This window comes from Streptomyces wuyuanensis (genome assembly GCF_900103455.1).
Classification (GTDB): domain Bacteria; phylum Actinomycetota; class Actinomycetes; order Streptomycetales; family Streptomycetaceae; genus Streptomyces; species Streptomyces wuyuanensis.
This window is the reverse complement of sequence record NZ_FNHI01000032.1, coordinates 1,355-57,735: the sequence shown is the minus strand read 5'-3', so window position 1 is coordinate 57,735 and position 56,381 is coordinate 1,355. Positions and strand designations below refer to the sequence as shown.

General features: G+C 72.9%; 53 protein-coding genes (1 of these 53 cut by a window edge). 17 read left to right on the top strand and 36 right to left on the bottom strand.

The window, feature by feature from the left end; all coding sequences use genetic code 11:
- Nucleotides 1-34, top strand: the final stretch of a protein-coding gene (locus tag BLT82_RS33965; protein WP_093661962.1) for a cell division protein SepF. The gene continues 401 nt to the left of window position 1, outside the view; 34 of the gene's 435 nt are visible here — the last part of the coding sequence; its start codon lies beyond the left edge, outside the window; its stop codon occupies nt 32-34.
- A 39-nt stretch (nt 35-73) separates the two neighbouring features.
- Here the strand turns inward: BLT82_RS33965 and BLT82_RS33960 are convergent, their stop codons facing one another.
- Together BLT82_RS33960 and BLT82_RS33955 are read right to left on the bottom strand one after the other, a co-directional pair.
- Entirely contained in the window at nt 74-1,264 is a 1,191-nt protein-coding gene (locus BLT82_RS33960) for an acyl-CoA dehydrogenase family protein (RefSeq protein ID WP_093661960.1), read from the bottom strand.
- Between the two features lie 100 nt (nt 1,265-1,364).
- Nucleotides 1,365-3,089 carry an MFS transporter gene (locus BLT82_RS33955; RefSeq protein WP_093661958.1) on the bottom strand — a complete coding sequence of 575 codons (1,725 nt, stop codon included), beginning with the start codon at nt 3,087-3,089 and terminating at the stop codon, nt 1,365-1,367.
- A 425-nt stretch (nt 3,090-3,514) separates the two neighbouring features.
- On the opposite strand from BLT82_RS33955, the gene BLT82_RS33950 reads away from it, so the two are divergent.
- Complete coding sequence (locus tag BLT82_RS33950) at nt 3,515-4,588, top strand: phosphatase PAP2 family protein (RefSeq protein ID WP_093661956.1); 1,074 nt, start codon at nt 3,515-3,517, stop codon at nt 4,586-4,588.
- A 177-nt stretch (nt 4,589-4,765) separates the two neighbouring features.
- Here BLT82_RS33950 and BLT82_RS33945 read toward each other — a convergent pair whose 3' ends face one another.
- A complete protein-coding gene (locus BLT82_RS33945) occupies nt 4,766-4,981 on the bottom strand; it encodes an I78 family peptidase inhibitor (RefSeq protein WP_093661954.1) in 216 nt (71 codons plus the stop codon).
- 478 nt (nt 4,982-5,459) lie between these two features.
- On the opposite strand from BLT82_RS33945, the gene ctaD reads away from it, so the two are divergent.
- Entirely contained in the window at nt 5,460-7,184 is a 1,725-nt protein-coding gene (ctaD, locus tag BLT82_RS33940) for an aa3-type cytochrome oxidase subunit I (protein ID WP_093661952.1), read from the top strand.
- Here the strand turns inward: ctaD and BLT82_RS33935 are convergent.
- The 3 genes from BLT82_RS33935 to BLT82_RS33925 all read right to left on the bottom strand — a co-directional run bounded on the left by BLT82_RS33935 (nt 7,135) and on the right by BLT82_RS33925 (nt 10,232).
- Nucleotides 7,135-8,100, bottom strand: coding sequence for a helix-turn-helix transcriptional regulator (locus tag BLT82_RS33935; RefSeq protein WP_093661950.1), 966 nt, complete (start codon nt 8,098-8,100; stop codon nt 7,135-7,137). The two genes, ctaD and BLT82_RS33935, sit on opposite strands and share 50 nt — an antisense overlap.
- 72 nt (nt 8,101-8,172) lie before the next feature.
- Entirely contained in the window at nt 8,173-8,952 is a 780-nt protein-coding gene (locus tag BLT82_RS33930; protein WP_093661948.1) for a hypothetical protein, read from the bottom strand.
- Nucleotides 8,949-10,232 (bottom strand): glycosyltransferase family 4 protein, encoded by a 1,284-nt coding sequence (locus BLT82_RS33925; RefSeq protein WP_093661946.1) that lies wholly within the window; start codon nt 10,230-10,232, stop codon nt 8,949-8,951. The genes BLT82_RS33930 and BLT82_RS33925 overlap by 4 nt, the downstream gene beginning before the upstream one ends.
- Nucleotides 10,233-10,579: 347 nt before the next feature.
- Between BLT82_RS33925 and BLT82_RS33920 the strand changes: the two genes are divergently transcribed.
- The gene (locus BLT82_RS33920) at nt 10,580-11,401 is read left to right on the top strand and encodes a hypothetical protein (RefSeq protein WP_093661944.1); all 822 of its coding nucleotides are present in this window, start codon (nt 10,580-10,582) and stop codon (nt 11,399-11,401) included.
- Between the two features lie 116 nt (nt 11,402-11,517).
- Entirely contained in the window at nt 11,518-11,811 is a 294-nt protein-coding gene (locus tag BLT82_RS33915) for a hypothetical protein (RefSeq protein ID WP_093661942.1), read from the top strand.
- Between the two features lie 164 nt (nt 11,812-11,975).
- Here the strand turns inward: BLT82_RS33915 and der are convergent, their stop codons facing one another.
- The 6 genes from der to BLT82_RS33885 form a co-directional block, all read right to left on the bottom strand.
- Entirely contained in the window at nt 11,976-13,424 is a 1,449-nt protein-coding gene (gene der, locus BLT82_RS33910) for a ribosome biogenesis GTPase Der (protein ID WP_093661940.1), read from the bottom strand.
- 73 nt (nt 13,425-13,497) lie between these two features.
- Nucleotides 13,498-14,082: a lysophospholipid acyltransferase family protein gene (locus BLT82_RS33905; RefSeq protein ID WP_244529871.1), complete on the bottom strand. Its 585-nt coding sequence runs from the start codon at nt 14,080-14,082 to the stop codon at nt 13,498-13,500.
- 53 nt (nt 14,083-14,135) lie between these two features.
- Nucleotides 14,136-14,816, bottom strand: coding sequence for a (d)CMP kinase (gene cmk, locus BLT82_RS33900; protein WP_093661936.1), 681 nt, complete (start codon nt 14,814-14,816; stop codon nt 14,136-14,138).
- A 143-nt stretch (nt 14,817-14,959) separates the two neighbouring features.
- Nucleotides 14,960-16,045 (bottom strand): prephenate dehydrogenase, encoded by a 1,086-nt coding sequence (locus tag BLT82_RS33895; protein ID WP_093661934.1) that lies wholly within the window; start codon nt 16,043-16,045, stop codon nt 14,960-14,962.
- Nucleotides 16,042-16,404, bottom strand: coding sequence for a chorismate mutase (aroH, locus tag BLT82_RS33890; RefSeq protein ID WP_093661932.1), 363 nt, complete (start codon nt 16,402-16,404; stop codon nt 16,042-16,044). The genes BLT82_RS33895 and aroH overlap by 4 nt, the downstream gene beginning before the upstream one ends.
- Before the next feature lie 327 nt (nt 16,405-16,731).
- Complete coding sequence (locus BLT82_RS33885; RefSeq protein WP_093661930.1) at nt 16,732-17,172, bottom strand: YidB family protein; 441 nt, start codon at nt 17,170-17,172, stop codon at nt 16,732-16,734.
- A gap of 163 nt (nt 17,173-17,335) precedes the next feature.
- Between BLT82_RS33885 and BLT82_RS33880 the strand changes: the two genes are divergently transcribed.
- The 6 genes from BLT82_RS33880 to BLT82_RS33855 all read left to right on the top strand — a co-directional run bounded on the left by BLT82_RS33880 (nt 17,336) and on the right by BLT82_RS33855 (nt 20,831).
- The gene (locus BLT82_RS33880) at nt 17,336-18,013 is read left to right on the top strand and encodes a hypothetical protein (protein ID WP_093661928.1); all 678 of its coding nucleotides are present in this window, start codon (nt 17,336-17,338) and stop codon (nt 18,011-18,013) included.
- A 19-nt stretch (nt 18,014-18,032) separates the two neighbouring features.
- The gene (locus tag BLT82_RS33875) at nt 18,033-18,629 is read left to right on the top strand and encodes a DUF6529 family protein (RefSeq protein WP_093661926.1); all 597 of its coding nucleotides are present in this window, start codon (nt 18,033-18,035) and stop codon (nt 18,627-18,629) included.
- Nucleotides 18,626-19,147, top strand: a complete 522-nt coding sequence (locus BLT82_RS33870) for a Rieske (2Fe-2S) protein (RefSeq protein WP_093661924.1) — start codon at nt 18,626-18,628, stop codon at nt 19,145-19,147. Before BLT82_RS33875 ends, BLT82_RS33870 begins: the two co-directional genes overlap by 4 nt.
- A 101-nt stretch (nt 19,148-19,248) precedes the next feature.
- Nucleotides 19,249-19,551 (top strand): ArsR/SmtB family transcription factor, encoded by a 303-nt coding sequence (locus BLT82_RS33865; RefSeq protein WP_093661922.1) that lies wholly within the window; start codon nt 19,249-19,251, stop codon nt 19,549-19,551.
- A complete protein-coding gene (locus BLT82_RS33860; RefSeq protein WP_093661920.1) occupies nt 19,548-19,940 on the top strand; it encodes a VOC family protein in 393 nt (130 codons plus the stop codon). Before BLT82_RS33865 ends, BLT82_RS33860 begins: the two co-directional genes overlap by 4 nt.
- 141 nt (nt 19,941-20,081) lie before the next feature.
- A complete protein-coding gene (locus BLT82_RS33855) occupies nt 20,082-20,831 on the top strand; it encodes a nucleotidyltransferase domain-containing protein (RefSeq protein ID WP_093661918.1) in 750 nt (249 codons plus the stop codon).
- Here BLT82_RS33855 and BLT82_RS33850 read toward each other — a convergent pair.
- From BLT82_RS33850 to pnuC, 5 genes are read right to left on the bottom strand one after another with little or no spacing between them, the layout of a single operon-like run.
- The gene (locus BLT82_RS33850) at nt 20,751-21,512 is read right to left on the bottom strand and encodes a nucleotidyltransferase domain-containing protein (protein ID WP_093661916.1); all 762 of its coding nucleotides are present in this window, start codon (nt 21,510-21,512) and stop codon (nt 20,751-20,753) included. The genes BLT82_RS33855 and BLT82_RS33850 overlap by 81 nt on opposite strands.
- A 3-nt stretch (nt 21,513-21,515) precedes the next feature.
- Nucleotides 21,516-22,556, bottom strand: coding sequence for an ADP-ribosylglycohydrolase family protein (locus BLT82_RS33845; protein WP_093661914.1), 1,041 nt, complete (start codon nt 22,554-22,556; stop codon nt 21,516-21,518).
- Nucleotides 22,553-23,281: an NUDIX hydrolase gene (locus BLT82_RS33840; RefSeq protein WP_093661912.1), complete on the bottom strand. Its 729-nt coding sequence runs from the start codon at nt 23,279-23,281 to the stop codon at nt 22,553-22,555. The genes BLT82_RS33845 and BLT82_RS33840 overlap by 4 nt, the downstream gene beginning before the upstream one ends.
- Nucleotides 23,278-24,384 carry an AAA family ATPase gene (locus tag BLT82_RS33835; protein WP_093661910.1) on the bottom strand — a complete coding sequence of 369 codons (1,107 nt, stop codon included), beginning with the start codon at nt 24,382-24,384 and terminating at the stop codon, nt 23,278-23,280. The genes BLT82_RS33840 and BLT82_RS33835 overlap by 4 nt, the downstream gene beginning before the upstream one ends.
- Nucleotides 24,381-25,067: a nicotinamide riboside transporter PnuC gene (gene pnuC / locus BLT82_RS33830; protein WP_093661908.1), complete on the bottom strand. Its 687-nt coding sequence runs from the start codon at nt 25,065-25,067 to the stop codon at nt 24,381-24,383. Before pnuC ends, BLT82_RS33835 begins: the two co-directional genes overlap by 4 nt.
- A 142-nt stretch (nt 25,068-25,209) precedes the next feature.
- On the opposite strand from pnuC, the gene BLT82_RS33825 reads away from it, so the two are divergent.
- Nucleotides 25,210-26,220, top strand: a complete 1,011-nt coding sequence (locus BLT82_RS33825; protein ID WP_093661906.1) for a 1-aminocyclopropane-1-carboxylate deaminase/D-cysteine desulfhydrase — start codon at nt 25,210-25,212, stop codon at nt 26,218-26,220.
- A gap of 170 nt (nt 26,221-26,390) precedes the next feature.
- Here the strand turns inward: BLT82_RS33825 and BLT82_RS33820 are convergent, their stop codons facing one another.
- From BLT82_RS33820 to BLT82_RS33780, 9 genes are all read right to left on the bottom strand, one after another.
- Nucleotides 26,391-27,470: a pseudouridine synthase gene (locus BLT82_RS33820; RefSeq protein ID WP_093661904.1), complete on the bottom strand. Its 1,080-nt coding sequence runs from the start codon at nt 27,468-27,470 to the stop codon at nt 26,391-26,393.
- Nucleotides 27,470-28,042 (bottom strand): SMC-Scp complex subunit ScpB, encoded by a 573-nt coding sequence (gene scpB / locus BLT82_RS33815; protein WP_093662000.1) that lies wholly within the window; start codon nt 28,040-28,042, stop codon nt 27,470-27,472. Before scpB ends, BLT82_RS33820 begins: the two co-directional genes overlap by 1 nt.
- A 152-nt stretch (nt 28,043-28,194) precedes the next feature.
- Nucleotides 28,195-29,772 carry a segregation/condensation protein A gene (locus BLT82_RS38365; protein ID WP_244529861.1) on the bottom strand — a complete coding sequence of 526 codons (1,578 nt, stop codon included), beginning with the start codon at nt 29,770-29,772 and terminating at the stop codon, nt 28,195-28,197.
- 272 nt (nt 29,773-30,044) lie between these two features.
- Nucleotides 30,045-30,620, bottom strand: coding sequence for a hypothetical protein (locus tag BLT82_RS33805; protein WP_093661902.1), 576 nt, complete (start codon nt 30,618-30,620; stop codon nt 30,045-30,047).
- Nucleotides 30,617-31,762 carry a ParA family protein gene (locus BLT82_RS33800; protein WP_404205731.1) on the bottom strand — a complete coding sequence of 382 codons (1,146 nt, stop codon included), beginning with the start codon at nt 31,760-31,762 and terminating at the stop codon, nt 30,617-30,619. Before BLT82_RS33800 ends, BLT82_RS33805 begins: the two co-directional genes overlap by 4 nt.
- 408 nt (nt 31,763-32,170) lie before the next feature.
- Nucleotides 32,171-33,286, bottom strand: coding sequence for an alanine dehydrogenase (ald, locus tag BLT82_RS33795; protein WP_093661998.1), 1,116 nt, complete (start codon nt 33,284-33,286; stop codon nt 32,171-32,173).
- 161 nt (nt 33,287-33,447) lie between these two features.
- The gene (locus tag BLT82_RS33790; protein ID WP_093661898.1) at nt 33,448-35,547 is read right to left on the bottom strand and encodes a tetratricopeptide repeat protein; all 2,100 of its coding nucleotides are present in this window, start codon (nt 35,545-35,547) and stop codon (nt 33,448-33,450) included.
- 268 nt (nt 35,548-35,815) lie between these two features.
- Nucleotides 35,816-36,442, bottom strand: a complete 627-nt coding sequence (locus tag BLT82_RS33785) for an NUDIX domain-containing protein (protein ID WP_093661896.1) — start codon at nt 36,440-36,442, stop codon at nt 35,816-35,818.
- A gap of 78 nt (nt 36,443-36,520) precedes the next feature.
- Complete coding sequence (locus BLT82_RS33780; RefSeq protein WP_093661894.1) at nt 36,521-38,206, bottom strand: CTP synthase; 1,686 nt, start codon at nt 38,204-38,206, stop codon at nt 36,521-36,523.
- A gap of 482 nt (nt 38,207-38,688) precedes the next feature.
- Between BLT82_RS33780 and BLT82_RS33775 the strand changes: the two genes are divergently transcribed.
- The 3 genes from BLT82_RS33775 to BLT82_RS33765 all read left to right on the top strand — a co-directional run bounded on the left by BLT82_RS33775 (nt 38,689) and on the right by BLT82_RS33765 (nt 43,639).
- Nucleotides 38,689-40,491 carry a glycoside hydrolase family 15 protein gene (locus BLT82_RS33775; protein ID WP_093661892.1) on the top strand — a complete coding sequence of 601 codons (1,803 nt, stop codon included), beginning with the start codon at nt 38,689-38,691 and terminating at the stop codon, nt 40,489-40,491.
- An 87-nt stretch (nt 40,492-40,578) separates the two neighbouring features.
- A complete protein-coding gene (locus tag BLT82_RS33770; RefSeq protein WP_093661890.1) occupies nt 40,579-41,961 on the top strand; it encodes an FAD-binding oxidoreductase in 1,383 nt (460 codons plus the stop codon).
- Nucleotides 41,962-42,001: 40 nt separating this feature from the next.
- Nucleotides 42,002-43,639 (top strand): PucR family transcriptional regulator, encoded by a 1,638-nt coding sequence (locus BLT82_RS33765; RefSeq protein WP_093661888.1) that lies wholly within the window; start codon nt 42,002-42,004, stop codon nt 43,637-43,639.
- A 34-nt stretch (nt 43,640-43,673) separates the two neighbouring features.
- Here BLT82_RS33765 and BLT82_RS33760 read toward each other — a convergent pair whose 3' ends face one another.
- The 5 genes from BLT82_RS33760 to BLT82_RS33740 form a co-directional block, all read right to left on the bottom strand.
- Nucleotides 43,674-44,768, bottom strand: coding sequence for a glycosyltransferase family 4 protein (locus tag BLT82_RS33760; protein ID WP_093661886.1), 1,095 nt, complete (start codon nt 44,766-44,768; stop codon nt 43,674-43,676).
- Nucleotides 44,769-45,115: 347 nt separating this feature from the next.
- On the bottom strand, nt 45,116-46,834 hold the full coding sequence (gene recN / locus BLT82_RS33755) for a DNA repair protein RecN (RefSeq protein WP_093661884.1): 1,719 nt from the start codon (nt 46,832-46,834) through the stop codon (nt 45,116-45,118).
- Between the two features lie 176 nt (nt 46,835-47,010).
- Nucleotides 47,011-47,928, bottom strand: coding sequence for an NAD kinase (locus tag BLT82_RS33750; RefSeq protein ID WP_093661882.1), 918 nt, complete (start codon nt 47,926-47,928; stop codon nt 47,011-47,013).
- Nucleotides 47,929-47,948: 20 nt separating this feature from the next.
- A complete protein-coding gene (locus BLT82_RS33745) occupies nt 47,949-48,764 on the bottom strand; it encodes a TlyA family RNA methyltransferase (protein ID WP_093661880.1) in 816 nt (271 codons plus the stop codon).
- Nucleotides 48,765-48,771: 7 nt separating this feature from the next.
- Entirely contained in the window at nt 48,772-49,182 is a 411-nt protein-coding gene (locus tag BLT82_RS33740; RefSeq protein ID WP_093661878.1) for a hypothetical protein, read from the bottom strand.
- A gap of 42 nt (nt 49,183-49,224) precedes the next feature.
- Here BLT82_RS33740 and BLT82_RS33735 point away from each other — a divergent pair, with 42 nt between their 5' ends.
- Entirely contained in the window at nt 49,225-49,572 is a 348-nt protein-coding gene (locus tag BLT82_RS33735; RefSeq protein ID WP_093661876.1) for an SCP2 sterol-binding domain-containing protein, read from the top strand.
- Between the two features lie 33 nt (nt 49,573-49,605).
- Here BLT82_RS33735 and BLT82_RS33730 read toward each other — a convergent pair whose 3' ends face one another.
- The 4 genes from BLT82_RS33730 to BLT82_RS33715 all read right to left on the bottom strand — a co-directional run bounded on the left by BLT82_RS33730 (nt 49,606) and on the right by BLT82_RS33715 (nt 53,725).
- Nucleotides 49,606-50,445: an ABC transporter ATP-binding protein gene (locus tag BLT82_RS33730; protein ID WP_093661874.1), complete on the bottom strand. Its 840-nt coding sequence runs from the start codon at nt 50,443-50,445 to the stop codon at nt 49,606-49,608.
- 65 nt (nt 50,446-50,510) lie between these two features.
- Nucleotides 50,511-51,548, bottom strand: coding sequence for a FecCD family ABC transporter permease (locus BLT82_RS33725; protein ID WP_093661872.1), 1,038 nt, complete (start codon nt 51,546-51,548; stop codon nt 50,511-50,513).
- Nucleotides 51,545-52,606 carry a FecCD family ABC transporter permease gene (locus BLT82_RS33720; RefSeq protein ID WP_404205726.1) on the bottom strand — a complete coding sequence of 354 codons (1,062 nt, stop codon included), beginning with the start codon at nt 52,604-52,606 and terminating at the stop codon, nt 51,545-51,547. The genes BLT82_RS33725 and BLT82_RS33720 overlap by 4 nt, the downstream gene beginning before the upstream one ends.
- Before the next feature lie 84 nt (nt 52,607-52,690).
- Entirely contained in the window at nt 52,691-53,725 is a 1,035-nt protein-coding gene (locus tag BLT82_RS33715; protein WP_093661868.1) for an HAD-IIA family hydrolase, read from the bottom strand.
- A gap of 124 nt (nt 53,726-53,849) precedes the next feature.
- On the opposite strand from BLT82_RS33715, the gene BLT82_RS33710 reads away from it, so the two are divergent.
- Complete coding sequence (locus BLT82_RS33710; protein ID WP_208868117.1) at nt 53,850-55,130, top strand: DUF1015 domain-containing protein; 1,281 nt, start codon at nt 53,850-53,852, stop codon at nt 55,128-55,130.
- A gap of 102 nt (nt 55,131-55,232) precedes the next feature.
- Here BLT82_RS33710 and BLT82_RS33705 read toward each other — a convergent pair whose 3' ends face one another.
- Nucleotides 55,233-56,150, bottom strand: coding sequence for a tetratricopeptide repeat protein (locus BLT82_RS33705; protein ID WP_280142515.1), 918 nt, complete (start codon nt 56,148-56,150; stop codon nt 55,233-55,235).
- Nucleotides 56,151-56,381 lie beyond the last annotated feature (231 nt).

The window sequence follows — 56,381 nt, the reverse complement described above, 5'->3', positions numbered from 1 at the left end:
CCGCCCCGGCGACGGCTTCTTCAACCAGAGCTGAGCAGGGCGCTCGCCGGCCGGCCGGAACGGGACGGTCGGCCTACCGGAACGCGTCGAGGCCGGTGAGCGCCTTGCCCAGCACGAGTTGGTGCATCTCGACGGTGCCCTCGTAGGTGAGCACCGACTCGAGATTGGTGGCGTGCCGCATCACGGGGTACTCGAGCGAGATCCCGTTGGCGCCGAGGATCGTGCGCGCCGTGCGGCAGATCTCGATCGCCTCACGCACGTTGTTCAGCTTTCCGAAACTGACCTGCTCCGGGCGGAGCGTCCCGGCGTCCATCCGCCGCCCGAGGTGATGGGCGAGCAGGATTCCCTTGTGCAGTTCGAGCGCCATGTCGGCGAGCTTGGCCTGGGTGAGCTGGAAGCCGCCGATGGGCTTTCCGAACTGCTCCCGTGTCCTGGCGTAGTCGAGCGCCGCCTCGAAGCTGGAGCGTGCCGCGCCCATCGCGCCCCAGACGATGCCGTACCGGGCGTGCGAAAGGCAGCTGAGCGGGCCCTTCAGTCCCGTCACGCCCGGGAGGACGGCGTCCTGCGGCAGCCGTACCTCGTCCATGACGAGCTCGCTGGTGACGGACGCCCGCAGCGACCACTTGTGCCGGATCTCGGGGGCCGAGAAGCCGGGTGCGTCGGTGGGGACGGCGAAGCCGCGGATTCCGTCGTCGGTCTGGGCCCAGACCACGGCGACGCCTGCGACGGAGCCGTTGGTGATCCACATCTTGCGGCCGTTGAGCACCCAGTCTGAGCCGTCGCGCTTGGCATAGGTGCGCATTCCGGCCGGGTCGGAGCCGTGGTCGGGCTCGGTGAGCCCGAAGCAGCCGATGGTCTCGCCGGCCGCCATGCCCGGCAGCCACCGCTGCTTCTGCTCCTCGGAGCCGAACTTCCAGATCGCGTACATGGCGAGTGAGCCCTGGACGGACACGAGCGAGCGGATCCCGGAGTCGGCGGCCTCCAGTTCCAGGCAGGCGAGTCCGTACTGCACGGCGGTGGCGCCGGCGCAGCCGTATCCGGTCAGCGACATGCCGAGGGCGCCGATCGAGCCGAGCTCCCGGGCCAGTTCGCGGACCGCGGGGAGTTCACCGCTCTCGTACCACTCGGCGATGTGCGGCAGCACGCGGTCGGCGGCCCAGGAGCGGACGGTGTCGCGGACCGCGAGGTCCTCCGGCTCGAGCAGGTCGTCGATGCCGAGGGGGTCGGCGGGGTCGAAGGGCGGCAGCTTCGAGGATGCGGACATGAGGGTGCCTCCGGCGGCTCGCACGGCGCTGTCCAGGTCCCGGCGGCTGCCGACCTGGAAACTAGCAGTGGTAGTTAATGCTCGGCGCTGACGTTACGGCTCAGTGTGCCGTGCGTCCAGTGCGTGCCGGACCGGCCGCCTCCGGCGCGCGGCGCGCCGGGACCCCCGACTCGGGCCGGACGTGGTCCCGGAGCGCGGCACCCGGCAGCGCGGGCTCGGGCACGGGCTGTTCGGTGCGGGCGTTCGGCGACTGCTCCTCGGCCGGGACTCCGGTGAGGTCGTCGGGCTCGGCGCACTCCATGGCCTTGGGCAGCCGGAGCGCGGCCAGCGCGCCGAGCAGCAGCAGCCCCGCGCTGACGAAGAGCGTCACGTGCAGTCCGTGGACGAACGCGTGGCGGGCCGCGGTCCGCAGCGAGTCCCCGACGGGGCCGCCGAGCTGGAGGGCCACCTGGTACGCCTCGCCGAGCGAGTGCGCGGCGGCGCTGCGCGCCGCGGGCGGGACGCTCGCGGCGTCGTCGAGCCCGGGGGCGTAGGCGGCGTTCATGACGCTGCCGAGCATCGCGATGCCCATGCCGGCGCCCAGCTGGTAGGAGGTCTCGCCTATGGCGGCGGCCCCGCCCGCCTGCTCGGGCGGGGCTTCGCTGAGCATCGACTCGTACGCGCCGAAGAGCGTGGTCTGCAGCCCGAAGCCGAGGAGGACGAATCCGGTGGTGAGCAGCAGCGGCCGGTCGTGCTGTCCCATCAGGGTCAGCAGCACCACGGCGGCGGCCGTGAGCACGAAGCCCCAGGCGACCATCCGGCGGGGGCCGAGGCGGCGGAGGGTGATGGAGCCGGTGGCGCCGGCCGCCATGGCGGCGAAGGTGAGCGGCAGCAGCCGCAGGCCGGTCTCCAGCGGGCTCAGCCCGAGCACGAGCTGGAGGTACTGGACGGCGATCAGCTCCAGGCCGACCAGCGCCAGCATGGCGAGCACGATGCAGCCGACCGAGGTGGAGAAGGTCGCCCTGGCGAACATCCGCATGTCGATGAGCGGATGCCTGCGGCGCTTCTGGCGGCGGACGAACAGGGCGAGGAGCACGGCCCCGGCGAGCAGCGGGCCGGCGCTGCGGACGTCCAGCAGGGCGTCGCCCGCGCCGAGGCGCTTGACCCCGAGGACGATGCCGAGGACTCCGGCGGCGGCCATGAGCGCCCCGAGGACGTCCCACGGTCCCTGGCCGTCGCCCCGGGACTCGGGGAGCAGCCAGCGGCCGATCGGCAGGATCAGCAGCATCAGCGGGATGTTGATCAGGAAGACCGAGCCCCACCAGAAGTGCTGGACGAGGAAGCCGCCCAGGACCGGACCGGTGGCGGCGCCGACCGCGGCGACCGCGGTCCAGATGCCGATGGCGGTGGCGCGCTCGCGCCGGTCCGGGAAGACGGCCCGGAGTATGGAGAGCGTGGCCGGCATGATCATCGCGCCGCCGACGCCGAGCAGGGCCCGGGCACCGATGAGCACCTCGGGTGTGGTGGCCAGCGCGGCGAGGGCAGAGGCGACGCCGAAGAGCGCGTAGCCGAGCAGCAGGACGCGGCGGCGCCCGACGCGGTCGCCGAGCGTGCCGAACAGGATCAGCAGCGAGGCGCACACCAGGGGGTAGGCGTCGACGATCCACAGGAGCTCGACCCCGGAGGGCCGGAGGTCCTCGGTGACGGCGGGCACGGCGACGTGGAGCACGGTGGCGTCGAGCGCGACCAGGAGCAGGCTCACGCAGAGGACGAGCAGGACGACCCAGCGGTTGGCACCGCCGCCGGCGGCACGCGGGCGTGCTCCGGCCGTGGTCCTCCCGAACATGTACGTACCTCCAGCTGATCTCTCTCGCGTCGGTGGGCCCGGCCGGGAGCTTGGCCCGGTGGGCGGCCCGGCATCGACGGGCGAGTGATCAGTCAGAGTACGCGAGTCCCGGACGGCGGCGCGTGGCGCACCTCTCACCTCGACGGCCGCACTGGTGTGGCGTACGCCACTCCGGCGCTCCCGGGGGCGGCGCCCCGTGCGGTCCGAACGGCTACCGAATTCGGCGCGGCAATCCCGTGATGTGTTACCGCAGCCTGCAAACACACTTACGGAGAACCGGTGCGTCCAATTGGGACCGCGGGCGCCCGGGATTTAGTCCGCGGCGCCCTTTCAAAGCGCCGCTGAGACATAGTCCACATCACATCGTCATCACGAAGAGCCTGGATCGGCCTGGGCGGACACTCACTCGCTGTAACGTCGATTGGGTGCGTACCGACATCTTTGCCCGTCTGGACCGGGAGCCGGAGCCGCCGAAGATAGAGATCCCGCGGATGAGCCGCACCCGTCTCGCCCTCTTCGGCGGGACTTCGGCGTTCTATCTCGCGATCGTCGTCGCCGTGCTCATCTCGTCCTGGCTGGTGATCGTCGACTGGAAGGTCATGCTCTTCCGGCCGTATCAGCAGTGGCCCGAACTACACGCGTTCCTGGACTACTTCGTGGTGCTCGGCCAGCGCGGACCGACGGCCGTGATGGTCGCCGCCTGGCTCGGCTGGCGTTCGTGGCGGCAGCACACGCTGCGTCCGCTGCTGGTGCTGGGCGCCTCGCTGCTGCTGCTGAACGCGACGGTGGGAGCGGTCAAGCTGGGCCTGGGCCGGCTGGGCCCGCACTACGCGACGCAGATCGGCTCCGCCGAGCTCTTCGCCGGCGGCGATATATTTCCTTCGGGCCACACCGCCAATGCCGTCGTGACCTGGGGAATCCTCGCCTATCTGGCCACCACTCCGCTGGCCAGGCGGTATCTGTCGGCGCTCTCGGCCGTCGTCGCCCTGGGCGTCGGGCTGACGACCGTCTACCTCGGTACGCACTGGCTGAGCGACGTGCTGCTGGGCTGGGCCGCCGGACTGCTGATCCTGCTCGCCCTGCCGTGGTGCGAGCCGCTCATCGGCCGCGTCGAGGACGCGATCCTCTCGCTGCGCGACCAGCTGCGCGCCCGCCGTCTGCCGGTGCCGTCGCTGCCCGTCGCCTCCGGCGGCCCGTGGCCGGCCATATACCCGCAGCGGCTGCCGGCCGAGGGCGGCGGGGAGCCGGTGCGCCACCCGGTGGGCGCGACGAGCTCCGCCCGCACGACGGCGACGAGGAGCACCTTCGGCAGCGCCGCGGCGCCGGCCGGGCAGAAGCAGGCCGGTGCGTCGAGCGCGCAGGGCGTGACCGCGACCGCCCGGCACGGGCAGGGCCGCACGCACGCGGTGGGGCGGTCGCCACACGCGCCGCACGCCTCCTGGACCCCGGCCACGGCCGGGAACCGCCGTCCGCCCCGCTCCCGCCCGGTGGGCGGCTGACGGACGCCGTCCGAGACGTCAATGGAGAAGGCCCCGACCTCGGTCGGGGCCTTCTCCATGACGTCTCCACGCCGCACGGCCCGCGTCCGCCGCTCGCCGCGTCTCCGCCGAGCGGTCCGGCCCTTCCGGCAGGCCGCCGGCTTCCGGTCCGTGCGGCCGGCCGCGGGGTTCGTGCGGTCAGCCCTTCCAGCAGCGCCGGACCGTGCCGTCGTCGACCTCGAAGTTCAGCCGGCCCTCCAGGTACTCCATGGTGATCACGGAGCCGGGCGGAAGGGATCTGACGGTGGTCCAGCCACGGCCGCGTGCGCGGCGCTCGGCCTCGCCGGCGTCGAGGCCGACGTAGGACTCGGGGGGGTCGGCCTGCGGTCCGGAGGGGGTCGGTGTCGGTGCCATGGGAATCACCGTAGGCGGCAGCGGACGGTGACGGAAGGCCTGTCGGCCACCGGCGGAAAACGTACGGGAAGAGCGGCGACGCACTCATCCCCCGCCCCACGTACCCCACCGGTCACGCTTCTGTCACAGGTTCACGACACGCGTTTGGCGAGCTGTCGATCATCAGTACGGGCAATCCGAGTTGTTCGCACTGGAATTCCCCCGGAATTCCCGGACCGTCGCCGCACCACCCCGTCCGGGGCCGTGAATTGCTTCCGCCGCGCACTTTTCCCGGCGGTCCGGACAGCGTGAATTCATCGCGTCTTATACACGTCCTACTTCCGGACGAACCGGTGATGCTCGCGGACGAATCAGGGACGGCTCCGGACGAATCGGCGACGGCTCCGGACGAACCGGCCGCTCACCCGTACGCGTATCGTGCCGCGCCCCGTTCCGTGTCCCACCGGCTCGTGCGGACCCCCGTGGCTAGCATCGGCCCATGGGCACGGACACCGCCGAGGCCGCCGCCTCACCGGCGCCGGTGCGTCGGCGGGGCCGGGTGGTCGTGGACTGGCTGACGACCACCGACCACAAGAAGATCGGCCACCTCTATCTGGTCACCTCGTTCGTCTTCTTCCTGATCGCCGGGCTGATGGCGATGCTGATGCGGGCGGAGCTGGCCCGCCCCGGGCTCCAGCTGATGACCAACCAGTCGTTCAACCAGGCGTTCACGCTGCACGGCACGATCATGCTGCTGCTCTTCGCGACGCCGACCTTCGCGGGCTTCGCCAACGAGATCGTGCCGCTGCAGATCGGCGCGCCGGACGTGGCCTTCCCGCGGCTGAACATGTTCTCGTACTGGCTGTTCCTCTTCGGCGGGCTGATGGTGCTGGGCTCACTGCTGGTGCCGACCGGTCCCGCCGCCTTCGGCTGGACCGCGTACGCGCCGCTCAACAGCCTGGAGCGCTCCCCCGGCGCCGGCATCGACCTGTGGGTCATGGGGCTGGCCCTGTCCGGTTTCGGCACGATCCTGACGTCGGTGAACTTCCTGGCGACGATCATCGGGATGCGGGCACCGGGGATGACGATGTTCCGGATGCCGATCTTCACCTGGAACATCCTGTTCACCACGATCCTGGTGCTGCTGGCCTTCCCCGTGCTGGCGGCGGCGCTGCTGGTCCTGGAATCCGACCGGCGGTTCGGCTCGGTGGTGTTCGAGGCGGGGAACGGCGGGGCGCTGCTGTGGCAGCACCTCTTCTGGTTCTTCGGCCATCCCGAGGTCTACATCATCGCGCTGCCGTTCTTCGGCATCGTCACGGAGATCATCCCCGTGTTCTCCCGGAAGCCGATCTTCGGCTATCTGACCCTCGTCGGAGCCACGATGGCCATCACCGGGCTCTCGGTGGTGGTGTGGGCCCACCACATGTTCGCCACGGGCGCGGTGCTGCTGCCCTTCTTCTCACTGCTGTCGTTCCTGATCGCCGTGCCCACGGGGGTGAAGTTCTTCAACTGGAGCGGCACGATGCTCAAGGGCTCGCTGTCGTTCGAGACCCCGATGCTGTGGGCGGTGGGCTTCCTGGTCTCGTTCCTCTTCGGCGGGCTGACCGGCGTCATCATCGCCTCGCCGCCGATGGACTTCCACGTGACCGACTCGTACTTCATCGTGGCCCACTTCCACTACACGGTCTTCGGCACGGTCGTCTTCGCGATGTTCGCCGGCTTCTACTTCTGGTGGCCGAAGTTCACGGGCAGGCTCCTCGACGAACGCCTCGGGAAGGTCCACTTCTGGACCCTGTTCCTCGGCTTCCAGACCACCTTCCTGGTGCAGCACTGGCTGGGCGCGGAGGGCATGCCCCGGCGGTACTCGGACTACCTGGCCGCCGACGGCTTCACCGCGCTGAACACCGTCTCCACGATCGGCGCGTTCCTCCTCGGCGCGTCCACGCTGCCGTTCCTCTACAACGTGTGGAAGACCCAGAAATACGCGGAGAAGGTCACGGTGGACGACCCGTGGGGGTTCGGCCGGTCGCTCGAGTGGGCGACGTCCTGTCCTCCGCCCCGGCACAACTTCACCACCATCCCCCGGGTGCGCTCCGAGTCGCCCGCTTTCGATCTGCACCACCCGGAGTTCGCGCCGCTGCGTCCGGCCGTGCCCGACTCCCCGCACGACGAGGTCAGCCGGAGCCGTCCAGAGCCCGGCTCAGACGGTCGCGGACCGTCCTGATGTGCTCGGTCAGCTCCACGGGCTCGATCACCTCGAAGTCGAAGCCCAGCAGCACCACGTGAACGACCATCACGTCCAGGCTGCCGGCGCCGGTGCGCAGCAGACAGCTGCCCGGCCCCTCGGCCTCCAGCACCCCTGCGGACGGTGACACGACCGCGGCCGCGCGCTCTGCGGGTACCCGCAGCCTGATCACCGCCGTCTCGGCGTACGTCGCCGTGGACACGCCCCGGGACACATGGGCGGCGAGGTCCTCGGCGGGCGGGGTGCGCGGCGGGACGCGCGGGCCGTGCGGCGGTTTCGGGGTGACCCGGTCGACGCGGAAGGTACGCCAGTCGTCACGGTCCAGGTCCCAGGCGACGAGGTACCAGCGCCGCTCGGTGCACACCAGCCGGTGCGGATCGACCGTGCGGCGGCTGACCGTGCCGTTGTGGTCGCGGTACTCGAAGCGCAGCCGCTCGCTGTCGCGGCAGGCGTTCGCCAGCTCGGTGAGCACGGAGGGGTCCGCCTGGTCCTGCGGCGCGCGCAGCATCGGCACCGTGTAGGCGTTGAGCGCGCCGATCCGGCGGCGCAGCCGGTGGGGCAGCACCTGCTCGAGCTTCGCCAGAGCGCGTACGGACGCCTCCCCGATGCCCTCGATGCCGTTCCCGGCGGCGGTGCGCAGCCCGACCGCGACGGCGACGGCCTCCTCGTCGTCGAGCAGCAGGGGCGGCAGTTCGGCGCCGGCGCCGAGCTGGTAGCCGCCGCCGGTGCCCGGGCTGGCGTTGACGGGGTACCCGAGCTCGCGCAGCCGGTCGACGTCCCGGCGCACGGTGCGCGCGGTGACGCCAAGGCGGTCGGCGAGCTCCGACCCGGACCAGTCACGGTGGGCCTGCAACAGCGAGAGCAGACGCAGAAGTCGAGCCGAGGTCTCCAGCATGCGGGCGAGTCTGCCGGAGATCGCGGACAGGTGCTGTCCTGATGAGGAATGCCGCGGGTGGCGCCGTCCCGGTCAACCCGGCGGCGACAGACGCACGCAGAGGTCGTTGTCAGCGGTGTAGCAGGGCGCCGCCCGGTAGCCCTCCCCCTCGTGGGCCGGGTACACGAAGACGTTCCGCCGGTCCCAGACGTCATCGAGGATACGGGAGATGCGCACCGGCTCCGCGTCCGCCGAGGGCCGCAGCCACAGCGTCCACAGCCGCTCCCCGTCCGCGGCGGGCCCGGCGAGCGTCGCGTACTCCAGCGTGACGGCGAAGCGTCCGCCCGCGCAGTCGGCGGTCGGCGGCACCCGGTGCACGGTCTCGCCCAGCCGGGCCTCCGCCACGGCCCCCGCGCCGAGCACGGCCCCGTACAGCACGCCCTCGACCGTGCAAGCCCCCTGGGACACCGCGATGTCCCCTGCCTCGGCGTGCGGTTCGCGCACCCAGCAGCGCACCGCGAGCCGCCCGTCGGCGGTCGGGTACGGGACCCGGACCGCGATCCGGACCGCCTCCGGGACCCGGCCGACCAGGGCCCGCAGATCGCGGATCCCGGGCTCGACGGCGGCGCCGTCGTCCGTGTACGCGTCCCAGTGGCCCTCGGCGAGTTCGACGGTGCTGGGCAGGACCGCCCGCGAGTGGTTCCCGCCGGCCGGGGTCAGCGGGAGCCGGACGGTGTCCCCCGCCCCGCCGCGCCGGCGGAGGACGAGCAGGGCGCCCGGGGCCCCGGTGCCCGCGATGTCGAAGGTGACTCCCCCGGCCGCGTCGGCGATGCAGTCGGCACGCGGCACCCTCTCCCCGGTGGGCACGGTCATGCCGCCTTCCCCTTGCGGACGGCGTCGGCCGCCCGGTACCGCAGTGCGTACGCCGCGTCCAGCACGGCGCCGCGCGAGCGGTGCACGACGTCCCGGAGCGCGGAGCGGGAGCGGACGCGAACGCCGCCGGCGACCAGCTCCGCGAACAGGGCCTCGTGGCGCTCGGCGATCCGTGCCGGGTCGAACCGCTCGGACGCCTTCAGCGCCGCCGCGCCGGCCCTGCGCCGGAACTCGTCGTCGTTGATCAGGGCGAGCAGGGCGTCGGCGATCGCGTCCTCGTCGCCGACGGGCACCAGCAGACCGTCGACGCCGTCCTCGATGATCTCGCGCGGCCCGTGCGGGCAGTCGGTGGAGACGACGGGCAGTCCACAGCGCATCGCCTCGACGATCGTCATGCCGAACGACTCCCTGTTCGAGGTGACGGCGGCGATGGAGCCCTTGACCCACTCCGGCTCCAGCGGATGGACCGGTCCCATGAGGAAGACGTGGTTGTGCAGTTCGCGCCGGGCGATCAGGTCCAGCAGCGCGGCTCGTTCGTTGCCGGTCGCGTCGCCGCCCCCGTAGATCCGCAGCCGCCAGTCGGGGCGAGCGGCGACGACCTTCGAGAAGGCCTTGACGAGCAGGTCGTAGCGCTTGACCTTGAGCAGCCGGCCGGCCGCGACGACCCAGGTGCCGTCCCCGTCGGCGGGGGCCACGGCCGGCGCGGGCACGCTGTTGGGCACGGCCTCGATCCGTACGTCCGGCAGCCTGAGGCGTGTCCGGTAGGCCAGGGCGTCGGCCTCCGTGACGGTGGTGACCGCGTCGAGCAGGGTGTACCGGTGGGCGATCTCACGGCGCAGGCGGTAGCCGTGGCTGTCCAGGGTCAGGTGCTCCTGGCCGACGCGGACCGGGCCGCGGGGGGCCTGACGGGCGATGTGGACGTTGAGCCCGGGACGGGTGCCGACGACGACATCGGCTTCCAGGGACCTCAGATACGCCGCGATGCGCGCGTCCGTGAGGCGGCTGTACTGCTTCCAGCGCCCGTCGCCGCGCGGGAACACCCGGGCGGGCCGGGTGTAGTCGGGGTCGGTGCCGTCGTAGGTGGAACTGCCCTGCCGGAGGTCGAGGAGGTGACGCATGGTCACGCCCGGGGGCGCGCCCAGGGTCGGCTCCTCGCGGTGCCGGAAGACCGACACGATCTCCACGTCGTGCCGCTCGGCCAGGGTGCCGGCGAGGGTGAACGTCGTGCGGATCGTCCCGCCGATCCCGTAGGCGTTGTGGAGCAGGAACGAGATGTGCATGCGGTGCCGCTCCCCCTGGCGTCTGGTGGTGGTCGGGACGGGCTTCGCCGGGCCTCGGGATCCGGAGGGTCGGCCCGGGGACGGGTCCGGTCCTCCGTCCTGTCCTACTGTGGGCGATTCGACCGCTTCCGTCCCGTCGGCATGCCGTCGCCGGGCGTATCGGTGCCGGCGGACCGGCGTGTCGCCGCATGACCGGCCCTTGTTCGCGATTTGTCGATGTATCGCTGTGACGATCTGTCGCCCGGGCGTGCCCGTCGCGTGACTCTTGCCCTGAGTCTCCCGTTGTGCTCTTTACGAGCCGGGAACCGCCCGGCGCACCATCACGCACCGAGTCCGAGGAGCAACCCGTGCCGCGCATGCTCGACGTCAGCGAGGACGTACGCGCCGAGATCGGCGACGAAGAAGCCGACCGGCTGCTCGCCGGCGAGAACGCCCCCGGCAACTACGACTGCACCTCCTGCCGCACTCCGGGCGACTCCGAGCAGGAGCGGACCAGCACCGTCCTGTTCGTCGGCGAGGAGACCGCCGTCCTGGCCTTCGCCCATGCCAGCTGCATCCCCTCCCAGGTCGTCCAGGTCGCCGAGGAGCAGCTCAAGGGCGCCGTCCGCTCCATCACCGGCGAGGCAGCGGCCCCGGCCGCCCACTACCAGCAGGCCGCCCACCCGGGCCACGGGATGCCCGCGGCGCCGCAGGAGCAGGCGGTGCTCGGCGTGACCAGCGGCCTGGTCCTGATCGGCGACGAGCTGCACCCCGCGCTCGTCGTGGAGCCGACCGCGCCGATCGCCCGCCCCGGCAGCTTCGGCGAGGGCGGCGACGACTTCCTGCCGCTGCTGATCGAGCAGGGTTTCCTGCCGGTCTCCACCGTCGACCAGCTGCCCCCCGCGCTGCACGGCTGGTCGGTGCTGCTCGCCATGGGGCAACTGCACGCCGTGCTCCAGCCGGGCACCGGCGGGAGCGGCCAGGTCGCCTGGTGGCAGGCCCACCAGCCGCTGCAGGTCACCGACGGCTGGCGCACCGCCGCCAACAAGTCGCACAAGGTCCTCGTCTTCGCCGCCCCGGTCGGCTCGATCGGCCAGCAGCCGCGCGAGGACCTGCTCCGGGACGCACTCGACAAGGCTGCCGCGAACGGGCGGCTGGTCGCTGCGGCGATGCCGCTCGCGGGCACCTGAGGGCCGCGGGCCCCGTGCCGGAAGCGGACCCGGGCGTGCGCCCCCCGTACCCCCGCCGAACTGCGATTTCCGGGACGGGCCCGCATCCGACGGGCATCGGGGTCGTTGGCTCCTATGTGCACACAGACGACCCCGCCCGCCGACCGTACGAGAGCCGAAACGCTTCGGCCACCCCGATCTACGACGCGCTCTACTCCGAGTACCGAAGGGCCTTCCGGGCACTGCCCGGTGACCGCACGGGCGAGGAGGACCTCGCCTTCAAGGGATTCGGAACCGGCCTGCACGGCAGCGGCGCCGGTCTCGGCGCCGTCGCCGGCGGTCGGCTGAGCCCCTGGCCGGCCGGGATCCGGCAGCACGCCGGAGGGCTTCACGCCCGCGCACTGCCGCCCGCGCCCCGCAGGGGGCTGTGAGGGGCGACCGCACATGCACGACGGCCGGGACGCATGGCGTCCCGGCCGTCGTGCATGTGCGCGGAGTGCGCGCCGCTGCCGTGCGGGCGGCGGCGGAGGCGGGTCGCTGCGGTCACGGCGCCGTCCCCGTACGCCGCGCCGTGTCAAAGGCGCAGCGCCCGCCGCTACTTCTTCTTGGACCGCTTCTCGCGCACCCGTACGGAGATGTGGATCGGGGTGCCCTCGAAGCCGAACTCCTCGCGGAGCCTGCGCTCCACGAAGCGGCGGTAGCCGTGCTCCAGGAAGCCGGAGGCGAAGAGCACGAAGCGCGGCGGCTTCGTGCCGGCCTGCGTGCCGAAGAGGATGCGGGGCTGCTTGCCGCCCCGGATGGGGTGGGGATGGGCGGAGACGAGCTCGCCGAGGAAGGCGTTGAGCCGGCCCGTCGGCACCCGGGTCTCCCAGCCCTCCAGGGCGGTCTCGATCGCCGGGACCAGCTTCTCCATGTGCCGGCCGGTCGCGGCCGAGACGTTCACCCGCGGCGCCCAGGAGACCTGCTGCATCTCCGTCTCGATCTCGCGCTCCAGGTAGTAGCGGCGCTCCTCGTCGAGGGTGTCCCACTTGTTGTACGCGATGACGAGCGCACGGCCCGCCTCGACGGCCATGGTGATGATCCGCTGGTCCTGGACCGAGATGGACTCGCTGGTGTCGATCAGTACGACGGCGACCTCGGCCTTCTCGACGGCGGCCGCGGTGCGCAGCGAGGCGTAGTAGTCCGCGCCCTCCTGGAGGTGGACCTTCTTGCGGATGCCCGCGGTGTCCACGAACTTCCAGGTCGTGCCGCCGAGTTCGATGAGTTCGTCGACGGGGTCGCGGGTGGTGCCGGCCATCTCGTTGACGACGACCCGCTCCTCGCCCGCCACCTTGTTCAGCAGGGACGACTTGCCGACGTTCGGACGGCCGATGAGAGCGATGCGGCGCGGTCCGCCGACGGCGGTGCCGAAGGTCTGGGCGGGGGCGTCGGGAAGTGCCTTGAGGACCTCGTCGAGCAGGTCGCCGGTGCCACGGCCGTGCAGCGCGGACACCGGGAACGGCTCGCCGAGGCCCAGGGACCAGAGCATGGCGGCGTCGGCCTCGGCGGACGGGCCGTCGACCTTGTTGGCGGCGAGGACGACGGGCTTCCCGGCGCGGCGCAGCAGCTTCACGACGGCCTCGTCGGTGTCGGTGGCGCCCACCGTGGCGTCCACGACGAAGACGACCGCGTCGGCGGCCTCGATGGCGAACTCGGCCTGGGCGGCGACGGAGGCGTCGATGCCGAGGACGTCCTGCTCCCAGCCGCCGGTGTCGACGACCTTGAAGCGACGGCCGGCCCACTCGGCTTCGTAGGTGACCCGGTCACGGGTGACACCGGGCTTGTCCTCGACGACGGCCTCGCGGCGCCCGATGAAGCGGTTCACCAGGGTCGACTTGCCGACGTTCGGGCGGCCGACGACGGCGAGCACCGGCAGCGGGCCGTGGCCGGCCTCCTCGATGGCGCCTTCGACGTCCTCGAGGTCGAAGCCCTCCTCCGCGGCGAGCTCCATGAACTCCGCGTACTCGGTGTCGCCGAGTGCCCCGTGGTCGTGCTGGTCGTTCATGAAGTCCGTTCCTCGTTCATTCGTGGTCGGTGGACCCGGCCCGTGCGGCCGTGGCCCACTACTGAAGTCTCGCTCAGCGCCCGCTGAGGCGCTTGGCGTTTTCCAGGTGGGCGGTGAGCCGTTCCTGGATGCGTACGGTCGCCTCGTCGAGCGCCGTGCGGGTGCGCCGCCCGCTCCCGTCACCGGGTTCGAAGGGCTCGCCGAAGACGATGTCGAAGCGGCTGCGCAGCGGGGGCAGCGCCGGTATCAGCCGGCCTCCGCGCTCGCTGCCCAGCACGGCGACCGGGACGATCGGGGCCCCGGAGCGCACGGCGAAGTACGCGAGCCCGGCGCGGATGGAGCTGAAGTCGCCGCCGCCGCGGGTGCCCTCGGGGAAGATCCCGAGGACGCCGCCGTTCTCCAGCACGCCGAGGGCGTTGGTCACGGCGGCCCGGTCCGCGGTCGAACGGTCCACCTTCAGCTGCCCGATCCCGGTCAGGAACGGGTTGAGCGGGCCGATGAACGCCTCCTTCTTGATGAGGAAGTGCACCGGCCTGGGTGCCGTGCCCATGAGCATCGGACCGTCGATGTTGTGCGCGTGGTTGACGGCGAGGATGACGGGGCCCGTGGCCGGCACCTGCCAGGCGCCGAGCACCCGCGGCCGCCACAGCGTGTTCATGAGGCCGATGCCGATCCCCCGGCCGACGGCGGCGCCCCTCGCGGACGGTACGGTCACTTCGAGGCCCGCTTCTCCTCAACGAGAGCGACGACACACTCGATGACCTGCTTGAGCGTGAGATCGGTGGTGTCGACCTCGACGGCGTCGTCCGCCTTGGCCAGCGGGGAGGTCTTCCGACCGGAGTCGGCGGCGTCCCGCTTGATCAGCGCCTCGCGGGTGGCGGCGAGGTCGGTCGCCTCCTTGCCCTTCAGCTCGCCGCTGCGGCGGGCCGCACGGGCTTCCGGGGAGGCGGTGAGGAAGATCTTCACATCGGCGGCGGGGAGCACGGTGGTGCCGATGTCCCGGCCCTCGACGACGATGCCCTTCTCGGCGGCCGAGGCGATGGTCCGCTGCAGCTCGGTGATCCGGGCGCGCACTTCCGGGACCGCGCTGACGGCGCTCACCCTGGAGGTCACCTCCCTGGTGCGGATGGGGCCGGAGGCGTCCACGCCGTCGACGCTGATCGTCGGGGCGAGCGGATCCGTGCCGGACTCGATCACCGGCTTGTCGCAGACGGTGGCGATGGCCGACGGGTCGTCCACGTCGATGCCGTTGGTCAGCATCCACCAGGTGATCGCCCGGTACTGGGCACCGGTGTCCAGGTAGCTGAGACCCAGCTCTGCGGCGACCGCCTTGGAGGTGCTCGACTTGCCCGTGCCGGAGGGGCCGTCGATGGCGACGATCACGGATTCCACGGTGTCGGAGACCTTCCTGAAGCTGGTGTGCGGGCAGGCCGGAGTGCCAAGGTGCCCTGCACAAGGTTACCGAGTGCGGAAGGGACCCCATGCACCGCTTCCCGGACCGGCGGGCAGGGCCCGGGAAGCAGCCGTCCCACGGGTCACTGGCGCAGCGCCCAGCCCCGCTCGCGCAGCGCCGCCGCCAGCACGGGGGCGGCCGAGGGATCCACCATGAGCTGGACCAGACCCGCCTGCTGGCCGGTCGCGTGTTCGATGCGGACGTCCTCGATGTTGACGCCCGCGCTGCCCGCGTCGGCGAAGATGCGGGCGAGCTCGCCCGGCCGGTCGCTGATGAGGACCGCGACGGTCTCGTAGACCGCCGGCGCGGCGCCGTGCTTGCCCGGGACGCGTTCGCGACCCGCGTTGCCGCGGCGCAGGACGTCCTCGACCCCGCTCGCGCCGTCGCGCCGCTTGTCCTCGTCGGAGGACTGCAGGGCGCGCAGGGCGCGGACCGTCTCGTCCAGGTCCGCCGCGACACCCGCGAGTACGTCGGCGACCGGGCCCGGGTTGGCGGACAGGATGTCGATCCACATCGTGGGGTCGGAGGCCGCGATCCGGGTCACGTCGCGGATGCCCTGCCCGCACAGCCGCACGGCCGTCTCGTCCGCGTCCGCCAGCCGGGCCGCGACCATGGACGAGATCAGCTGGGGGGTGTGCGAGACCAGCGCGACCGCGCGGTCGTGGGCGTCGGCATCCATCACGACGGGGACCGCGCGGCAGAGCGCGACCAGCTCCAGCGCCAGGTTCAGCACCTCGGTGTCGGTCTCCCGGGTCGGCGTGAGGACCCAGGGCCGCCCCTCGAAGAGATCGGCGGTGGCCGCCAGCGGGCCGGACCGCTCCTTGCCGGACATCGGGTGCGTACCGATGTACGTCGACATGTCGACGCCCAGCGCCTCCAGCTCGCGGCGCGGACCGCCCTTGACGCTGGCGACGTCGAGATAGCCGCGCGCGACCCCGGCGCGCATCGCCTCGGCCAGCGTCGCGGGCACATGGGCGGGCGGCACTGCGACGACGGCGAGGTCGACGGGGGCCTCGGGGATCTCGTCGGTGCCCGCGCCGAGCGCGGCCGCCGTCCTCGCCCGGGCGGGGTCGTGGTCCGTGAGGTGGACGGTGACCCCGCGCCCGGCGAGCGCCAGGGCCGCCGAGGTGCCGATCAGGCCGGTTCCGATGACGAGGGCGGTTCTCACTGGGCGATGTCCTTGCGCAGGGCGGCCGCGGCACCGAGGTAGACGTGCGCGACCTCGGACTTGGGCAGATCCGACTCGATGTGGGCGAGTACGCGCACGACGCGGGGCATCGCTCCGGCGATGTCGAGCTCCTGGGCGCAGATGAGCGGTACGTCGACGATGCCGAGGCCGCGCGCGGCGGCGGCCGGGAAGTCGCTGTGCAGATCCGGTGTGGCCGTGAACCAGATGCTGATCAGGTCGTCCGCCGTGAGCCCATTGCGCTCCAGGATGGCGGTGAGCAGTTCACCGACCTGCTCGTCCATGTGCCCGGCCTCGTCCCGTTCCAGCTGGACGGCTCCCCGGACGGCTCGTACCGCCACCTCGCGCTCCTCCTCGGCATCGACTCCGCGGTCCGAGCCCGCGGATGCTCCGATCAGCCTAAGGGCTGTCCCGCAATCCCCAGCGGGCGCGCGGCGACAGCCACGGCACCTCGCTGCGTTGTCGGATCGCCCGAATACGCCCGTATGAAGGCGGCCCTCCGCCTTGCGGTGCACCGCATCCGACGCCGCGCGCTGATCCACCGGTGATGACGGGACGGCCCTTGGTGCCGCGTCCGGGACGGTCGGCCGCCCGGACGCGGGGCCGCGGCGACCGGCCCGAGAGACGCGGGGCGCGGTCGTCGCGGCCCGTCCGGTGACTCCGCGGGGTCAGATCCGCTGCTGCCGGATGATCTCCTCCAGCGAGGAGCCCTGCGGCAGCTGCCCTGACGGGGTCAGCTTGTCGACGGCCTGGGGCAGGGACTGCGCGATCCGGTCGGCCGCCTCCTGGGGTGTCACTCCGGTGTCGCGGGCCACCTTGTCGAGAGTCTCGTTCGGCAGGGCTTCAGCGATCTGACCGCCGCTGACCTGCTGGTTCTGTCCCGTACCGATCCAGGACTGCGCCTGGTCCGCGAGACCGGACCTGGCGAGCACGTCGAGCAGCCCGCCGAGCGGACTGCCGTCGGCCCCGCCGCCCGCTCCGGCCGCTCCGGCCTTGCCGCCGCCGGCGAGGGCACCGATGAGCGCGCCCAGGATGTTCCCTCCGGAGGACCCGCCCTGCCCGCCGCCGAGGAGGCTGCCCAGAAGGCCGCCGAGATCGTTACCCGCCATGATCCTGCCCTTTCGCGGGGAAATGGTGGACAACGGTCAATGTCACCCACCGCGGGGCCTGCCGCCACTCGGGCTATCACCGAGCGTGGCTCCGCTGGACACGGGCTGTGACCTCGGCTTGCATGGACAACCCATTGCCCGGTCGTCCCCGCGGGAGGCGCCGATGAAGCGTGCAGGGCCGCTGATCACGCTGTTCGCCGGACTGCTGCTCGGTCTGTTCATGCTGTCGCTCAACGCCACGACCGGCGAACCCGCACCCACCTCGCTCGACCGGTCGGCGGTGAGCCCGCCCGCGTCCCCGACGCCCCCGGCGAGTCCTCCGGCGAGTCCGGCGCAGCCGAGGGTGCCCGCGGTCCGGTCGCCGTCCCCGGCGCCGCCGCGGGACGCCAAGTACGCGGGGCGCACCCAGGACGACCGCGCCTCCGTCGCCATCACGCTGCGCAAGGGCAAGGCGGTCGCCTACTACTGCGACGGCCGCACCCAGGAGGCGTGGCTGCGCGGCGACGTGGCCGCGGACGGCAGCATGCGGCTGAAGAGCAAGTCCGGGGCGACGCTGGACGGCAGGGTCGAGGCGGACAAGGTCGACGGGACGGTCACGGTCCAGAACGCCGGCCACCCGTTCACCGCCGCCCGCGCGGCCAAGCCCGCCGGCGTCTACCGCGCCACCACGGAGGTGCGCGGCACCAAGGTCGACGGCGGCTGGATCGTGCTGCAGAACGGCCGCCAGGTCGGCATCGTCAACCGCGACGGCGAGCCCGCCGCCGCTCCCCCGATCGACCCCCGGACGGGCGCCGTCACGATCGACGGCGAGCAGGTCACCGCCCGCCCCGTCGCCCCCTGAGCGTCCCCGAGGTGCAGCCATGAGCGTGGATCCGAACGCACGGCCCCAGGACCGCCCGTCCGGCGGGCCGAACGGCCAGAGCCCGGGCGGCGCGGCGCGCTGTGCCGTGCCCGTGCTGGTCGGGGCCGCGGTGGCGGTGGTCCTCGGGGTGTACGGGAGGTTCCACGATCCGGCGGGGACCGCGTTCAACCTCGCGGGCTTCAGCAGCACGGGCGCGGTGAAGTCGTGGCTGGCGACGGCCGCGTTCGCGTTCGGGCTGGTGCAGCTCCTGTCGGCGACGGCGATGTACGGCAGGCTGCCGGGCGTACGGCCGGCGGCCTGGACGCCGGTACTGCACCGCTGGTCGGGCCGGGTGGCCTTCCTCCTCGCGGTGCCGGTGGCGGTCCACTGTCTGTACGCGCTGGGCTACCAGACGCAGAGCGCCCGAGCGGCCTGGCACTCGTTGCTCGGGTGCTTCTTCTTCGGCGCGTTCAGCGCGAAGATGCTGCTGTTGCGCATCGAGCGGCTGCCCGGGTGGCTGCTGCCCGCCGTCGGAGGACTGGTCTTCGCCGCGCTGACGGTCCTGTGGCTCACCTCGGCGCTGTGGTTCTTCCGCACCTTCGGAGTGACGACATGACGGACGGCGGAGCGGACGGACACGGCAGCGGGCCGGCCTGCGGCGAGCCCGGCCGCACCTGCGCAAAGGGCGTGGCACGGCGGACGGCGGTACGGGCCGGGGCCGCGGGCGTGCTGGCGGTGACCGCGGCGGCGGGCTGCAGCCGGTACGGCGAGAAGGGCGGCGGCGAGACGTCCCCGCCCCCCGCACAGGAGCGGACGGGCGGCGCGACGCCGCCCCCGGCGGACGGGGGCGCACGGCTCGGCACCACGTCCGATGTGCCGGAGGGCGGCGGGAAGGTCTTCAAGGCCGAGAAGGTCGTGGTGACCCAGCCCGCGGCGGGGGAATTCAAGGCGTTCTCGGCGATCTGCACCCACGAGGGCTGCCTGGTCGACAAGGTCGAGAACGGCACCATCGACTGCCCATGCCACGGCAGCAGGTTCGGTGCCGGGAACGGCGCGGTGGTGAAGGGCCCGGCGACGCGGCCGCTGGGGGAGAAGCGGATCACCGTGTCCGGGGGCGAGATCCGGCTCGTCTGAGGACCGTCCCGACTCCCGTGGATTCCGGTCGCACCGGCGGACTCCGGGGAACGTCGCACCCCGACTTGATAGGCAAGTGAGTACTTGCCTATCCTGCGGTCGTGGCCGACGACCTCTTCAAAGCCCTGGCCGACTCCACCCGCCGCACCATCCTCGACGAGCTCGCGGAGAGGTCCGGCCAGACGCTGTTCGAGATCTGTGCGCGACTGAGCATGCGGCACGGGCTCGGCATCTCGCGCCAGGCGGTCTCCCAGCACCTCGCCGTCCTGGAGGCCGCCGGGCTCGTCGAGACCAGGCGGGAGGGCCGCTACAAGTTCCACGACCTGAACACCGCCCCGCTGCGGCGGATCGCCGAGCGATGGCTCGTGCCCGACACACCGGACCCTGAGGACAGCACCCCATGAAGATCCATCTGACCAGCGTCTTCGTCGACGACCAGGCCAAGGCACTGCGCTTCTACACCGAGATCCTCGGCTTCGTGAAGAAGCACGACGTCCCGGTGGGCGAGCAGGACCGGTGGCTGACCGTCGTCTCTCCCGAGGAGCCCGGCGGCACCGAACTCCTCCTGGAGCCCGCCCGCCACCCGGCCGCCAGGACCTACCGCGACGCGCTCGTCGAGGACGGCATCCCGCTCGCCCAGTTCGCCGTCGACGACGTCGACGCGGAGTACGAGCGGCTGAGCGCCCTGGGCGTCCGCTTCACCCAGAGGCCGGTGGAGATGGGGCCCGTCACCACCGCGGTCCTCGACGACACCTGCGGCAACCTCATCCAGCTCGCGTCGCAGCCGCGGTAGGCGGACGGCCGCGCACGGAGCGCCCCGGGCGGGTCCGCTCCCCGCCGCCGTCGGCCGTGCCGGAGCGGACCGTCCACCCACCGCCGATAGACCGTCCGCCGGCACCCCGGCCCCTGGTCGGCGGTCGCGTAGCCTTCGCCCATGACTCCCGAGGACCTCGTGCGCGACCACACGATCTACTCCTGTGTGATGGGCTCACGGGCCTTCGGCCTGGCCACGGACGGCAGCGACACCGACCTGCGCGGTGTCTTCCTCGCGCCCACCGCCCTGTACTGGCGGTTCGACAAGCCCCCGACCCATGTGGAGGGTCCCGCGCAGGAGCAGTTCTCGTGGGAGCTGGAGCGCTTCTGCGAGCTGGCGCTGCGGGCCAACCCGAACATCCTGGAGTGCCTGCACTCCCCGCTCGTCGAGCGCGTCGACGACACCGGACGCGAACTGCTCGCGCTGCGCGAGGCGTTCCTCTCCCGCCAGGTCCACGGGACGTTCGTCCGCTACGCCTCCGGGCAGCGGCGCAAACTGGACGCCGACGTACGGCAGTACGGCGTTCCGCGCTGGAAGCACGCGATGCATCTGCTGCGGCTGCTGGCGAGCTGCCGTGATCTGCTCCGTACGGGCCGGCTGGTGACCGACGTCGGCGACGACCGCGAGCGGCTGCTCGCGGTGAAGCGGGGCGAGGTGCCCTGGTCCGAGGTCGAGTCCTGGATGGCCCGGCTGGCCGGGGAGGCCGACGCGGCGGCGGCCGTGAGCCCGCTCCCGGCCGAACCGGACCGGGCACGGGTCGAGGACTTCCTGGTCCGGGTACGGCGGGCGTCAGCGCTGGCGGAGGTCCAGCCGGGTCCGTACGGCGAAGTCGTGCAGGTCGTCGCGGGCGGTGGCCTCGTCGGGCAGTGACGAGCGCGCCCGGGCCTCGTCCAGGACGGAGTGCAGTTCCTCCACCTCCGCGTGCACGGCCTCGGTGTCCACGGGCGCCCCCCCGTGCTCGGCCTCGGTCTTCGCCGCGATCAGCTCGGGCAGCCTGGCCGGCGCCGCCATCTCGCCCAGCAGCGTGGGCAGATGGGCGACGACCTCGCCGGAGCGCATCAGATGGATGCCCGTGAGCAGCGCCCGGTAGGTGTAGAGCAGCGGCTTCAGCTCACCGGTCTTCTCGAACAGCCGCCACTGGGTGCCCGCGAACCCCCGGTAGTGGTGGGCGTGGTGCGCGGTCAGCACCCCGGGGGCGAGCGCGACGAGCTCCTCGTGGGCCGGCGAGGTGTGGGCCACCAGCGGTGACAGCAACTGCTCCAGCACATAGCCGTTGCGGCGCAGCATCAGCCGGACGAACTTCCGGAGGTCGTGCGTGACGAGGTCCATCTCCACCCCGTCCCTGACCCACATCAGGGACCGGGTCTCGTCCGGTTCGTGCAGTCCGACCAGGTCCTCCACCGGCAGCAGATGGACTCCGCGCAGATCCACGTCCGAGTCGCGGGACGGAAAGCCGTAGAAGTGCGCGCCGGAGACCGTCGCGAAGAGCAGCGGATGGGGCTGCTCCGCTACCACGGGGGCGAGTTCGGCGGGTTGAAGGGCCAGTGTCATGGCTCAAGCGTCCCAGAGGGCACCCAGCGTCAGCAGCTCGCTGCGGTACTCGATGCGCTCCTCCCACTCCTTGGGCCACGCCCGGGCACCGAGGTGGGCCCCGGCGAACGCGCCCGTGAGGCAGGCGATCGAGTCGGAGTCCCCCCGGGTGCAGGCCGCCCGGCGCAGCGCGGTCAGCGGCTGTTCGGGGAAGAGCAGGAAGCAGTGCAGCGCGGTCGCGAGGGCCTCCTCGGCGATCCAGCCGTCACCGGTGGCACGGCACGGATCGGTCTCCGGGTCGGCGTCGCGCAGGGCGTTGGCCAGGCGCTCCAGCACCGTGAGGCACTCGTCCCAGCCGCGTTCGACGAAGGCCTCGGGCGTGGCGTCGTGGGCGTACGTCCAGAGGTCGCCGAGCCAGTCGTGGTGGTATCGGGAGCGGTTCTCGTACGCGTACGACCGCAGCCGGCCCACGAGACCGAGCGGTTCGGTGCCGCGCGCCAGCAGGTACACCGCTCGCGCCGTGAGGTCGGAGGCGGCCAGCGCGGTCGGGTGGCCATGGGTGAGCGCGGCCTGGAGCTGGGCGGCTCCGGCGCGCTGCCCGTCGCTGAGGCCGGGCACGAGCCCGAGGGGCGCGACGCGCATGTTGGCCCCGCAGCCCTTGGAGGCGATCTGGCTGGCCTCCTGCCAGGGCATGTCGCTGTCGAGCTTGTGGCAGGCGACCAGGCAGGTGCGGCCGGGTGCGCGGTTGTTGTCGGGCGAGTGGTACCAGTCCACGAACTCCTCGCGCACCGGCCGGGTCAGCCGCAGCGGGGCGAGCAGCCCCCGGTCCGTGGCCGTGCGGATGCCGCGGGCGAGGGCCAGCGTCATCTGGGTGTCGTCGGTGACGATCGCGGGCCTCGGCAGGTCCATCTCGCGCCAGGGCCCGAACGTGGCGAGGATCGAGGGCACGTCCTTGAACTCGGTGGGGAAGCCGAGCGCGTCGCCGAGCGCGAGCCCGACGAGGGTGCCGGTGGCGGCCTGCTTGGTGGCGGTCCTCGTCGCCGCCAGGTCCGTCGTGTCGGTCATGTCGAATGCCGTCCTTCCGGTCGCAGTAGCGGAGGGTGCAGGGCGTTCGCCGGCCCCGCCCGGTAGAGCGCGGCCGGCTTCCCCCGGCCGCCGGTCAGGCGCGCGCCTCCTTCGACGGCTTCCACGAAGCCGGGCGTGGTGAGGACCTTGCGCCGGAAGTTGGGGCGGTCGAGCTCGACGCCCCAGACGGTCTCGTACACCTGCCGCAGCTCGCCGAGGGTGAACTCGGCGGGGCAGAAGGCGGTGGCGAGGCCGGTGTACTCGAGCTTGGCGCCGACGCGTTCGTGAGCGTCGGCGAGGATGCGCTCGTGGTCGAAGGCGAGGCGGCCCTGGCTGCCGTGGGGCACCCAGCGGGCGTGGGCGGCGTCGCCCCCGCCGCGCGGTTCGGGCAGATCCGGCACGAGGGCGGTGTACGCGACGGACACGACGCGCATCCTCGGATCACGGTCGGGGTCGCTGTAGGTGCGCAACTGCTCCAGGTGGAGGCCGGCGACGGTGCCCGCCGACAGTCCGGTCTCCTCGGCGAGTTCGCGGCGTGCGGCCTGCCCGGCGGACTCCCTCGGGAGGATGAAGCCGCCGGGCAGCGCCCAGGCGCCCTTGTACGGCTCGGCACCGCGCTCGATCAGCAGGACGTGCAGTTCGCCGTCGCGGACCGTGAAGACCGCGAGGTCCACGGTGACGGCGAAGGGCGGGAAGGCCCTCGGGTCGTATCCCTCGACGGTCATCGGAACTCCGGCACGGGGGCGTCCCCGCCGCGGGTGGGCAGGGGGTCGGCGAAGTGCCAGCCGTCGGCGAGCAGTTCGTCGACGGCGGCGACGGCCGTGGCGAGCCGTTGCTCGTGCGGGCCGGTGACCGTGATGAACCGCCTTCCGGTACGGGTGAGTTCCTCGGCGAACCGGGCGGTCATCCACGGCCGCAGATGTTCGCCGTCGCGCAGGCCGTCGTCCTCGAAGGGCACTCCCTCGTGGTCGGTGAGCAGCCAGAGGTCCCCCCGGCCGGCGGCGGCGATCCGGGCGACCTCCTCGTGCTGCCCGCCCAGGTAGCGTTCGTGCCAGACGGTGGTGGCGAAGGCGTCCGTGTCGCAGATCAGGACCGGGGAGCCGATCCGGGCGGCGGCGTTCTCGAGTTCGGTCTGGCGCCGGGCGATCAGCGGGAAGTCGTCGCCGTCGAAGCGCACGTCCGACCATTCGGCACCGGGCCGTTCGGCGCGCAGCGCGGCGAGCTTCCGCCCGCTGAACTCCCTGCCGTACTCGGGTACGGCGGCCGTGCGCGACCACACCCCGCCGCGTGCCCGGTAGTGCGCGGCGAGCGCGTCGGCGAGGGTGGTGGTGCCGGTGGACTCCGCGCCGAGGACGACCACGCGCCGGGTGAGGGCGGCCCGTACGGGCGGCTCCAGGAAGTCCCAGCAGCCGACGGGGTCGTGGCGCACGGCCGTGCCGGAGACCGGGAAGACCGTGCGGCCCGGGTCGACGCAGATCGAGTCGGCGCGGAACCTGCGGGCCAGTTCGTCCCCGTACGCCTCGGAGGTGAAGACGGCGTCCACGCGCCCGGGGACGGCCGCGCGGAAGACCGCCATGTGCGCGTCCCAGACCGCCGGGTCGGTGATGTCGACGGGGATGTCGTCGATGGCGCCGACCACCCGGACGTCCGGGTGCACCTCGCTCATCCACGCCATCCGCGCGTCCAGCGGGATCGACTCCACGGACGCGGCGCAGACGAGGACGGTCAGCCGGTCGCAGCGGTCGCGGGCGGTCCGTACGAGGTGGTGGTGGCCCGCGTGCGGCGGGTAGAACTTGCCGAGGACCAGCCCGTGCCGGTAGCGCTTCACGTCGTCGCCTCCGCCGTCGTGTCCTGCCTCGCTCCGCCGCCGGGCACCGGCACCGGGCGCTGCGCCGCCAGGTCGCGCGACCAGTGGCGCAGCCCGAGGACGCACAGCGTCATGAAGCCGAGGTACAGCAGCGCGGTGAGGTAGAGCTCCTTGTACGCGTACAGCGGCACGTAGACCACGTCCGCGGCGATCCACAGCCACCAGGACTCCAGCCGCTTGCGGCACTGACCGTACGTCGCCATCAGGGACAGCGCGGTGGTGAGCGCGTCCCAGAACGGGACGTCCGAGTCGGTGGCGCGGTCCAGGAGCAGCGTCAGCCCGATGGTCCCCATCACCCCCGCCGCGAGCAGCCACGTCCACTCGGTGCGCGTCGTGCGGCGCACCGGGAGGGCGTCGGAGCCTGGTCCACCCCCGTGGGTCCAGGTCCACCAGCCGTACACGGCGAGGGTGATGAAGACGACCTGCAGCCCCGCGTCGGCGTACAGGCCGGCCTGGGTGAAGAGCAGGACGAAGAGGACGTTGTTGGCGATGCCGACCGGCCAGTTGGCGATGTGCTGCCGGGCGACGAGCCACACGCACAGCGCCCCGCTTCCGAAGCCGAGCACCTCGGTCCAGCTGACCGGTGTGCCGAGCAGCGTGAACAGCGGCTGCTGCAGCGGCGCGAGTACGTCCGCGAGGCTCACGACCCGCCCCCTTCTTTTAGAGTCACTATGACTATAAAGGCGGAAGGGGTGGTCCGACAAGCACAACAACGGAAGGCTGGGAGCGGTGTCCGGCGAGGGCATCGCCGCGCGGGCGGCACACCGGCGAAGGGATCAGGGCGGAATGAGCGGGCCGTTGCTGCACAGGCGCTTCCCCGAGGCGGCCGGGGCGCTGCCCCGTGAGCCGCTGGGCGACGGGCCGACGCCCGTGCGCGAACTGGGCGGCCTCACCGGCCGGGTACCGCTGTGGTGCAAGGACGAGAGCGGGTACGGCCGCGGGGGCTGGGGCGGCAACAAGGTCCGCAAGCTGGAGTGGATCCTCCCCGACGTGCGCCGACGCGGGGCCCGCACGATCCTCACGGTGGGCGGCACGGGCACCAACTGGGGCCTGGCCACGGCCCTCTACGCGAGGGAGCGGGGACTGCGGACGGCCGTCGCCCTGGTCGACCAGCCCGTCGACGACCACGTCCGGCGGCAGCTCGAACGGCTGCGCCGGTCCGGTGCCACCCTGCACCTCACCCGTACGAAGGCCCGGACGATCGCCGCCGCGCCCTGGCTCTTCCTGCGCCACTCGGCGCACGGTCACCTGCCGTACTTCCTGCCCGCCGGCGGTTCGTCCCCGGTCGGCACCCTCGGCTACGTGGAGGCGGCCCTCGAACTCGCGGACCAGATCGCCGCGGGCGCCCTCCCCGAACCGTCCCACGTCGTGACCGCCGTCGGATCGGGAGGGACCGCGGCGGGGCTCGCCCTCGGCCTCCGGCTCGCCGGCCTGGAGCGCACCCGGGTCGTCGGCGTGGTCGTCAACGACACCCTCCGGCTCGACGCCCGCACCGTCGCCGCCCTGGCCGGGCGGACGGAACGGCTGCTGCGCGCACGGGGAGCGGACCTCCCCCGCGGCGTGGTCGCGCCCAACGACGTGACACTGGTGCGGGACTGGCTGGGGCCTGGCTACGGGCATCCCACCCCGCGGGGGACGGAGGCCCGGCGCCTGGCCGCGGAAGGTGCGGGGCTGGACCTCGAACCCGTCTACACCGCCAAGGCGTTGGGCGCCCTGCTGGACATGGCGGACGGCGGCCGCTTCGGCCACGGTCCCGTGCTCTTCCTCCAGACCCACGGGCCCCGGGACGGCGACTGACGCCGGCGGCCGGCCGCTCGTCGCACACGGTGCGGCCGGAGGGCCGACGCGCGGTGCCCGGGCGGCGTGAACGGCGGCCGCCCGGCCCGTTCACCGCCCCCGGACGACCGCGGCACTGCGCGGAGGAGGGGCGGGAACGGGGCCTCAGACGGCCGACGCAAGTGCAGGCGTCAGAGCCCGACTTCGTTCATCAGCATGCCGACCTCGGTGTTGCTCAGCCGGCGCAGCCAGCCCGACTTCTGGTCGCCGAGCGTGATCGGGCCGAACGCGGTCCGCACGAGCTTGTCGACCGGGAAGCCCGCCTCGGCGAGCATGCGGCGGACGATGTGCTTCCGGCCCTCGTGGAGGGTGACCTCGACGAGGTAGTTCTTGCCCGTCTGCTCCACGACCCGGAAGTGGTCGGCCCGGGCGTAGCCGTCCTCCAGCTGGATGCCCTCCTTGAGCCGCTTGCCGACCTCGCGCGGGAGGGGCCCCTGGACCGCGGCGAGATAGGTCTTCTTGACGCCGTACTTGGGGTGGGTCAGCCGGTGCGCCAGCTCGCCGTGGTTGGTGAGCAGGATGATGCCCTCGGTCTCGGTGTCGAGCCGGCCGACGTGGAACAGGCGGGTCTCGCGGTTGGTGACGTAGTCCCCGAGGCACTGGCGGCCGTCCGGGTCCTCCATCGTGGAGACGACGCCCGCGGGCTTGTTGAGCGCGAAGAACTGGTACGACTGCGTGGCGACCGTCAGTCCGTCGACCTTGATCTCGTCCTTGGCCGGGTCGACCCTCAGCCCCTGCTCGGTCACGATCTCGCCGTTGACCTCGACACGGGCCATGTCGATCAGTTCCTCGCAGGCGCGGCGCGAGCCGTAGCCGGCGCGGGCGAGCACCTTCTGCAGCCGCTCGCCCTCCTGCTCGGCGCCCGGGAAGGTCTTGGGCGTGGCGGTCCGGGGCTTGTTCGCGTAGCGCTCGCGGTTGCGCTCCTCGGCGCGGGCCTCGTACTCGCGGGAGCGGGCGGGGGCGGTGCGTCCGCCTCCGCGCTGCGGGGACTGCTTCGGTCCGCCCTTGGCACCGCCCCGGGCCGCCTCGCCCCGGCCCTTCCGCGGGCCCTCGGACGCCGATCCCCCGACGTCGTAGCGGCGCTCCTCGGGACGGGGCTTGCGCGCACGCTTCTGCTTGTCGTCGCGCTGTCCCCCGGCCTTCGACCGGGCGCCCCCACCGGCACCCCGGTAGTCGCCGCGTCCGCTGCTGTTCCTGCCGCTGCTTCGCATCAAAGTTCCGTCGTCGTCGTGTCGTCTGCGTCTGTGTCCGGAGCGTCCGGATCGAACGACGGAACGGCTTCCTGGGTCTCGGCCTCGATCGCCTCCGCCTCGGGGAGGAACGGCGCGAGCTCGGGGAGCTCGTCCAGACCCCGCAGCCCCATCCGCTCCAGGAAGTAGTTCGTCGTCCTGTACAGGATCGCACCTGTTTCGGGTTCCGTGCCCGCCTCCTCGACCAGACCGCGCTGGAGCAGGGTGCGCATCACGCCGTCACAGTTCACTCCGCGCACCGCCGAGACCCGGGAACGGCTGACCGGCTGCCGGTACGCGACCACGGCCAGCGTCTCCAGGGCGGCCTGGGTGAGGCGGGCCTGCTGGCCGTCGAGGACGAAGCGCTCGACGGCGGCGGCGTGCTCGGGCCTGGTGTAGAAGCGCCAGCCGCCGGCGACGAGCCGCAGCTCGAAGCCGCGGCCCTGGATCGTGTACTCGTCGGCGAGTTCGCGCAGGGCGTCGGCGACGGCGCGGCGGGGCTGTTCGAGGACCTTGGCGAGGTGCTCCTCGGTCGCCGGCTCGTCGACGACCATGAGGACGGCCTCGAGGGCGGGCCGGAGCGCGGACCGCGTCCCGGCCGCGTCCTCGGATCCGCCGCCCGTACCGGGAGCGACGGCCGTACCGGGGGCAACGGCAGCGGCAGGCGTGCCGGCCGCGGGCACGGCGGGCCGCACGAGGTCGTTGCTCACGCCTTCTCCTCCAAGCTCTCGGGAGTCCGGTCGAACTCGTCGGTGACGTGGGCGTCGGCCTCGCCACCGGCCCAGGTGATCACGAGCTCCCCCAGGGCGTCCTCCTGGTCCAGGACGACGGCCTTCTCACGATAGAGCTCCAGCAGGGCGAGGAAACGGGCGACCACGGTGAGGGTGTCCGTGACGCCGTCGGTCAGCTCGCGGAAGCTCGCCCTTCCGCGCTCGCGCAGCAGACCCACGACGACCTCGGCCTGCTCGCGCACGCTCACGAGCGGCGCGTGGATGTGGTCCACGTACACCTGCGGCTTCGGCTTCGGCTGCATCGCCTTGACCGCGAGCCTGGCGAAGCCCTCCGCGCCGATGCTGATGACGACGTCGGGAAGCAGCTCGGCGTGGTGGTCCTCCAGCCCGACGGTGCGGGGGTACCGCCGGGACTCCTCCAGGAGCCTGTTGCCGAAGATCTCGGCGACCTGCTTGTACGCCCGGTACTGGAGCAGCCGGGCGAACAGCAGGTCCCGCGCCTCCAGCAGTGCGAGATCCGCCTCGTCCTCGACCTCGGCGGCCGGCAGCAGCCGGGCGGCCTTGAGATCCAGCAGGGTCGCGGCGACCACGAGGAACTCGGTGGTCTGGTCGAGGTCCCAGTCGGGCCCCATGGCGCGGATGTACGCCATGAACTCGTCGGTGACCTTGGAGAGGGCGACCTCGGTGACATCGAGCTTGTGCTTCGAGATCAGCTGCAGCAGCAGGTCGAACGGTCCCTCGAAGTTCGCGAGCCGCACCTTGAACCGCCCGTCGTCGACGGGCTCCGCGCCGTCCTCCGCCGCCTGCGCGGTGGCGGTGTCGGGGGAGGCGTCCGCGGGGACGGCGTCAGTGGTGGCGGTGTCGGGGGCGGCGGTGTCGTGGGAGGCGTCCGCGGGGACGGCCACGGGCCCGCCGGTCCCGGATCCCGGCGCCGGCACGGCGGCGAGGGGCAGACCCGCGTCCGGGCGGTGTCCGCCCGCGGGGCCTTCGAGATCTGCGGGGAGGCCGGCCGCGCTGTCGGCCCCGGCCCGCGCCCGGTCGAGTGCGGAGGTGCGGGTACCGGGTTCGCCGGCGGCGGCCGGGCCGTCTCCCGCCCGGCCGGGGCCGGGCACGGAGACCCGGGCGGCGCGCTCCGGGGCCGGCGCCGCGGGCTCGGCGGCCACTCCCCCGCCGGCCCGCCCGTCGACGGGATCGTTCTCGGACGCCCGCCCACCCGGCGCGGGCGCCGTCCTCGCGCCACCGGGCGCGTTCTCGGCGGCAGCGGGGCCCGTCGAGAGGGCACCGGCCGCATCGGTCGCCTCCGAAGCCGCCGGCTCGACGGCAGCGTCCTCGGGAACGGGCCCGGGGGCGGGCACGGGATCGGCCGCCGCGGCGGAAGACGGAACCGGAGCGGGATCGGGCGCCGTCTCCTCGGCCGAGGCGGTGGAGGAGTCCCGAGGCACGGGCCCGGGCTCCCGGTCCTGCTCGCGCGCGGAGGGCGCGGACGGCGCGGACGGCGCGGAGGGCACCGTCCCGGTCCCGTCGTCGCCGACCACGCCGCCGTGAGGGTCCACCTGGGTCCGTCCCTGGCCGGAGGACGCCCCTCCAGGGCCCTCTGCGCGGCCCGGACCGGCGCCGGGGACCCCGGGGTCCGTCTCGGCCCCCGTGGGCCGCTCGTGGGCGACGCCGGGTTCCGGTGCCGGGTCCGCCGAAGGCGCGGGTGCCGTACCCGGGCCGCGGCCAAGGGTGCGACGGGGCGGGCGGGCCGGAGGCCGGTGGGGGGCGGGGTCGTTCGGCGGCATCGTGGTCCAGGGAGCGGAAGGAAGGTCGCGCGCAGGCTACCCCGTCAGCGACCGCGCAGGCGCCGCACCAGGATGCTCGCGTCGCCCCGGGACTCCAGGTCCGCCAGGACGACGGCCACCGCTTCGCGGACGATGCGCCCGCGGTCCACGGCCAGACCGTGCTCGCCGCGCAGCACCAGCCGCGCGTGCTCGAGGTCCATCAGTTCCTCGGCCGAGACATAGACCGTGATCTTCTCGTCGTGCCGTTCCCGGCCGCTGGGCCGGCGGCCCGGCGCGCGTCCCCGGCGGCGCTGAGCGGACTCCTGCGGACGGCGTCCCTTCGGCGCGGCCTGCGCCGCCGCGGCCGGCTGGTCGCCGTCCGCCCCGCGGCTCCGCGGCTCCGCGGCCTCCGCGTCCCCGGCCGAGGAGTGCTCCTCCGAGGCCGCCGGAGCGCCCGCTCCGGGCGCCGGCTGCGGGGTCTGCGGCGCGGCCGGAGGCGACTCCACCGGATCGCTCTCACCGGCCGGCGCCGGAACCCGCGCCTCGCCGTTCGCCCCCGCCTGGCCCCGCCTCGGGGACGAGGACTGCAGCCCCATGCCCCCGGTCGTACGGAACAGCTCGTCGGCTCCGGGCAGACTCACTCGGCGTGACACCGGGCGAGCACCTCCCTGGCGAGCTGGCGATAGGCGGCGGCGCCGACGGAGTTGGACGCGTACGTCGTGATGGGCTCACCGGCGACCGTCGTCTCCGGGAAGCGCACCGTGCGCCCGATGACCGTGTGGTAGACGTGGTCGTCGAACGCCTCGACCACCCGCGCCAGCACCTCGCGGCTGTGCACCGTGCGCGAGTCGTACATCGTGGCGAGGATGCCGTCGAGCTCCAGGTCGGGGTTGAGCCGCTCCTGGACCTTCTCGATCGTCTCGGTGAGCAGGGCGACGCCGCGCAGCGCGAAGAACTCGCATTCCAGCGGCACGATGACCTTGTGAGCCGCCGTCAGGGCGTTCACCGTCAGCAGGCCCAGCGACGGCTGGCAGTCGATCACGATGTAGTCGTAGTCCTGCATCAGCGGCTTCAGGGCGCGCTGGAGCGTGGACTCGCGCGCGACCTCGCTCACGAGCTGCACCTCGGCCGCCGACAGGTCGATGTTGCTCGGCAGCAGGTCCATGTTGGGCACGGCCGTCTTCAGCAGGACCTCGTCCGCGGACATGCCCCGCTCCATGAGCAGGTTGTAGACGGTGAGGTCGAGCTCCATCGGGTTCACGCCGAGACCGACCGACAGGGCGCCCTGCGGGTCGAAGTCGACGAGCAGCACCCGGCGTCCGTACTCCGCGAGCGCCGCACCCAGGTTGATGGTCGACGTCGTCTTGCCGACGCCGCCCTTCTGGTTGCACATCGCGATGATCTTCGCGGGGCCGTGGTCGGTGAGCGGGCCGGGGATCGGGAAGTACGGCAGCGGGCGCCCGGTCGGGCCGATGCGCTCACGGCGCTGGCGGGCCGCGTCGGGCGCGAGCGTGGCCGCGTACTCCGGATCGGGCTCGTACTCGGCGTCAGGGTCGTAGAAGTGCCCCTCGGGCACCTCGTCGTAGTCGGCGAAGTGGGTGGACTCTCGGCCACTCTCGTTGCCGGCCATGGCGTTCACGTGTTGGCCGTCCATCATCTTCATCGTGTGGGCTGTCGTCGTCATGTGCTGGTGAGTCGCGAAGGTACGGACAGCGACGGAGCCGACAGCTTCGAACCCGGACGGGGCCGCCTGGCCCGGCGTCGGGGGTACCTCCACGCCCATGGGGCGCACCGGGAGCATTCCTGGTTGGCCGCCCCCGGGAGAAAATGTCGACTCATTCACAAGTCGTCTTACCTCCTTGGACGTGACCAGGAAACTTATCGATAGGTCAGCGTGGCACCATGCCGACGGTTGGCGACTCTATGGCGTGTCACCGCTCCGCAGCAACACAATCCGCCGGACCCGGCCCGATGTGTCGGCAACCGAACACCCCGCTGTCAAGGGTGCACAGCAGCCGTTCCGCGCCTTTCGCGGGTGTGCGAATCGGTTGAAGGGTTACGTTCAAGGCGAGTTGAGCGAGCGGGCCGTGCCGGCCGGACACACGTCCGGCCGGACCTTGCTCCTCAAGGTCCGGCCGGATACGTGATGTTGACGACCCCGGTTGACGGGGCGGTCGGTTGGCGTCGCGCGTCAGCCGAGCAGCGTGTTCAGCTCGACGGTCTCGAGGCCGTGCGCCTCGGCGACCTCGCGGTAAACGACCTGGCCCTCATGGACGTTGAGGCCCCTGGCCAGCGCGGGGTCACGGCGGAGCGCCTCGACCCAGCCGTTGTTCGCCAGCGACACGACGTACGGGAGCGTGGCGTTGGTGAGCGCATTGGTGGAGGTGTTCGGCACCGCGCCGGGCATGTTGGCGACGCAGTAGAAGACCGAGTTGTGGACCCGGAACGTCGGCTCGGCATGCGTCGTCGGACGGGAGTCCTCGAAGCAGCCGCCCTGGTCGATCGCAATGTCGACAAGGACACTTCCCGGCTTCATCCGGGACACGAGCTCGTTGGTGACCAGCTTCGGGGCCTTGGCGCCGGGGATCAGCACCGCACCGATGACGAGGTCGGCGTCGAGGACGGCCTTCTCCAGCTCGAAGGAGTTGGACATGACGGCCTTGACCTTCGTACCGAAGATCTTGTCGGCCTCGCGCAGCTTGTTGATGTCGCGGTCCAGCAGCGTCACCTCGAAGCCCATGCCGATGGCGATCTGCGTGGCGTTCCAGCCGGAGACACCGCCGCCGATGACGACGGCCTTGGCCGGGGTCACGCCCGGGACGCCTCCCGGCAGCACGCCGCGGCCGCCGGCCGGGCGCATCAGGTGGTAGGCGCCGACCTGCGGGGCCAGCCGTCCGGCGACCTCGGACATCGGGGCGAGGAGCGGCAGGGAGCGGTTGGGGAGCTCGACCGTCTCGTAGGCGATGGCGGTGGTGCCGGACTCGATCAGGGCGTCCGTGCACTCCTTGGAGGCGGCAAGGTGCAGGTAGGTGAAGAGCACCTGGTCCTTGCGCATGCGGTGGTACTCCTCCGCGATGGGCTCCTTGACCTTGAGCACCATGTCGGCGGTGGCCCAGACCTCGTCGGCGGTGGGCAGGATCTGCCCGCCCGCGGCGACGAACTCCTCGTCCGTGATCGAGGAGCCGACACCGGCGTTCGCCTCGATGAAGACCTGGTGGCCGTTGCGCACGAGCTCGTGCACACCGGCAGGGGTGATGGCCACCCGGAACTCGTTGTTCTTGACCTCGCGGGGGATGCCGACCTTCACGTCGATCACGGTCCTTGGCTCAGGGGGATTCTGGTGCAATTCCATACTTACCCGGATACGCCGGGCGTATCGGATGGACCGGGGCGACACCCGGCAGAGCCAGTCTAATGAAGGACTTCCAGCTGTCTAGCCTTGCAAAGCAAATTTCTCTGACGAGAACACTACGGATTTCGCAGGCCGGAAACGTCGCCTCCCAGCAGTCGCTCGGCGGCGGAACGATGCAGTCCGGCAGCCGCGGCGTCGCCGAGCCGCTCCAGCGTGTCGGCCAGCCGCAGCCGGAGCGCGGCCTGGAGCCGCACGTCCCCGGCCCGGCGCGCCCAGGCCACGGCCTCCTCGCAGGTGCGCAGCGACTCCTCCGGGCGCCCCGCGTACTCCTGGACGCGGGCCGCCTCGCTCAACGCCCGCGCATGACCGGGCAGATCGCCGAGGCGCCGGAATCCGGCCGCGGCCGCGCGCCAGTTGCGCAGCGCCTCCCCGTACCGCCCGGCGTAGGTGTGCACACCGCCCAGCCGCCCGTACAGCCTGGCCTCGTCGGCCCGCTCGCCGCGGGCGAGGCGCTGGGAGAGGGCCCGCCCGTACCAGTCCGCCGCCCGCTCCCAGTCACCGAGCTCCTGGTAGGCACCGCCTACGGATTCCATCGCCCGGGCCAGGGCGTACGGGTCGTTCCCTCGGCGCCCGGCGTCCAGCGCCGCCCGATATCGCACCAATGCGTCCTGCGTCCGTCCTGTCTGCGCATCCAGGTCGGCGAGGTTCAGCAGCGCGGCGGCCTGCTCCCGGTGGAGATCACGGCGTACGGCCACGTCCAGGACGAGCCGGTGGAGTCCGTAGAGCTCGGGCGCGGCCGCCCCGGTGCCGCGATGGGCGACCAGGGCCCGGACGAGCGCGGCGATCAGCCGCCGGGCGAGGGTGTCCAGCTCACCGTCGGCCACCGCGATCCGGGCGGCCGCGAGCAGCGCGGGCCGGCGCGCGTCCAGCCAGGCCCCGGCGGCCCCGGCACTGGAGAAGCGCAGGGCGCGCGGCAGCCCCGCGAGCTTCTTGCGGGCCGTGGAGCCCTCGGGTTCGGTGACGGCGCGGCAGGACTGCAGCAGCCGGACGGTCCGCTCCAGCATGCGGGCCCGGGCGAGCTGCACCTCGGCGGGGCGCTCCTCCTCGGTCACCAGTGCGTGCAGCAGCGGGGCGAGGCAGCCGGGCACCTCGTACTGCTCGCTCCCCACCGGCTCGGCCGGCTGCTCCGCGCCCCCTGCGGAGTGCAGCAGCCCGAGCGCGGCGAAGTCCTCCAGGGTCGAGCCGGCAGCCGAGACCGAGCAGCCGGACAGGGCGGACGCGATGTGCGCGTCCACCCGCCCGGCCGGGGCGAGGGCGAGCAGCCGCAGCAGCCGCGCGGCGGACTGCGGGAGCGAATCGTGGACGAGCCGGAAGGCCCGTGCCAGCGGCCGGGCGCCGACCGGCGCCTCCGGGTCGTCGGGCAGCCCCCGCAACTGCTTGGTCGCGTCGGCGACCGATGCCTTGGGGCGGGCCGCGAGCCAGCCGCCGACCAGCATCATCGCGGCGGGCTGTCCGCCGCACTGCTCGACCAGCGATTCGGCCGCCTGGGGGTCGACGGTGACCCGCACCGATCCGGTGAAACGGCTCAGCAGCTCGATGGCCGACTTGGCGTCCATGCCGCCGATGGTGCACGGCCGCACGTCGGGAATCCCGGTGAGCGGTCCCTGGGAGACGGCGACGACCAGGCATTCGGGGTTGTCCGGCAGGAGCGGGGCCACCTGTTCCGCGTCGGCCGCGTCGTCCAGAACGAGCACGCACCGCCGCACCGCGAGGGCCTCGCGAACCATCTCGGTGAGCAGGTCCTCGTCGGCCCCGGCCGGTGCGCCGACACCCAGGGCCTCCAGCAGCCCGCGGGCGGCACGGTCGCCGGGAACGGGTTCGCCGCCGGGCTCGGTGAGCCTGGCCCACAGCGCCCCGTCCGGGTACTCGTCCGCCAGGCGGCGCGTCAGTTCCGCGGCGAGCGCGGTCCGCCCCGAGCCGGGCCGCCCGGCGACGAGCAGCACCCGGGCGCGAGGTGCCTTGCGCCCGGAGATCGTGTCGAGACCGGCCCGTTCGATGTCGGCCCGCAGCGCCTTCAATTCCCGCTGACGCCCGATGAATTGCCCACCCACAGGGCCAACGGTCCCATGACGGGGCCGCTCCTCGGACACGGGCCCTGCCTGCGACGGGCGGCTCTCGGACGAGGGTTCCTCGAAGTCCACCGCCTGATCCGTCACTGGCCACGCTCCCCAGTCCGCCACCGTACGAGCCGAGCCCACGCCGGGTGCCCGGGCGGGCGCTCCGAGCGTAATTCAGGCATCTCGCCGAATCGGGGAGAGCGCGGCGGCACACGGCGGGAGTATCCCTCGATCGGATGAGCGGATCGTCACACCACCCTGGCGCGGGGCCGCGCGACGCGGGCGCCGCGACGCACCGGGGTCCGGTTCTCCGCGAGCCGGCGCCTCGGGCGGCGCTCCCGGCGGGGAGCGCCGCCCATGACGGTTCTCAGGCCTCGAACGGGCGGGCCGGCCAGGGTGCCTCGGCCGGGCGGAGGGAGTCCAGGCCGCCGCCCGCGAGGGCCGCGGTGAGCGAGAGGACGCCGACAACCAGGCAGTTGTTGTGCAGATCGCCGGCGAGCACGCCGCGCACCAGGTCCTGGAGCGGGACGCGGGCCAGCTCCATGTCGGCCTCCTCCTCGGAGACCTGGAAGCGCTCGCCCTCCGCCTCGGACAGATCGCGGGCCAGGAAGATCCTTACGGCCTCGTCGCAGCCGCCGGGTGTGGTGTAGACGTCCGCGAGGACCCGCCAGTCGACGGCCTTGACGTGCGCTTCCTCGTACAGCTCGCGCTGTGCCGCGGTCAGCGGGTTCTCCCCGGGGACGTCGAGGAGTCCGGCGGGGATCTCCCAGAGCTTCTGCCGCACGGGGTGCCGGTACTGGCGCAGCACCAGGACCCGGTCGTCCCCGTCGAGCGCGAGCACCGCCACCGACCCCGGGTGCACCTGGTAGTCGCGGCGCGCGACCGAGCCGTCGGGCATGACCACGTCGTCGGTGCGGACACTCGTCTTGTTGCCCCTGAACGGTGTGGCGGTCGCGGTGACCCGCCACTCCTCGTGGGTGTCCTTGATGGTCATGTGCGTCCTCCCAAACGCCGGAACCGGGGCGCGGAACCTCTCCCGTCCCGCGCCCCGGCCCACCGTAATGCCTTTGCCTTACTTGCCCGTCTTGTGCCCTGCGCCCTGCGCCGCGGTCTTCCGCTCGACGGCCGCCTTCACCAGGCCCGCGAAGAGCGGGTGCGGACGGGTCGGGCGGGAGCGGAGCTCCGGGTGGGCCTGGGTCGCGACCAGGTACGGGTGCACCTCGCGCGGGTACTCGACGTACTCGACGAGCTTGTTGTCCGGAGAGGTTCCGGAGAAGACGATGCCCGCCTTCTTCTCCAGTTCCGCGCGGTAGGCGTTGTTCACCTCGTAGCGGTGGCGGTGGCGCTCCTCCACGTACGGCTCGTCGGCGTAGACCTCGCGGACGATGGAGCCCTCGGCGAGCTTCGCCGGGTAGAGACCGAGGCGCATCGTTCCGCCGAGGTCGCCCGCGCCCTCCACGTACGCCAGCTGCTCCTCCATCGTCGAGATGACGGGGTGCGCGGTGCCGGCGTCGAACTCCGTGGAGTTGGCGTCGGGGATCTCGGCCAGGTTGCGCGCGGCCTCGATCACGATGCACTGCAGGCCGAGGCAGAGGCCGAGCAGCGGGATCTTGTTCTCGCGGGCGTACTGGATCGCGCCGACCTTGCCGTCGACACCGCGCTCGCCGAAACCGCCCGGGATCAGGATCGCGTCGACGTCGCCGAGCTGCTTCTGCGCGCCGGCGGGCGTGCGGCAGTCGTCGGAGGTGACCCACTTCACCGTGACCCGGGCCTTGTTCGCGAAGCCGCCGGCGCGCATGGCCTCGGTCACGGACAGATAGGCGTCCGGCAGGTCGATGTACTTGCCGACGAGCGCGACACTGACCTCATGGTCGGGATTGTGCACTCGGTCCAGCAGGTCGTCCCAGACCGTCCAGTCGACGTCGCGGAACGGCAGGTCGAGCTTGCGCACGACGTAGGCGTCCAGGCCCTCGGTGTGCAGCACCTTCGGGATGTCGTAGATCGACTTGGCGTCCATGGCCGCGACCACGGCCGCCTCGTCGACGTCGCACATCAGCGAGATCTTGCGCTTGATGGCGGTGGGGACCTCACGGTCGGCGCGCAGCACGATCGCGTCCGGCTGGATACCGATGTTCCGGAGCGCGGCGACCGAGTGCTGGGTCGGCTTGGTCTTCAGCTCCCCGGACGGCCCGATGTACGGCAGCAGCGAGATGTGCACGACGAAGACGTTGTCCCGGCCCACCTCGTGGCGGACCTGGCGGACGGTCTCCAGGAACGGCAGCGACTCGATGTCGCCGACCGTGCCGCCGACCTCGGTGATGACGACGTCGACGTCGTCCGTGGCCATGCGGCGGATGCGGTGCTTGATCTCGTTGGTGATGTGCGGGATCACCTGGACCGTGTCGCCGAGGTACTCGCCGCGACGCTCCTTGGCGATCACGGTCGAGTAGACCTGGCCGGTGGTGACGTTCGCGGAACCGTCGAGGTCCACGTCGAGGAAGCGCTCGTAGTGACCGATGTCCAGGTCGGTCTCGGCGCCGTCGTTGGTGACGAACACCTCACCGTGCTGGAACGGGTTCATCGTCCCCGGGTCCACGTTCAGGTACGGGTCGAGCTTCTGCATGGTGACCCGCAGTCCCCGCGCCTTGAGGAGCGCCCCCAGGCTGGAGGCGGTCAGGCCCTTGCCGAGGGAGGAGGCGACACCCCCGGTGACGAAGATGTGCTTGGTCGTCGTAGATGTCGAGGATCGAGCCGGCATGGCCAAGACGGGGCTCCCGTGGTCGCGAGGTGGTCGTGCGTAACGGCGCCCCACAGGGAACATCCGGGGATCACCTGGGGAGCCGTCGCTGCGGTTCGGGGGCCGCCATCCCTAGCGGGGGCACCACCGGTCCACGGGCTACCAGGGTATCAGCGCCCGGGGGAGACTGCTTCCGGCCACACAGGGCATGATGGCCTTCAGCGGGCTCCACCGGGGTTCACCAGGCGCTCACCCGTTCGGCCGCGATGCATTGTCCAGAGCATCGCGCGGATCACCGGGGTGCGTCGTATCCTGCTCGGACACTTGATTCGGAATATCGCTGCCGAGCGAGGCCGGTGAACGGCACCACCCCCGCCCTTCCCCTCACAGTTTCGCCTGGGCGGGAACACCCCTCCCGGAGCGAGCTCGTCATCGACCGATTGACCCCTTGACCGCAGTAAGTGCCACGCTGGGCGGACGTGGCCGTTCGACTGGAGATCCACGTGGCCGGGCGCATCGAGGACTACGCACTCATCGGAGACATGCAGACCGCTGCCCTGGTCTGCCGGGACGGCACAGTCGACTGGCTGTGCCTCCCCCGCTTCGATTCGCATGCCGTCTTCGCAGGTCTCCTCGGCACCGAGGAGCACGGATTCTGGCGTCTCGGGCCGGCGTACCCGGCGGACACCGAGCCGCCCGCGGCCAGCCGCCGCCGCTACCGGGGCGACTCCCTGATCCTGGAGTCGGAGTGGGACACGCCACGCGGCACGGTCCGCGTGACGGATTTCATGCCGCCCCGTGACGGCGCGCCCCAGCTGATCCGGATCGTGGAGGGCATCAGCGGGCGCGTGCCGATGCGGTCGGCCCTGCGGATGCGGTTCAGCTACGGCCGGGTCGTGCCCTGGGTCCACAAGGTGGACAACCGCACGGTCGCCGTCGCGGGCCCCGACTCGGTGTGGCTGGACACCCCCGCCGAGACCTACGGCCAGGACCTGACCACGTACTCCGACTTCACGGTCTCACCCGGCGACCGGCTCGCCTTCACCATCAGCTGGCAGCCGTCCCACCACCAGCCGCCCGCGCTGCCCGACCCCGAGGGGTCGCTGGAGGCGACGGAGGAGTTCTGGCGCGACTGGGTCGAGCACTGTACGTACCACGGCCCCTACCGGGAGTCGGTGGTCCGCTCGCTGATCACGCTGAAGGCCCTGACGTACGCCCCCACCGGCGGCATCGTCGCCGCCCCCACCACCTCGCTGCCCGAGGAGATCGGGGGCGTGCGGAACTGGGACTACCGCTACACCTGGCTGCGCGACGCCGCCATCACCCTCTCCTCGCTGCTGCGCACCGGATACCGGGAGGAGGCCAGGGCCTGGCGCGAGTGGCTGCTGCGCGCCGTCGCCGGCGATCCGGAGAACCTGCAGATCATGTACGGCATCGCGGGCGAGCGGGAGCTCGGCGAGGCGGAGCTGGACTGGCTGCCCGGTTACGAGGGCTCGGCGCCGGTACGGGTCGGCAACGGCGCGGCGAACCAGCTCCAGCTGGACGTGTACGGAGAGGTCACCGAGGCCCTGCACCTGGCCCATATGACGGGTCTGTCGCGCAACGACTACGCCTCGGTGCTCCAGCTGAGGCTGATCCGGTACCTGGAGGACCACTGGGACCAGCCCGACGAGGGCATCTGGGAGGTCCGCGGTCCGCGCCGGCACTTCGTGCACTCCAAGGTGATGGCGTGGGTCGCCGTCGACCGCACGATCAAGCTGATCGAGTCCGGCGACGCCGACGGCCCGCTGGAGCGCTGGCGCGAGCTGCGCGACGAGATCCACCGCGACGTCTGCGAGAAGGGTTACGACAAGGAGCGCAACACCTTCACGCAGTCCTACGGCTCCAAGGAACTCGACGCCTCGCTGCTGCTCATCCCGCAGATGGGCTTCCTGCCGCCGGACGACAAGCGCGTCATCGGCACGATCGAGGCGATCCAGCGGGAGCTGTCCACCCCGGACGGCTTCGTGCTGCGCTACCCGACGGCGGGCGACGAGGCCGGCGTCGACGGGCTCGAGGGCGACGAGGGCGCGTTCCTCGCCTGCTCGTTCTGGCTCGCGGACGACCTGGCGATGATCGGGCGCGTGGACGAGGCACGTCGGCTGTTCGAGAAGCTGCTGTCGCTGCGGAACGACCTCGGGCTGCTCGCCGAGGAGTGGGACCCCCGGCTCCAGCGTCAGGTGGGCAACTTCCCGCAGGCGTTCAGCCATGTCCCGCTGATCGACACGGCGCTGCGGCTCACCGCGTCCGGCGCTTACGGCGGCTGACGCCCCACCCCCTTCCGCGGATGTGCGCGGCGGGACCGCTCGTACCTACGATGAAGAGGTCCTGCTCGCGCCCCGGAAGGGGGCATCATGGCGCCCCAACCGTTCGCGGAGCCGGCCCTGACGGGACTCCGCGACTCCCTGGCCGGTGAGGCCATCACCCCGGACGACGCCGGATACGACGAGGCCCGGGCGCTCTTCAACGCGATGATCGACCGGCGGCCTTCGGTGATCGTCCAGTGCGAGTCGGCCGCCGACGTCGCCACGGCGATCCGGTTCGGCCGGGACCACGACCTGGAGCTCGCCGTCCGCGGCGGGGGCCACGGCGTCGCGGGGGCCGCCACCACCGACGGCGGGCTCGTGATCGATCTGCGGCGGATGCACGCGGTCGCGGTGGACCCGGACGCCCGCACCGCCCGGGTCGGCGGCGGAGCCACCATGAGCGACCTGGACCGGGCCACCCAGCCGTACTCACTGGCGACCACGGGCGGACGGGCCTCCACCACCGGGCTGGGCGGCTTCACGCTCGGCGGCGGATCGGGCTGGCTGGAGCGGAAGTTCGGCCTCGCCTGCGACAACCTCGTGGCCGTGGACCTGGTCACGGCCGACGGCGCCGAGGTACACGCCAGCGAGGAGGAGAACCCGGAGCTGTTCTGGGCCCTGCACGGCGGCGGCGGGAACTTCGGCGTGGCCACGTCGCTGACGCTGCGACTGCATCCGCTGCCCGCCATGTCCGTCGCGTTCCTGTTCTTCCCCGCGGCACGGGGTGCCGAGGTGCTCCCGGTGTACCGGGATCTGCTGGAGTCCGCCCCCGACGGGATGGGCGGAGGCTTCATCTGCCTCACGGGCCCTCCCGAGGACTTCATGCCCGAGCACCTGGTCGGGCGGGCAGTGGCCCTGGCGCTGGTGACCTACGCCGGTACGGAGCCTGAACTGCGCAAGGCCGCGGCCCCGCTGCTCGGCCTCGGCCATGAGGCCGAGGTCCTCATGGAGCTCCCGTACGCCGAGCTCCAGTGCATGATCGACGACCCGCCCGGCCTGCGGAACTACTGGTCCGCCGAGTACCTCACGGCCCTTCCCGATCCGGCCGTGGACGTCTTCTGCGCCCGCACCGACAGCATGATCGTGCCGTCGAACTCCCAGCACATCCTGTTCCCGATGGGCGGGGCGATGAGCCGCGGCGACCCGGGCTGGCCGCTGCCGTGGCGCACCGCGGAGTGGGTCCTGCACCCCTTCGGCATCTGGGAGGACCCGGCGGACGACGAGCGCGGCCGGCGCTGGGTCCACGACGCGCGGGCCGACGTGATGCCCTGGTCCATCGGGCAGGTGTACCTGAACTTCATCGGCGACGAGGGCCGGGAGCGGGTGGTGGCCGGATTCGGTGCCGAGAACTACCGGCGGCTCGCCGCCGTCAAGGCGGCGTACGACCCCGACAACGTGTTCCGCCGCAACCACAACATCAAGCCGGACTGACAGTTGTCCTTCGAACTCTCGCCCAGGTAGCGTCCCGGCAATGGAAACACAGGGCGGGATCACCGTGCAGCGGGCGCTCGAACTGCCCGCACTGCGCGGCGGACTCCCGGAGGTCGTCGCCGGCGGGGACCGGCTGAACCGCACCGTGCGCTGGGTGCACGCCGGTGAGGTCCCCAACATCGCGTCGCTGCTCAAGGGCGGCGAACTGCTGCTGACGACCGGCCTCGGTCTGGGCGCCCGGCCCGCCGAGCAGCGGGCCTTCGTGCACCGGCTCGCCGAACGTGGGATCGCCGCGCTGGTCGTGGAGCTCGGTCCCCGCTTCACCCGGCTGCCCGCCAGCATCGTCGAGGCCGCCAGAACGGCCGGACTGCCACTGATCCAGCTCCATCGCGAGGTCCCGTTCGTCTCGGTGACCGAGGAGGTCCACACCGAGATCGTCAACGGGCACTACGCGCTGCTGCAGCAGGCGGAAGAGGTGTACCGGCAGTGCACCCGGGCCCTCCTCGAAGGCGGTGGGATCCCCCAAGTACTGCGGATCCTGGCGGACTTCACCGCGAACCCGGTGTTCCTGGAGACAGCCGACGGCCAGTTGCTCTACGCGGCGGGCACTGGCACCGGGCCGGCCGCGGCCGATCCGCTCCAGGTCTGGGAGGGGCTGCGCGGCCAGCGGTCGGCGCGGGAGGCGGGGCCACCGTCCGGATCGGTGCTGGTGGACGTGCCGGGGGGTGGCCACGGGGCGGGGGCGGTACGCGCGCGGCTCGTGCTGCTCGCCGTTTCCGGGCCGCTCCTTCCGGTGCACCGGATGGCGGCCGAACGGGCGGCCGGCGTGCTCGCGGTCGTCCTGATGCAGGCCCGGCAGGAGGAGGAGCTGGCGGCGCGCGGCCGCGGCGACTTCCTGACGGATCTCGCCGAGGGCCGCATCACGGCGGAGGACGCGCCCGCCCAGGCGAAGGTGCTGGGCTTCCGGCCCGGTGACGGCCCGCTGCTGCCGGTGGTGATGCGGCTCGCGCCCGAGCTCTACCCGTCCGGCAACTGGGCGCTGCTGGCCCGGGCGGTACTGGAGGAACTGGCGTCCGTCGGCGTGCCCGTGCTCCTCGGGGTGCGCCCCGTCGAGGGACGGGTGCCGCTGCTGCTGGGCCTGCGCTCGGAGTCGGAACGCACGGCGGTGGCCGACCGGGTCGCGGCGGCGCTGCGCGCCGGTCTGGAAAGGGCCGGCATGGCGGGCCCGGCACGGGCCGGGGTCCATCCGCCGGTGGTCGTCGTGGGCGTCCCCGGCGGATGGGCGGCGGCCTCCGCGGGCCTGCGGCACGCGGCGGAGACGGCGGCGGCGGCCCAGGGCCTGCCCGACCGCCCGTGGTACGACGCCCGCCGCCTCGACATCGACCTGCTGCTGTGGCGGCTGCGGGACCACCCCGATCTGGCCGCGTTCGTGGACCGTGCGGTCGGACCGCTCCTGGAGCACGACCGCACGTCCCGCCCGGCGTTGCTGCCCACGCTCCAGACCTTCCTCGCCCACGCCGGCCGAAAGGCGGAGACGGCCCGCGAGCTCCATCTCAACCGCCAGACGCTCTACAACCGCCTGGCCCGCATCTCCGAACTCCTCGGCACCGACCTGGACGACCCCCAGACGGTCCTGGCCCTCTCCCTGGCCCTGCGCGCCCGCCGCCACACGCTGTAGGCCGGGCGGGCGCGGGGCGGGCAGGCCGCCGCGGTCAGGCCGTACGCGGGCGCGGCGGCTGGGTGAGTTCGTCGTAGATGCTCAGGACCTGCGCGATGGTCTCGTCCTCCGTCGGCCAGGTCGCCGCCTGGGCCCGCCCCGCCGTCCCGAGCCGGCTGCGGCGTTCGGGGTCCGCCAGCAGGCGGCTGACGGCGGCGGCGAGGGCCACGGCGTCTCCGTAGGGCACGAGTTCGGCGGCCGTGCCCACGAGCTCGGGCGTGCCGCCGACCCGGGTCGCCACGAGCGGCACGCCCAGCCGGAGGGCCTCCTGGGCGAGCAGCGACCGGGCCTCCCAGCTGCTCGGCAGCAGTGCCAGGTCGGAGACCGCCAGCAGCTCGCTGACGTCGTCGCGGCGGCCGAGGAGCCGAACCGGCAGGCCCTCCCTGTCGATGCGCCGTTGCAGCAGGGCGCGTTCCCGCCCCTCCCCCGCGATCGCGACCAGCGGCACGGGGTCGAGCCCGAGCCACCGGTGGGACGCGTCGAGGAGGGTGCCGTGGCCGCGCCCCGGCTCGAGCCTGCCGACGGCCGTCAGCAACGGCCGGTCCACCGCGCCCAGTTCGGCCCGCGCCTTGCTCTCGGGGCGGTCCGGGGCCGGGACCGGGGGCGGTACGGCGACCGGGGCGAGCCGGGCGTCCCGCGCGCCACTGCTCCGGGCCCGGTCCACCAGCTCGGACGACGTGCCCAGCACGACCGCCGCCGCCCTCACCGCCCTTCGCTCCAGCATCCGCGACAACCTGCCGCGCGCCCCCGCGGTCCGCGTCCGGGTGTGCCAGGTGACCACCAGCGGCACGCCCTGCCCGCTGATCGCCAGGGCGGTCCGCACCGCGGCGTCGAGACCGTGCGCATGGACGACGTCCGCTCCCGCGCACGCCGCCCGGAGCGCCCCGACCGCCGCCGGGTCGCTGCGGCGCGGCACGGGCACGAAGTGTGCCCCGGCGCCGTGGAAGTCGTATTCGTGCTCCAGGGGTGCGGGCGCGCACACGGTCACCCCCACTCCCCGCGCCACCAGGCCCCCGGCCAGTGACCTGACGTGAGCGCTGCTGCCCGCGCTGCCGCCGCCCAGTACCTGGACCGTACGCAGCTGTGTCACGCGCCAAGGATGCCAGTCCGTACGCACGTTCCGGCACCGCCGGGATGTCGTTCCCGTGTCCGGAGCCTCAACAGCCCCGACGGGATCACCCACACGGGTGAGCGCACACCGGCGGTCATCCGCTCGCCCGATACGGCTCCGCGACCGCTGCTGCCGGGCGAGGAACGGTCCTGCGCGGTCGTCCACGGCGTGCGTGGGGGCGTCATTGGTGCGCTCCGACCGCGCACGCCGCCGTCCGCGCGCCCGTCACGCGCAGTGCACCACCCCGGCCACGGCCCCGGCGCCGCCCGCGCCGGAGCACGGATCATCCGCCCCTACCCGCCCGCGACCGGGATCAGCACACCTGCTCAGGCATCGGCTCGGGCCGTCGCCAGCAGTTCCTCCGCGTGTGCCCGCGCAGTCTCGGAGTCCTCCTGGCCGGCGAGCATCCGGGACAGCTCGCGCACCCGGTCCTCACCCTCCAGGACCGTGACCCCGGACCGGGTCACCGATCCGTCGTTGGTCTTCTCGACCAGCAACTGCCGGTCGGCGAACGCCGCCACCTGCGGGAGGTGCGTCACCACGACCACCTGAGCGGTCTTCGCGAGCTTGGCGAGGCGCCGGCCGATCTCCACCGCCGCCTTGCCGCCGACGCCCGCGTCGACCTCGTCGAAGAGGTACGTCGGCACCGGGTCGGTCCCGGCGAAGACGACCTCCACCGCGAGCATCACGCGCGAGAGCTCACCGCCGGAGGCGCCCTTGGCGATCGGCCGAGGCTGGGCATCCGGGTGCGGGGCGAGCAGCAGCTCGACCTCGTCGGCTCCGGACGAGGTGCAGGCGACGGTACGCCCGTTGACCTCGACCCCCTCGGGGTCGTCGGTCTGGCGGATGTCGATCGTCACGCGTGCGTGCGGCATCGCGAGATGCGCCAGCTCCGCCGTCACCGCCTCCGCGAAGCGGGCCGCCGCGCCCGTGCGGGCGTCCGTCAGTGCCTGGGCGAGGCCGGACAGCTCGGCGCGCAGCGCGTCGCGCTCCGCCGTCAGCTCGTCGATCCGGTCGTCGTCGCCCTCCAGCTCGGTGAGCCGGCCGGCGCCCTCCTCGGCCCAGGCCAGGACGGCGTTCACGTCCTCGCCGTACTTGCGGGTGAGCGCGCCGAGCGCGGCCCGCCGTTCCTCGACCGCCGCGAGCCGGAGCGGGTCGGCGTCGAGGTTGTCCGCGTACCCGGCGAGTTCACCCGCCACGTCGGCGAGCAGGATGGAGATCTCGCCCATCCGGTCGGCCAGCGCGGCCAGCGCGGGATCGTGGGCGCGGACGGCGTCCAGGGCCCGGCCGGCGCCGGCGACGAGCGTGGTCGCGTCGACGCCCTCGGGGTCCTCCGGGTTCCCGGCGAGCGCGGCGTGCGCCACGGCCGCGGCGGAGGCGAGGGCCTCGGCGTGACCCAGCCGCTCGGCCTCGGCGGCGAGCTCCGCGTCCTCCCCGGCGCGCGGCTCCACGGCCGCGACCTCGTTCAGCCCGAAACGCAGCAGATCGGCTTCCTGGGCGCGTTCACGGGCGCGGGTGGTCAGCGTGGCCAACTCGGCGGAGACGGCCTTCAGCCGCCGGTACGCGGCCGCGTACTTGGCGTGGGGCCCGGCGACCGCGTCGCCCGCGTACCGGTCCAGGGCCTGCCGCTGGCGAGCGGCCTTGAGGAGTCCCTGCTGGTCGGTCTGGCCGTGGACGGCCACGAGTTCGTCGGCCAGCTCGGTCAGCATGCCGACCGGAACCGACCGCCCGCCGAGGTGCGCCCGGGAGCGGCCCTCCGCGGAGATCGTCCGGCTGATCAGCAACGCCCCGTCGTCGAGCTCGGCGCCCGCCTCCTCGGCCCGTACGGCCACGGGGGCGCCCGCGGGCACGGTGACCCGCCCCTCCACGACGGCCGACTTGGCGCCGATCCGTACGAGGGCGGGGTCGGCGCGCCCGCCGAGCAGCAGCCCGAGGCTGGTGACGACCATGGTCTTGCCCGCACCGGTCTCACCGGTGACCGCCGTGAACCCCGGTGACAGCTCGACGACGGCGTCGTCGATGACCCCGAGCGACCGTATCCGCATCTCCTCCAACACGGAGAAGACCTTACGAGGTCCGGGGCCGAGTGTGCGACGGCCCCCGCCTCCCGGGTACACAACCGCAGGTCGGCGCGCTCGTCATCACCCGTGGGAGTGGCCGGCGGCCCGGCCGGCGAACCCCTGCGCGGCGGGCCGGGAGGGCGCTGCGGACCGGGTCGGCGTCATGTGTCGTTGTGCGGCGCGCCCCGCCAGCCCGAGACCGGCAGCGCGAACTTCGCCACCAGCCGGTCCGTGAACGAGGCGTGGTGCAGCCGGGCCAGTCGTACGGGCACCTCGCCGCGCCGCACCTCCACCCGGGCCGCGGCCGGCAGCTCGACGGCGCGGCGCCCGTCGCACCACAGCACACCGTGCGGCGTGTTCGGCTGCACCTCGACCGCGAGCACCGACGACGGCGACGTGACCAAGGGCTTGGCGAAGAGGGCGTGGGCGCTGATCGGCACCATCAGCAGCGCCTCGACCTCGGGCCACACCACGGGCCCGCCCGCCGAGAACGCGTAGGCCGTCGACCCCGTCGGGGTGGCGCACACGATGCCGTCGCAGCCGAAGCCGGTCACCGGCCGGCCGTCGATCTCCAGGACGACCTCGAGCATCCGCTCCGGGGAGACCTTCTGCACGGCGGCCTCGTTCAGCGCCCAGTCACGGTGCACGATGTCGCCGTTGCGGCGCACGACCACGTCGATGGTCATCCGCTCCTCGACCTCGTACTCCCGGGTCACGACGCGGTCGACGACCTTGTCCAGATCGTCCCGCTCCGCCTCCGCGAGGAACCCGACCCGCCCCAGGTTGACCCCGAGCATCGGGACCCCGGAGGCGCGGGCGAACTCGGCCCCGCGCAGCAGCGTGCCGTCGCCGCCGAGCACGATGAGCAGCTCACACCCGTCGAGCACCTCCGGCGTGGCCTCGGGCACGGTCTCCACGGACTGCGGCAGCGGGAGGTCGGCGGCCTCGAAGGCGAGCACGCGCACCCCGATTCCCGCGCGCAGCAGGCCCTGGACGACGAGTTCGGCGCTGCGGATCGCAGCCGGCCGGCCGGTGTGGGCCAGCAGGAACACGGTACGGGTCCGCGTCCGCGTGTCCATGGTGGTCTCGCTCGTATCGGTCAACGCGGCCCCTCCGCCACTGCGCGCTCGACATCCGCCGGGTCGAGCTCCGGTGCCCCGGCCCGGAGCCAGAGAAAGTACTCGACATTGCCCGAGGGTCCCGGCAGCGGACTCGCGGTCACGCCCAGCACGCCGAGCCCCAGCCCGGCGGCCTGCCGTGCCACGGTCCGCACCGCCTCGGCACGCAGCTCCGGGCTGCGGACCACTCCGCCGCTGCCGAGGCGCTCCTTGCCGACCTCGAACTGCGGCTTGACCATGAGGACGAGATCGGCGCCGGGCGCCGCGCAGCGCACCAGTGCGGGCAGTACCAGGCCCAGCGGGATGAAGGACAGGTCCCCGACGATCAGGTCCACCGCCTCCCCGTCGATCGCCTCCAGGGTCAACTCGCGCACGTTGGTACGGTCCTTGACCGTCACGCGTTCATCGCTCTGCAGCGACCAGGCGAGCTGGCCGTAGCCGACGTCGACGGCGACGACGTGGGCGGCGCCGGCCCGCAGCAGCACATCGGTGAACCCGCCCGTGGAGGCGCCCGCGTCCAGCGCCCGCCGGCCCTCGGTCTTCAGTCCGCGGGGCACGAAGGCCGCGAACGCGCCCGCGAGCTTGTGCCCGCCGCGCGAGACGTACTCGGGGTCGCTGTCGTCCTGGACGACGACGACGGCGGCACTGGTCTCGACCTGGGTGGCGGGCTTGGTGGCGGTGTTGCCGCCGACGGTCACCCGCCCCGCCGCGATCAACTGGCTCGCGTGCTCGCGCGAGCGGGCGAGCTTGCGGCGTACCAGCTCGGCGTCGAGACGGCGGCGTGCCACTCCTGCCACGTTCGGTTCAGCTCCTGTGGTCGTACGAGTCGTCCGGTCGGGCGTCCAGCGTGGTCAGCGTGGAGCGGAGCCCTCGGTGTACATCCTCGTACACCTCCAGGTGGCCGTCCGCCGGGAGGTGGTCGGCGTCGGCCAGGCGCTCGAGATGCGCGTCGATCCCGGCGTGGCCGGTGGAGACGCGCTCGACGCCCAGGGGTGCGGGAGCGGCCGGGTCGTACGGCTCCTCGGCCGCGGCCCCGGTGACCCCGGTCCCGGCCGCCTCGGAGCCGGCCTGCTCGCCGTCGCCGGGCACGGGCGTGTGTCCCGCGGCGGGGACGCCCGCCGCCGGACCGGGTGCCGGGAAAGGCGCCCCGGACCCCTCGTGCGCCGCCCCGGGCCCCTCGTGCGCCGTCCGGGACGTTTCGATCGAGTCGCTCATGCCCAGACGCTACCGCGAAGCCCTGGGGTACCGTCGATCACAATGGCGACGACAGAGGAGTGCCGCGGCGCACTCGACAGACTTTCGGACAATCTCGCGAAGGCGGACGGGGACGTGCGCAGCGCGGCCTCGCTCGACCGTTCCCTGAGCTGTCACATCAAGGACCTGGACGTCACCTTCACGGGGCGCCTCGCGGCGGGCCGGATCGAGGTACTGGACACGCTCGACGGACCACCCGTGGAGAAGGCCGACATCCGGCTGGCGATGACCGGTGACGACCTGCTGGCGCTGGTCGACGGACGGCTGAACTTCGCCAAGGCCTGGGCCTCGGGCCGGGTCGGGCTCGAGGCCGGCTTCCGCGATCTGCTGCGGCTGCGGGCGCTGCTGTAGCGACGGCGCCCGCGCGCCGTCACGGCCACGGCCTCAGGACGCCGCCGCGGCCGCGCCGGAGGCGGCCGGCCGCGGGGTGTCCGCGGCCCGGCCACGCCGCGCCAGCGGCACCACCAGCGGCGTACCGGTCTCCGGGTCGTCGATGACCTGCGCGCGGACCCCGAAGACCCGCTCGACGAGTTCGGCGGTGACCACCTCAGCCGGCGCCCCCTCCGCGGCGATCTTCCCGCCCCGCATGGCTACCAGGTGGGTCGCGTACCGCGCGGCCTGGTTGAGGTCGTGCAGCACCGCGACGAGCGTGCGGCCCTGCGTCTCGTGCAGTTCGGCGCAGAGGTCGAGGATCTCCAGCTGGTGCTGGATGTCGAGGAAGGTGGTCGGCTCGTCGAGCAGCAGCAGCGGCGTCTGCTGCGCGAGCGCCATCGCGATCCAGACGCGCTGGCGCTGCCCGCCGGACAGCTCGTCCACATAGCGGTCGGCCAGCTCGGCGACGCCGGTCGCCGCCATCGACTCCTGGACGATCCGCTCGTCCTCCGGAGACCACTGCCGCAGCAGGCCCTGGTGCGGATACCGGCCGCGGGCCACCAGGTCCTCCACGGTGATACCGTCCGGCGCCACCGACGACTGCGGCAGCAGTCCGAGCGTCCGCGCGACCTTCTTCGCGGGCATCGAGTGGATCGTCTGCCCGTCCAGCAGCACCCGGCCCTGAGTGGGCTTCAGCATCCGGGAGAGAGCGCGCAGCAGCGTGGACTTGCCGCAGGCGTTCGGGCCGACGATGACCGTGAACGAGTTGTCGGGTATCCCCACCGACAGTTCCTCGGCGATCACCCGCCGGTCGTAGGCGAGGGTGACCGATTCCGCGGTGAGGCGCTGCATGGACGTACTCCTGGGGGTCTTCTCGTTCTGGTGCGGGTCTGCGCTCGTACGCCCGGCGCCGGCCGTCATATCCGGCCCGCCTTGCGTTCGGTGACGAGCAGCCAGAGCAGGTAGACGCCGCCGAGCACCCCGGTGACGACACCGACCGGGAGCTGGCGGTCGCCGAACGCCGAGGTCGCCACCCAGTCCGCGACGACCAGCAGGGCGGCGCCCATCACGGCGCTCGCAGCCAGGTTCGGACCGGGCGACCGCGTGAGCCGGCGGGCGAGCTGCGGCGCGCTGAGCGCCACGAAGACGATCGGGCCGGCCGCCGCCGTGGCGACTGCGGTGAGCAGCACCGCGGAGCCCATCAGCACGGCGCGGGTCCGTTCCACGCGGATCCCCAGGGCGTACGCCGCGTCGTCGCCCATCTCCAGCATCCGCAGAGGCCGCCCGTACGCCAGCGACAGCGGGACCAGCACCGCGCAGACGGCGAGCAGCGGCCAGAACTGGCTCCAGTCGCGGCCGTCGAGCGAGCCCGTCATCCACACGACGGCGCGGGTGGCGTCGACGAGGTTGGCCTTGGTGATCAGGTAGTGGATGGCACCGGTGAGCATCGCGGCGATGCCGATGCCGATCAGCACGAGCCGGTAGCCGTGCACACCGCGCTTCCAGGCAAGGACGTATACGACGGCGCCGGTCACCAGTCCGCCGACGATCGCGCCGCCCGCGGTGGCGAAGGCGTCCCCCTTGAACAGCACGATCACCGTCAGCGCACCGACCGTCGACCCCTGGCCGAACCCGAGCACGTCCGGACTGCCGAGCGGATTGCGGGAGATGGACTGGAAGAGCGCCCCGCCGACCGCGAGCGCCGCACCGACCAGCAGCGCCACCAGGACCCGCGGCAGCCGCACGTCCCGGACGATGAACTCCTGCGCGGGCGTACCATCGCCCAGCAGGGTGGCGACGACCTCGCCCGGCGTCATCGGGAAGTCGCCGCTGCCGACGAGCACGACCGCCACGGCCAGCGCGGCGGCCAGGAGCAGCAGGCCGACAAGGGCCGCCCTCGGGTCCACGCGGACGGACAGCCCGCCCGGGGTGCGTATCGCCTTCACGGCCTTCACAGCTGCGCCATCCTCTTGCGCCGTACGAGATAGATGAACACGGGGCCGCCGATGAACGCCGTGACGACGCCGACCTGCAGCTCCGAGGGACGGGCGACCACCCGGCCGACGACGTCCGACCCGAGCAGCAGCACGGGCGACAGCACCGCGGCGTACGGGAGGATCCAGCGCATGTCGGGGCCGGTGATGGCGCGGACGAGATGCGGGACCATCAGCCCGATGAAGACGATGGGCCCGCAGGCGGCGGTCGCCGCACCGCACAGCAGGGTGACCGCGACCATGGCCAGCACCCGGGTCCGGGTCAGATGGGCACCCAGCGCGCGGGCGGTGTCGTCGCCCATCTCGAGGGCGTTGAGCGGCCGGGCGATCAGCAGGGCCAGCACCACACCGGCGCCGATGAACGGTGCCACCTTGCCGATCGTCGCGGGATCGGCGGAGGCGAGTGAACCGACGGTCCAGAACCGCAGCCGGTCCAGGGCCGCCGAGTCCAGCAGCTGTACGGCGTTGACGTAGCCGAACAGCGCGGCCGTGGCGGCCGTACCGGCGAGCGCGAGCCGCACCGGGGTGGCGCCGCGGCTGCCGCCGAGCACGTACACGACCACGGAGACCACGCCTGCGCCGAAGAAGGCGAACCACACGTACTCGGTGATCGAGGTGACCCCGAGGAAGCTGATGGCCGTGACGACGGCGGCGGCCGCGCCCGCGTTGACCCCCAGCAGGCCGGGCTCGGCGAGCGGGTTGCGGGTCAGCGCCTGCATCACCGCGCCGGCGAGGCCCAGGGCGACACCCACCAGCAGGCCCAGCGCCGTGCGCGGCACCCGGACATCGCGGATCACCACGTCGTTGCCGGTACCGGAGTTCTGGAAGAGCCCGTGCCACACATCGGCGACCGGCACCGACTTGGCACCGATCGCGATGCTCGCGACGCAGACCAGCAGCAGGACGCCGACGGCGAGCAGCAGGCCGGCCGCACGCAGCGCATGGCGCTTGCGCGGCTCGGGCGCGGATGCCGCGGCCGCCCGGTCCGCGCTCTGTTCGGGAGGACTGTCGACCAACACGCGGTTAGGTTAGCCTATCCTCTATTTCGCTTCGATCGGGGAGCCGTGCGACCCCCTCCCACCGGCCCTTTCCCGCGCGGCCGTTCACCAGCCGAGCCGGGCCAGCGCCTTGCCCGCGTCCGCCGAACCGGACCGGTCCCCCGCGTGGGTCCACGCAGCCGCGCACAACGCCCGCAGCCCGTCGAGCGGTTGACCGTCCCCTTCGAGCACCAGGGCGTCGCCCCGCACGGAGGCCGTCCAGCCGCCGCAAACGAATCCGTCCCCCGAACCGGCGGACTCCACCTCGGGCTGCCCCGTGAGCAGCCCGCGGAGATCCCGGTCCACGTACGTCGGCCGGTGCTTCGGCTCCGCCCGCAGCAGCTGCGCCGGGTCCGTCACCCCGGTCAGCACGAGCAGCGAGTCCACCCCGCCGTTGAACGCGCCCTCGATGTCGGTGTCGAGCCGGTCCCCCACCACCAGCGGCCGCTCAGCACCCGTCCGCAGGATCGTCTCCCGGTGCATCGGAGGCAGCGGCTTCCCCGCGATCTGCGGCTCGCCACCGGCCGCGATCCGGACGACCTCGACCGCCGCGCCGTTCCCCGGCGCGATCCCGCGCGCGCTCGGGATCGTCAGATCGGTGTTGGACGCGAACCACGGCACCCCGCGGGCCACCGCGTACGACGCCTCCGCGAGCCGCCCCCAGGGCAGCTCCGGCCCGCCGTAACCCTGAACCACCGCCGCGGGGTCGTCGTCCGCCGAGTCCACCGGCTCCAGACCCCGCTCGCGCAGCGCCACCCGCAGACCTTCGCCCCCGATGACCAGCACCCGCGAGCCGCCCGGGACCTGCTCGGCGATCAGCCGGGCAACGGCCTGGGCCGAGGTGATCACATCGCCGGGCTCCGCAGGCACGCCAAGCTCGGTGAGGTGCTCCGCCACCGAGTCCGGCGTCCGCAGGGCGTTGTTCGTGACGTACGCCAGATGCATCCCGCCGTCACGCGCCTTCTCCAGGGACTCCACCGCGTGCGGGACGGCCTCCCCGCCGGCGTACACCACCCCGTCGAGATCGAGCAGAGCCGTGTCGTACACCTCGCTCAGCGCCCGCGGGCTGCCGTCCGGCCTGGTCCTGCCCCGCTCACCCATGCTGCTCCGCTCCTCACTCCCGGCTCCCGGTCCACCCGGCCGGGGCCCTCGATCGGTGGCGCGTCCCGATCGCCGCGCGCTCCCCCGATCATCGCGCATCGCTCCGGCCACATACGATGCACCAATGAGCACGCGAGGTGACAGGGCAGTCGAGGGTCTGCACATGGTCCCGTTCCGTGGACTGCGCTACGTCCCCGAGCGGGTCGGCAGTCTCGCCGCGGTCACCTCACCGCCCTACGACGTCGTCGTACGGCCCGACGGACTGCACCATCTCGAGTCCGCGGACCCTTACAACATCGTCCGGCTGATCCTTCCCCAGGCGGCGACCGCCACGGCCCGCCACGAGCAGGCCGCCGAGACCCTCGACCGCTGGGTCGCCGAGGGCGTCCTCGCCCCCGACCCGCAGCCCGCGCTGTACGTGTACGAACAGCGCAGGGGCGTCATCCTGCAGCGCGGCATCATCGGGGCGCTGGCGCTGTCGGCCCCCGAGGAGGGCATCGTCCTCCCGCACGAGGACGTGATGCCGCACGTGGTGGCCGACCGCACGGCCCTGATGCGCACCACCGGCGCCAATCTCGAACCCCTGCTGCTCACCTACCGCAGCGAAGGCCCCGCGAACGGGGCGAGCGCCGTCATCGAACGCGTCATCCACGAGGAACCGCTCCTGTCGACCACGACCGAGGACGGCTTCAGCCATCGCCTCTGGTCGGTCACGGACGCCGGCGACCTCGCGGACATCGCCGCCGACCTCGCCCGTCAGCAGGCCCTCATCGCCGACGGCCACCACCGCTGGGCCACCTACCTCCGGCTCCGCGAGGAGCGGCCCGCACCCGGCGCCTGGAGCTACGGCCTGGTGCTGCTCATCGACACCGCGCGCTACCCCCTCCAGGTCCGCTCCATCCACCGGTTGCTGAACCGGCTGCCGGTCGCGGACGCGCTCGCCGCGGTCGACGGCATCTTCCGCGTCCGCGAGATCGACGGGCCGCTGTCGCACGCCCTCGGCGCCCTGGCGGAGGCGGTCGGCGAGGGCAACGCGTACGTGCTCGCCGGGGACGGCCGCTTCCATCTGATCGACCGCCCCGACCCCGCGCTCCTGGAGCGCACGGTGCCGGCCGACCGCCCGGAGGCCTGGCGCCGACTGGACGCGACGGTCCTCCACGCCACCCTGCTGGAACAGATCTGGCACATCCCGGACTCCCCCGAGGAGATCACCTACATCCACGACACGGAGGCCGCGGTCGTCCAGGCCGAACGCCGGGGAGGCACGGCCGTCCTGATGCACCCGGTGCGCGAGGAGGTCGTACGCGACCTGGCCCGGCAGGGCGTCACGATGCCGCGCAAGTCGACGTCCTTCGGCCCGAAGCCGGCGACGGGCCTCGTGCTGCGCAGCCTGAATCTGGACTGAGCGCGGAGGACGACTAACGCGAAAGGCCGGGCCCCTGAGCGGATTCGCTCAGGGGCCCGGCCTCATCTGTCCTCGCGTACGCACCCGTGGGGCGCGGCAGGCTCAGGCCTTGTCGCCGTCACCCTCGTCGCGCCGGTCGTCCGGGTCGTCAGCGTCGTCCGCGTCGGCCTTGTCGTCCTCGGAGCCTTCCGGTGCGTCCTCGGAGGTCTCGCCGTCCGCGGCGGCGGGACGTGCGTCGGCTTCGTCCCTCTCCCCGGCCTCCTCGGCGTCGCCCCTGGTCCCGGCGTCCTCCGTCGCGACGCCGCCCTCGCCGGCGGTGTCGTGCTCGTCGTCGCCCATGGCGTCGACGAACTCCACGCCGTCGAGCTCGGCGAGCCGGTCGGAGGCGTCGGTCGAACCGTCCTTGTCCGCCTCGACGGCCTTCGCGAACCACTCGCGTGCCTCGGTCTCCCGGTCGGCAGCCAGCAGGGCGTCCGCGTACGCGTAGCGCAGGCGCGCGGTCCACGGCTGCACGGCGTTCGACGCGAGCTCGGGGCTCTGCAAGGTCACGATGGCCGCGTCCAGCTGTCCCATGTCCCGGCGGGCACCCGCGGCGACGAGCCGCATCTCGACCTGCCCGGCCTTGTCGAGTTTCTGCACTTCCGCCTCACCGGCCATCGCCAGCGCACGCTCGGGCCGGCCCAAGCCGCGCTCGCAGTCGGCCATGACGGGCCAGAGCTCGACACTGCCGGTCATCCTGCGCGCGGCACGGAACTCCGCCAGCGCCTCCGAGTACCGCTGCGTCGCGTAGGCGGCAAAGCCGGCGGCCTCGCGCACCGCGGCCACACGGGACGCGAGACGCAGTGCCACGCGCGAGTACCCGTACGCCTGCTCCTGGTCCTCGTCGATCAGCCGCGCGACCATGACGAGGTTCCTCGCGACGTCCTCGGCGAGCGTCTTGGGAAGGCTCTGCAGCTCCTGGCGGACGTCCTTGTCGATCTCCTCGCCGGTGACGTCCTCGGGGATCGGCAGCCGCTTGATCGGCTCCCGGTCCCTGTCGCGCCCGCGGTCGTCACGCCGGTCATCACGCCGGTCGTCACGGCGGCCGTACCCGCCACGGTCGTCTCGCCCGCGGTAGCCCCCACCGGCCCGGTCGTCCCGGCGCGGCCCACGCGGCCGGTCGTCGCGACGCCCGTATCCACCACGGTCGTCGTCGCGGCGCGGACCACGATCATCCCGACGGTCATCACGACGGAAACCACCACGGTCGTC

What these genes read in the sequence shown, in the direction of transcription:
- BLT82_RS33960 (WP_093661960.1), bottom strand. Translation starts at nt 1,264, where the DNA reads ATGTCCGCATCCTCGAAGCTGCCGCCCTTCGACCCCGCCGACCCCCTC.
- BLT82_RS33955 (WP_093661958.1), bottom strand. Translation starts at nt 3,089, where the DNA reads ATGTTCGGGAGGACCACGGCCGGAGCACGCCCGCGTGCCGCCGGCGGC.
- BLT82_RS33945 (WP_093661954.1), bottom strand. Translation starts at nt 4,981, where the DNA reads ATGGCACCGACACCGACCCCCTCCGGACCGCAGGCCGACCCCCCCGAG.
- ctaD (WP_093661952.1), top strand. Translation starts at nt 5,460, where the DNA reads ATGGGCACGGACACCGCCGAGGCCGCCGCCTCACCGGCGCCGGTGCGT.
- BLT82_RS33935 (WP_093661950.1), bottom strand. Translation starts at nt 8,100, where the DNA reads ATGCTGGAGACCTCGGCTCGACTTCTGCGTCTGCTCTCGCTGTTGCAG.
- BLT82_RS33930 (WP_093661948.1), bottom strand. Translation starts at nt 8,952, where the DNA reads ATGACCGTGCCCACCGGGGAGAGGGTGCCGCGTGCCGACTGCATCGCC.
- BLT82_RS33925 (WP_093661946.1), bottom strand. Translation starts at nt 10,232, where the DNA reads ATGCACATCTCGTTCCTGCTCCACAACGCCTACGGGATCGGCGGGACG.
- der (WP_093661940.1), bottom strand. Translation starts at nt 13,424, where the DNA reads ATGAACGACCAGCACGACCACGGGGCACTCGGCGACACCGAGTACGCG.
- BLT82_RS33905 (WP_244529871.1), bottom strand. Translation starts at nt 14,082, where the DNA reads ATGAACACGCTGTGGCGGCCGCGGGTGCTCGGCGCCTGGCAGGTGCCG.
- BLT82_RS33885 (WP_093661930.1), bottom strand. Translation starts at nt 17,172, where the DNA reads ATGGCGGGTAACGATCTCGGCGGCCTTCTGGGCAGCCTCCTCGGCGGC.
- BLT82_RS33880 (WP_093661928.1), top strand. Translation starts at nt 17,336, where the DNA reads ATGAAGCGTGCAGGGCCGCTGATCACGCTGTTCGCCGGACTGCTGCTC.
- BLT82_RS33875 (WP_093661926.1), top strand. Translation starts at nt 18,033, where the DNA reads ATGAGCGTGGATCCGAACGCACGGCCCCAGGACCGCCCGTCCGGCGGG.
- BLT82_RS33870 (WP_093661924.1), top strand. Translation starts at nt 18,626, where the DNA reads ATGACGGACGGCGGAGCGGACGGACACGGCAGCGGGCCGGCCTGCGGC.
- BLT82_RS33860 (WP_093661920.1), top strand. Translation starts at nt 19,548, where the DNA reads ATGAAGATCCATCTGACCAGCGTCTTCGTCGACGACCAGGCCAAGGCA.
- BLT82_RS33855 (WP_093661918.1), top strand. Translation starts at nt 20,082, where the DNA reads ATGACTCCCGAGGACCTCGTGCGCGACCACACGATCTACTCCTGTGTG.
- BLT82_RS33850 (WP_093661916.1), bottom strand. Translation starts at nt 21,512, where the DNA reads ATGACACTGGCCCTTCAACCCGCCGAACTCGCCCCCGTGGTAGCGGAG.
- BLT82_RS33845 (WP_093661914.1), bottom strand. Translation starts at nt 22,556, where the DNA reads ATGACCGACACGACGGACCTGGCGGCGACGAGGACCGCCACCAAGCAG.
- BLT82_RS33840 (WP_093661912.1), bottom strand. Translation starts at nt 23,281, where the DNA reads ATGACCGTCGAGGGATACGACCCGAGGGCCTTCCCGCCCTTCGCCGTC.
- BLT82_RS33825 (WP_093661906.1), top strand. Translation starts at nt 25,210, where the DNA reads ATGAGCGGGCCGTTGCTGCACAGGCGCTTCCCCGAGGCGGCCGGGGCG.
- BLT82_RS33820 (WP_093661904.1), bottom strand. Translation starts at nt 27,470, where the DNA reads ATGCGAAGCAGCGGCAGGAACAGCAGCGGACGCGGCGACTACCGGGGT.
- scpB (WP_093662000.1), bottom strand. Translation starts at nt 28,042, where the DNA reads ATGGTCGTCGACGAGCCGGCGACCGAGGAGCACCTCGCCAAGGTCCTC.
- BLT82_RS33800 (WP_404205731.1), bottom strand. Translation starts at nt 31,762, where the DNA reads ATGGGCGTGGAGGTACCCCCGACGCCGGGCCAGGCGGCCCCGTCCGGG.
- BLT82_RS33785 (WP_093661896.1), bottom strand. Translation starts at nt 36,442, where the DNA reads ATGACCATCAAGGACACCCACGAGGAGTGGCGGGTCACCGCGACCGCC.
- BLT82_RS33780 (WP_093661894.1), bottom strand. Translation starts at nt 38,206, where the DNA reads ATGCCGGCTCGATCCTCGACATCTACGACGACCAAGCACATCTTCGTC.
- BLT82_RS33770 (WP_093661890.1), top strand. Translation starts at nt 40,579, where the DNA reads ATGGCGCCCCAACCGTTCGCGGAGCCGGCCCTGACGGGACTCCGCGAC.
- BLT82_RS33765 (WP_093661888.1), top strand. Translation starts at nt 42,002, where the DNA reads ATGGAAACACAGGGCGGGATCACCGTGCAGCGGGCGCTCGAACTGCCC.
- recN (WP_093661884.1), bottom strand. Translation starts at nt 46,834, where the DNA reads ATGCGGATACGGTCGCTCGGGGTCATCGACGACGCCGTCGTCGAGCTG.
- BLT82_RS33750 (WP_093661882.1), bottom strand. Translation starts at nt 47,928, where the DNA reads ATGGACACGCGGACGCGGACCCGTACCGTGTTCCTGCTGGCCCACACC.
- BLT82_RS33740 (WP_093661878.1), bottom strand. Translation starts at nt 49,182, where the DNA reads ATGAGCGACTCGATCGAAACGTCCCGGACGGCGCACGAGGGGCCCGGG.
- BLT82_RS33735 (WP_093661876.1), top strand. Translation starts at nt 49,225, where the DNA reads ATGGCGACGACAGAGGAGTGCCGCGGCGCACTCGACAGACTTTCGGAC.
- BLT82_RS33730 (WP_093661874.1), bottom strand. Translation starts at nt 50,445, where the DNA reads ATGCAGCGCCTCACCGCGGAATCGGTCACCCTCGCCTACGACCGGCGG.
- BLT82_RS33715 (WP_093661868.1), bottom strand. Translation starts at nt 53,725, where the DNA reads ATGGGTGAGCGGGGCAGGACCAGGCCGGACGGCAGCCCGCGGGCGCTG.
- BLT82_RS33710 (WP_208868117.1), top strand. Translation starts at nt 53,850, where the DNA reads ATGAGCACGCGAGGTGACAGGGCAGTCGAGGGTCTGCACATGGTCCCG.